Source organism: Nonomuraea sp. NPDC004186, from assembly GCF_053603495.1.
Genome location: NZ_JBSGFQ010000097.1, coordinates 1 through 47,625 on the forward strand (window position 1 = coordinate 1; position 47,625 = coordinate 47,625).

General features: G+C 71.9%; 49 protein-coding genes. 20 read left to right on the top strand and 29 right to left on the bottom strand.

Features of this window, described 5'->3' with window-relative positions:
- Positions 1-209 precede the first annotated feature (209 nt).
- The 7 genes from ACWEPL_RS48995 to ACWEPL_RS49025 all read left to right on the top strand — a co-directional run bounded on the left by ACWEPL_RS48995 (position 210) and on the right by ACWEPL_RS49025 (position 6,751).
- The gene (locus ACWEPL_RS48995) at positions 210-599 is read left to right on the top strand and encodes a hypothetical protein (RefSeq protein ID WP_350723390.1); all 390 of its coding nucleotides are present in this window, start codon (positions 210-212) and stop codon (positions 597-599) included.
- A 21-nt stretch (positions 600-620) separates the two neighbouring features.
- Positions 621-1,007, top strand: coding sequence for a hypothetical protein (locus ACWEPL_RS49000; RefSeq protein ID WP_350723391.1), 387 nt, complete (start codon positions 621-623; stop codon positions 1,005-1,007).
- Positions 1,008-1,218: 211 nt separating this feature from the next.
- Positions 1,219-2,352 (top strand): hypothetical protein, encoded by a 1,134-nt coding sequence (locus ACWEPL_RS49005; protein ID WP_452440341.1) that lies wholly within the window; start codon positions 1,219-1,221, stop codon positions 2,350-2,352.
- Positions 2,353-2,446: 94 nt separating this feature from the next.
- Positions 2,447-3,217 carry a hypothetical protein gene (locus tag ACWEPL_RS49010; RefSeq protein WP_452440343.1) on the top strand — a complete coding sequence of 257 codons (771 nt, stop codon included), beginning with the start codon at positions 2,447-2,449 and terminating at the stop codon, positions 3,215-3,217.
- 347 nt (positions 3,218-3,564) lie between these two features.
- A complete protein-coding gene (locus ACWEPL_RS49015; RefSeq protein ID WP_350723397.1) occupies positions 3,565-4,638 on the top strand; it encodes a trypsin-like serine peptidase in 1,074 nt (357 codons plus the stop codon).
- 83 nt (positions 4,639-4,721) lie between these two features.
- On the top strand, positions 4,722-5,945 hold the full coding sequence (locus tag ACWEPL_RS49020) for a cytochrome P450 (RefSeq protein WP_363978221.1): 1,224 nt from the start codon (positions 4,722-4,724) through the stop codon (positions 5,943-5,945).
- Positions 5,946-6,061: 116 nt separating this feature from the next.
- Positions 6,062-6,751 carry a TetR/AcrR family transcriptional regulator gene (locus ACWEPL_RS49025; RefSeq protein WP_452440344.1) on the top strand — a complete coding sequence of 230 codons (690 nt, stop codon included), beginning with the start codon at positions 6,062-6,064 and terminating at the stop codon, positions 6,749-6,751.
- Positions 6,752-6,758: 7 nt separating this feature from the next.
- Here the strand turns inward: ACWEPL_RS49025 and ACWEPL_RS49030 are convergent, their stop codons facing one another.
- On the bottom strand, positions 6,759-7,553 hold the full coding sequence (locus tag ACWEPL_RS49030) for a lytic polysaccharide monooxygenase auxiliary activity family 9 protein (protein ID WP_452440345.1): 795 nt from the start codon (positions 7,551-7,553) through the stop codon (positions 6,759-6,761).
- Between the two features lie 117 nt (positions 7,554-7,670).
- Here ACWEPL_RS49030 and ACWEPL_RS49035 point away from each other — a divergent pair, with 117 nt between their 5' ends.
- Positions 7,671-8,489, top strand: coding sequence for an SAM-dependent methyltransferase (locus ACWEPL_RS49035; RefSeq protein ID WP_355193903.1), 819 nt, complete (start codon positions 7,671-7,673; stop codon positions 8,487-8,489).
- Positions 8,490-8,492: 3 nt separating this feature from the next.
- On the opposite strand, the gene ACWEPL_RS49040 is transcribed toward ACWEPL_RS49035, so the two are convergent.
- From ACWEPL_RS49040 to ACWEPL_RS49060, 5 genes are all read right to left on the bottom strand, one after another.
- Positions 8,493-9,398 carry a helix-turn-helix domain-containing protein gene (locus tag ACWEPL_RS49040; RefSeq protein WP_350723406.1) on the bottom strand — a complete coding sequence of 302 codons (906 nt, stop codon included), beginning with the start codon at positions 9,396-9,398 and terminating at the stop codon, positions 8,493-8,495.
- A gap of 159 nt (positions 9,399-9,557) precedes the next feature.
- Positions 9,558-11,198: a hypothetical protein gene (locus ACWEPL_RS49045; RefSeq protein WP_452440346.1), complete on the bottom strand. Its 1,641-nt coding sequence runs from the start codon at positions 11,196-11,198 to the stop codon at positions 9,558-9,560.
- Positions 11,195-12,274 (bottom strand): sialidase family protein, encoded by a 1,080-nt coding sequence (locus tag ACWEPL_RS49050; protein WP_363978205.1) that lies wholly within the window; start codon positions 12,272-12,274, stop codon positions 11,195-11,197. The genes ACWEPL_RS49045 and ACWEPL_RS49050 overlap by 4 nt, the downstream gene beginning before the upstream one ends.
- A gap of 19 nt (positions 12,275-12,293) precedes the next feature.
- Positions 12,294-13,178, bottom strand: coding sequence for a dihydrodipicolinate synthase family protein (locus tag ACWEPL_RS49055; protein ID WP_452440347.1), 885 nt, complete (start codon positions 13,176-13,178; stop codon positions 12,294-12,296).
- A 129-nt stretch (positions 13,179-13,307) separates the two neighbouring features.
- The gene (locus ACWEPL_RS49060; protein ID WP_452440348.1) at positions 13,308-13,985 is read right to left on the bottom strand and encodes a GntR family transcriptional regulator; all 678 of its coding nucleotides are present in this window, start codon (positions 13,983-13,985) and stop codon (positions 13,308-13,310) included.
- A 178-nt stretch (positions 13,986-14,163) separates the two neighbouring features.
- On the opposite strand from ACWEPL_RS49060, the gene ACWEPL_RS49065 reads away from it, so the two are divergent.
- The gene (locus tag ACWEPL_RS49065) at positions 14,164-15,513 is read left to right on the top strand and encodes an MFS transporter (RefSeq protein WP_363978196.1); all 1,350 of its coding nucleotides are present in this window, start codon (positions 14,164-14,166) and stop codon (positions 15,511-15,513) included.
- Here the strand turns inward: ACWEPL_RS49065 and ACWEPL_RS49070 are convergent, their stop codons facing one another.
- From ACWEPL_RS49070 to ACWEPL_RS49095, 6 genes are all read right to left on the bottom strand, one after another.
- A complete protein-coding gene (locus tag ACWEPL_RS49070; RefSeq protein ID WP_452440349.1) occupies positions 15,514-16,779 on the bottom strand; it encodes a cytochrome P450 in 1,266 nt (421 codons plus the stop codon). It abuts the gene before it with no gap.
- Positions 16,776-17,384 carry a GTP-binding protein gene (locus ACWEPL_RS49075; protein WP_350723419.1) on the bottom strand — a complete coding sequence of 203 codons (609 nt, stop codon included), beginning with the start codon at positions 17,382-17,384 and terminating at the stop codon, positions 16,776-16,778. The genes ACWEPL_RS49070 and ACWEPL_RS49075 overlap by 4 nt, the downstream gene beginning before the upstream one ends.
- The gene (locus ACWEPL_RS49080; RefSeq protein ID WP_363978189.1) at positions 17,365-17,721 is read right to left on the bottom strand and encodes a DUF742 domain-containing protein; all 357 of its coding nucleotides are present in this window, start codon (positions 17,719-17,721) and stop codon (positions 17,365-17,367) included. The genes ACWEPL_RS49075 and ACWEPL_RS49080 overlap by 20 nt, the downstream gene beginning before the upstream one ends.
- Positions 17,718-18,152, bottom strand: a complete 435-nt coding sequence (locus ACWEPL_RS49085) for a roadblock/LC7 domain-containing protein (protein ID WP_363978186.1) — start codon at positions 18,150-18,152, stop codon at positions 17,718-17,720. The genes ACWEPL_RS49080 and ACWEPL_RS49085 overlap by 4 nt, the downstream gene beginning before the upstream one ends.
- 96 nt (positions 18,153-18,248) lie before the next feature.
- Positions 18,249-19,895 (bottom strand): ATP-binding protein, encoded by a 1,647-nt coding sequence (locus ACWEPL_RS49090; protein WP_452440351.1) that lies wholly within the window; start codon positions 19,893-19,895, stop codon positions 18,249-18,251.
- A gap of 213 nt (positions 19,896-20,108) precedes the next feature.
- A complete protein-coding gene (locus ACWEPL_RS49095) occupies positions 20,109-21,221 on the bottom strand; it encodes a WD40/YVTN/BNR-like repeat-containing protein (RefSeq protein WP_452440353.1) in 1,113 nt (370 codons plus the stop codon).
- A gap of 119 nt (positions 21,222-21,340) precedes the next feature.
- Here ACWEPL_RS49095 and ACWEPL_RS49100 point away from each other — a divergent pair, with 119 nt between their 5' ends.
- Positions 21,341-22,336, top strand: coding sequence for a helix-turn-helix transcriptional regulator (locus tag ACWEPL_RS49100; RefSeq protein WP_363978179.1), 996 nt, complete (start codon positions 21,341-21,343; stop codon positions 22,334-22,336).
- A gap of 23 nt (positions 22,337-22,359) precedes the next feature.
- Here ACWEPL_RS49100 and ACWEPL_RS49105 read toward each other — a convergent pair whose 3' ends face one another.
- From ACWEPL_RS49105 to ACWEPL_RS49115, 3 genes are read right to left on the bottom strand one after another with little or no spacing between them, the layout of a single operon-like run.
- Positions 22,360-23,727, bottom strand: a complete 1,368-nt coding sequence (locus ACWEPL_RS49105; protein WP_452440355.1) for an AlkA N-terminal domain-containing protein — start codon at positions 23,725-23,727, stop codon at positions 22,360-22,362.
- 14 nt (positions 23,728-23,741) lie between these two features.
- Complete coding sequence (locus ACWEPL_RS49110; RefSeq protein ID WP_452440356.1) at positions 23,742-24,431, bottom strand: alpha-ketoglutarate-dependent dioxygenase AlkB; 690 nt, start codon at positions 24,429-24,431, stop codon at positions 23,742-23,744.
- 27 nt (positions 24,432-24,458) lie between these two features.
- Complete coding sequence (locus ACWEPL_RS49115) at positions 24,459-25,337, bottom strand: NAD-dependent epimerase/dehydratase family protein (protein ID WP_363978170.1); 879 nt, start codon at positions 25,335-25,337, stop codon at positions 24,459-24,461.
- Positions 25,338-25,462: 125 nt separating this feature from the next.
- Between ACWEPL_RS49115 and pdxR the strand changes: the two genes are divergently transcribed.
- The 3 genes from pdxR to ACWEPL_RS49130 all read left to right on the top strand — a co-directional run bounded on the left by pdxR (position 25,463) and on the right by ACWEPL_RS49130 (position 28,612).
- Positions 25,463-26,857, top strand: coding sequence for a MocR-like pyridoxine biosynthesis transcription factor PdxR (gene pdxR, locus ACWEPL_RS49120; RefSeq protein ID WP_452440357.1), 1,395 nt, complete (start codon positions 25,463-25,465; stop codon positions 26,855-26,857).
- Between the two features lie 65 nt (positions 26,858-26,922).
- Positions 26,923-27,354 (top strand): hypothetical protein, encoded by a 432-nt coding sequence (locus ACWEPL_RS49125; RefSeq protein WP_452440358.1) that lies wholly within the window; start codon positions 26,923-26,925, stop codon positions 27,352-27,354.
- A 40-nt stretch (positions 27,355-27,394) separates the two neighbouring features.
- Positions 27,395-28,612, top strand: a complete 1,218-nt coding sequence (locus ACWEPL_RS49130) for a winged helix-turn-helix domain-containing protein (protein WP_452440359.1) — start codon at positions 27,395-27,397, stop codon at positions 28,610-28,612.
- Between the two features lie 107 nt (positions 28,613-28,719).
- Here ACWEPL_RS49130 and ACWEPL_RS49135 read toward each other — a convergent pair whose 3' ends face one another.
- A complete protein-coding gene (locus ACWEPL_RS49135) occupies positions 28,720-28,851 on the bottom strand; it encodes a hypothetical protein (protein WP_452440360.1) in 132 nt (43 codons plus the stop codon).
- 97 nt (positions 28,852-28,948) lie between these two features.
- On the opposite strand from ACWEPL_RS49135, the gene ACWEPL_RS49140 reads away from it, so the two are divergent.
- Positions 28,949-29,758 (top strand): peptidoglycan recognition protein family protein, encoded by an 810-nt coding sequence (locus ACWEPL_RS49140; protein ID WP_355193870.1) that lies wholly within the window; start codon positions 28,949-28,951, stop codon positions 29,756-29,758.
- Between the two features lie 204 nt (positions 29,759-29,962).
- Here ACWEPL_RS49140 and ACWEPL_RS49145 read toward each other — a convergent pair whose 3' ends face one another.
- The 3 genes from ACWEPL_RS49145 to ACWEPL_RS49155 form a co-directional block, all read right to left on the bottom strand.
- Entirely contained in the window at positions 29,963-31,384 is a 1,422-nt protein-coding gene (locus ACWEPL_RS49145; protein WP_452440361.1) for a serine hydrolase domain-containing protein, read from the bottom strand.
- A gap of 11 nt (positions 31,385-31,395) precedes the next feature.
- Entirely contained in the window at positions 31,396-32,838 is a 1,443-nt protein-coding gene (locus ACWEPL_RS49150; protein ID WP_452440363.1) for an MFS transporter, read from the bottom strand.
- 117 nt (positions 32,839-32,955) lie between these two features.
- Entirely contained in the window at positions 32,956-33,612 is a 657-nt protein-coding gene (locus ACWEPL_RS49155; protein ID WP_452440364.1) for an L-2-amino-thiazoline-4-carboxylic acid hydrolase, read from the bottom strand.
- 504 nt (positions 33,613-34,116) lie between these two features.
- Here ACWEPL_RS49155 and ACWEPL_RS49160 point away from each other — a divergent pair.
- Positions 34,117-35,343 carry a S1C family serine protease gene (locus tag ACWEPL_RS49160; RefSeq protein WP_452440365.1) on the top strand — a complete coding sequence of 409 codons (1,227 nt, stop codon included), beginning with the start codon at positions 34,117-34,119 and terminating at the stop codon, positions 35,341-35,343.
- 23 nt (positions 35,344-35,366) lie between these two features.
- On the opposite strand, the gene ACWEPL_RS49165 is transcribed toward ACWEPL_RS49160, so the two are convergent.
- Complete coding sequence (locus tag ACWEPL_RS49165) at positions 35,367-36,662, bottom strand: FAD-binding oxidoreductase (protein ID WP_452440366.1); 1,296 nt, start codon at positions 36,660-36,662, stop codon at positions 35,367-35,369.
- 129 nt (positions 36,663-36,791) lie between these two features.
- Here ACWEPL_RS49165 and ACWEPL_RS49170 point away from each other — a divergent pair, with 129 nt between their 5' ends.
- A complete protein-coding gene (locus tag ACWEPL_RS49170; protein WP_452440367.1) occupies positions 36,792-37,676 on the top strand; it encodes a sigma-70 family RNA polymerase sigma factor in 885 nt (294 codons plus the stop codon).
- Positions 37,677-37,679: 3 nt separating this feature from the next.
- On the opposite strand, the gene ACWEPL_RS49175 is transcribed toward ACWEPL_RS49170, so the two are convergent.
- The 5 genes from ACWEPL_RS49175 to ACWEPL_RS49195 all read right to left on the bottom strand — a co-directional run bounded on the left by ACWEPL_RS49175 (position 37,680) and on the right by ACWEPL_RS49195 (position 41,187).
- The gene (locus ACWEPL_RS49175) at positions 37,680-38,417 is read right to left on the bottom strand and encodes a GNAT family N-acetyltransferase (RefSeq protein WP_452440368.1); all 738 of its coding nucleotides are present in this window, start codon (positions 38,415-38,417) and stop codon (positions 37,680-37,682) included.
- 55 nt (positions 38,418-38,472) lie between these two features.
- The gene (locus ACWEPL_RS49180) at positions 38,473-39,138 is read right to left on the bottom strand and encodes a response regulator (RefSeq protein ID WP_452440369.1); all 666 of its coding nucleotides are present in this window, start codon (positions 39,136-39,138) and stop codon (positions 38,473-38,475) included.
- Positions 39,135-40,307: a sensor histidine kinase gene (locus ACWEPL_RS49185; RefSeq protein ID WP_363978130.1), complete on the bottom strand. Its 1,173-nt coding sequence runs from the start codon at positions 40,305-40,307 to the stop codon at positions 39,135-39,137. Before ACWEPL_RS49185 ends, ACWEPL_RS49180 begins: the two co-directional genes overlap by 4 nt.
- A gap of 23 nt (positions 40,308-40,330) precedes the next feature.
- Positions 40,331-40,915 (bottom strand): hypothetical protein, encoded by a 585-nt coding sequence (locus ACWEPL_RS49190; protein ID WP_363978127.1) that lies wholly within the window; start codon positions 40,913-40,915, stop codon positions 40,331-40,333.
- 92 nt (positions 40,916-41,007) lie between these two features.
- Positions 41,008-41,187, bottom strand: coding sequence for a hypothetical protein (locus ACWEPL_RS49195; protein WP_363978124.1), 180 nt, complete (start codon positions 41,185-41,187; stop codon positions 41,008-41,010).
- 153 nt (positions 41,188-41,340) lie between these two features.
- Here ACWEPL_RS49195 and ACWEPL_RS49200 point away from each other — a divergent pair, with 153 nt between their 5' ends.
- A complete protein-coding gene (locus ACWEPL_RS49200; protein ID WP_363978121.1) occupies positions 41,341-42,591 on the top strand; it encodes a sensor histidine kinase in 1,251 nt (416 codons plus the stop codon).
- Entirely contained in the window at positions 42,579-43,229 is a 651-nt protein-coding gene (locus ACWEPL_RS49205; protein ID WP_452440370.1) for a response regulator, read from the top strand. Before ACWEPL_RS49200 ends, ACWEPL_RS49205 begins: the two co-directional genes overlap by 13 nt.
- Before the next feature lie 4 nt (positions 43,230-43,233).
- Here ACWEPL_RS49205 and ACWEPL_RS49210 read toward each other — a convergent pair whose 3' ends face one another.
- From ACWEPL_RS49210 to ACWEPL_RS49225, 4 genes are read right to left on the bottom strand one after another with little or no spacing between them, the layout of a single operon-like run.
- Positions 43,234-43,482, bottom strand: coding sequence for a hypothetical protein (locus ACWEPL_RS49210; RefSeq protein WP_355193840.1), 249 nt, complete (start codon positions 43,480-43,482; stop codon positions 43,234-43,236).
- A gap of 53 nt (positions 43,483-43,535) precedes the next feature.
- Positions 43,536-43,898: a hypothetical protein gene (locus ACWEPL_RS49215; RefSeq protein WP_355193838.1), complete on the bottom strand. Its 363-nt coding sequence runs from the start codon at positions 43,896-43,898 to the stop codon at positions 43,536-43,538.
- A 6-nt stretch (positions 43,899-43,904) separates the two neighbouring features.
- Positions 43,905-44,489, bottom strand: a complete 585-nt coding sequence (locus ACWEPL_RS49220; protein WP_363978112.1) for a hypothetical protein — start codon at positions 44,487-44,489, stop codon at positions 43,905-43,907.
- Between the two features lie 15 nt (positions 44,490-44,504).
- The gene (locus tag ACWEPL_RS49225) at positions 44,505-44,930 is read right to left on the bottom strand and encodes an Hsp20/alpha crystallin family protein (protein WP_350723475.1); all 426 of its coding nucleotides are present in this window, start codon (positions 44,928-44,930) and stop codon (positions 44,505-44,507) included.
- 175 nt (positions 44,931-45,105) lie between these two features.
- Here ACWEPL_RS49225 and ACWEPL_RS49230 point away from each other — a divergent pair, with 175 nt between their 5' ends.
- Both ACWEPL_RS49230 and ACWEPL_RS49235 read left to right on the top strand, forming a co-directional pair.
- Positions 45,106-46,122, top strand: a complete 1,017-nt coding sequence (locus ACWEPL_RS49230; protein ID WP_363978109.1) for a CapA family protein — start codon at positions 45,106-45,108, stop codon at positions 46,120-46,122.
- Positions 46,123-46,225: 103 nt separating this feature from the next.
- A partial coding sequence (locus tag ACWEPL_RS49235) for a hypothetical protein (protein WP_452440372.1) occupies positions 46,226-47,625 on the top strand: 1,400 nt, incomplete at its 3' end.

Sequence of the window (47,625 nt, forward strand, 5' to 3'; positions counted from 1 at the left end):
CCACCTTGAGGCCGCCCTCCACCCCCCACCCCGGGCGGCCGCGGTCGCGGCCGCCGGAGGAGGCATGACGCCTGCGATGGGCCACGGGTTCACTTGCGGTTGATCAAAAAAGCTTGAGCGTCGCCTTCCGGGGTGGCTCGCGTCGCAATCCCCCTCCCGTAATTACTTTCTGTCGTGGCATACATCTGTCTGTAACCGAGGGGGACTTCATGCTCCGTCGTATCCTGGCGGGCGGGCTCGCTCTGACCGCCACCGGTCTCGTCCTGGCAACCGGCCCTGCCGTGTACGCCGACGAACTCAAGGCCCCGTACGCGCGGGCCGGGGCGGTCGTCGACGCGGACGGCAGGCTCAACCTGGGCAAGAACATCGTCGCGACCTGGCGGGCGGCCACCGGCAAGTACTGCGTGCAGGTCGCCCAAGACGTCGACGTGACCGAGGCAGTCATCCAGATCACCGCGCGCCACGCGCTGCGACTGCCGCACATCGCCTTCAGGAACCCCTCGGCGACCTGCCACCGGACCAACACCGTCACGGTCAACGTCTTCAACCCCCACACGGCGCGGCTCGCCGACTCCGGTTTCGACCTCTCCATCTCCTGATCTGGACCGAAGGGACAACCAATGAAGAACATCAGGCGCATTGCCGCAGGAGTGCTCGCCGCCGCCGCCGTCCTGACGCCGGTCGCCGCCCACGCTGACACGCCGTACGCCCAGGCGTCGGCCGAGGTGGACATGGACGGTTCCCTGATCGAGGGCAGCCACGTCAACGACGTCTGGCACCCGTACAGGGGCGTCTACTGCGTGTCCGTCGACGAGAGCGTGGACTTCACCGGCGCGACGGCGATCCACGTCACGCCCATCGGCGAGTACTCCGCTCCGCGCTCGCTGTCCGTCGAGCTCAATCCGTCGTCGGCGTGCGGCGAGACCCGCCTGGACACCATCGCCGTGTACAGCCAGGTCGGCTTCAGGGTGCGGGGCGACTCGGCGTTCTACCTGTCCGTCTCCTGACGCCGCCAGGGCCGCGCGCGACGAACGCGATGCGCGCGGCCCTGCCGCCTGGCGGCCTTCGGCTTCTGCCAGAGGAGTTACGCCGCATTTCCCGGCAAAAGCGCAGATCAGCGACCTGCAGTCGGAGCGAATCCCCTCCGGGGCACCGGTGAATACAGCATCCTGGGCATGCCATCACGCTCACCCCGCCCCCTTCAGCCGAGGAGGTCGCGTGACCCGGTACGCCATAGATCACAGCCGCAACATGCTCATCGCCCAATGGAGCACCGGCATCGGCGACAGCGCCACCACCGTCGCCGAACTGCCCCGGGCCCGTTCCCCCTGGGACGCCCTGCGGCTGGCCACGTCCCTGACCGACCTGTCGCAGGCCTGCTGGCGCTGCTACACCCATCCGGCCAGCACCGCGGAGCGGCACGGGCCCAACAGCCTGGGCTGGTACCGGCAGTGCGAACGCGACGCCTTCGCCGCCATCGTCCCCGCTTTGACCAGCCCCGGCCCCTCCATCGGCAGCCCGTTCCCCACGGCGACCACCAGGGTCGAGGACAGCGCCCATCGCGTCGGCCGTTCCCTGCGCGCCTTCGACATCTCGCAGCTCACGGTCCGCATCATCACCGAGGTCACCGACGAGCTGGCCGCAATCGAGCAGGCCGAGCTCGGCGACCTGTCCGACCGCGCCCAGCAGGCCGTCGTCCTCAGCCGCGAGGACGCCTCCCCTCTCCAGGTCGCCCAGGCCGACGGCCTGCTGCACCGGCACCCCTTCGGCCCCGAGGAGCTGTTCACCCACGTGGATCCGGCCGCGGCCGCCATCGCCGCCGCGCACTGGCTCTACGCGGCGGCCTCCACCACCGCCCGCCGCGCCCGCCTGCACCCGGCGCAGGTCGTGGCCCGGGTCGACGGCATCAGGCCGCTCGTCCAGGAGAGCCTCACCGAGATCGTGACCTCGATAGGCGCGGGCATGTCCCCCCGGCAGGCCGTCATGCCGATGATCCGCCACGCGCTGCACATCGCCGAGGGCCACCTCAGCGGCGTCACGGAGGCCAGATACCGCATCACCGCGGCCGAGGAGCTCGCCGAGCGGGCCCACGCCGACCACCCCGAGCTCGGGCTCGACTTCGACGCCGTCTACCTGCCGATCACCCCGCTCGACCCGGCCCGCCCGGCCCTCGACCTGCTGGAGAACCTGCTGGAGGCCATCCACGGCTGCTGGCTGCTGGACGTGCACCGCGTGCACCCGCTGGGCACCCTCGTCGACGAGAGCACCGACCCGCTGCGGCGGGGTCCGGTCGAGGCGTACCTGGCGGAGGTCAGGCAGGAGGCGGTCGTCCGCCACGAGGACCTGCTGTAGCGAGCCGACAGTTTCAGGCCTTTCGAAATGAGTCGGCCCCATGGCGGCCGTTGATTAGTGTCGCTCTCCTTGATCACCTCACTGGGGGAGCAACATGCGAAAGATATCGGCATACGTCGGGGCCCTGGCGCTGGCGAGCGCGGTGGTCGTGGGCTCGGTCGCGCCCTCCGCGTCGGCGGCCACGGCCCACAGCGTCACGGCGGGCGTCGAGCGTACGACGTGGTTGAACCCGGGCCAGCTGCTCAAGGCGGGTGACTCCGTACGGTCGTCCGACGGCGACTACGTCCTGCAGCAGCAGACCGACGGCAACCTGGTCCTGTACCGGGGCAGCACGGCGCTGTGGAGCAGCCAGACCGGCGACAGCCCGGGCGCGTTCGCCGCCATGCAGGAGGACGGGAACCTGGTCGTCTACCGCGGCAAGACCCCGCTGTGGGCCTCGAACACCGACACCCCCGGCGCCCGCCTGGCCGTCCAGGACGACGGGAACCTGGTCATCTACGCCGGCAAGACCCCGCTGTGGACCCGCCACGCCACGATCAGCGTGCTCAAGCCCGGCTACGGTCTCAAGCCCAACCAGTACGTACGCTCCCGCAACGGCGACTACCAGTTCGCCATGCAGGAGGACGGCAACCTCGTGCTCTACAAGGCCGGCAAGGCCCTGTGGGACTCGAAGACGGGCGGGAACCCGGGCGCGCGGCTGGAGATGCAGAAGGACGGCAACCTGGTCGTCTACAAGGGCACGACGCCGCTGTGGGACTCCAAGACCGGCAAGAACCCCGGCGCGCGGCTGGAGATGCAGGACGACGGCAACGTCGTCATCTACGACGGCAAGCGCCCGCTCTGGTCCACCGAGACGGGCCGCTAGTTCCGGGTGAACCTCCTCGACGACGACGGCCAGGTCGTCGAGGAGGCAGTCAACCACAGTGCGCTCGCGCCGTCGCGACGGCGCGAGACCTGGGTGCGGCCATCGCTTGGTCCTCCCGGCGTCTATGACCTGGACCGCCGAAGGGCGATGGCCGCGGGTAACAGTCTGACGCCTCTGCGTGAACAGCGCAGCTCATCACCGTAAATGGCGGCGGCGGTGGCGATTACTCCCGGTATCGGCAGCAGTTCGTCCGGTAATGGAGCTATATCAATATGTGCATGCCTTGAGGAAGATACTTAGCGCTGTACGTACCTCCATGCGGCAGATTCCGGTTTCGGGAGGTACGAATGCATCGCAGAGTCGTCCTGCTCTCCGCCGTCGCGCTCGCTCTGGCGGGCGCTCTGGTCCCGGCGGGCGCCGCCCAGGCGAGCGCACCGAGCGGCCTCGGTCCCAGGCCCGTCGGCTGGTCCGGCGCGGACTCCTGGTCGGAACGCAGGAGCGTCCTGCAGTACTGGACACCACAGCGCATGCTGGCGGCGCAGCCGCTGGGGGACCCGCCGCCGCGCCGCAGCCAGTCGAGCGGGCCGACCGAGGGCTCCCCGTGGGCCAGCCGGAACGGCTCGGTCCAGCGCTCTTCCTGGTCGACCGGCAGCGGCGCCGCCACCCGGGGCGCGGCCTGGTCGGTCGCCGGCACCCAGGCCGTCAACCAGCGGCTGCAGGCCGTGGTGCCCAACAGCCCTGGCCTGCGGTGGACCGACGGCGGCGCCATCGTCCGCACCACCGGGCGCGTCTTCTTCACCACAGCGGAGGGCGGCAACGCCTCCTGTTCGGGCTCGGCAGTGACCAGCGCCAATGAGAGCGTCGTGATGACCGCCGGGCACTGCGTGAAGATGAACGGGGCCGCGCACCGCAACTGGGTGTTCGTGCCCGGGTTCGACAACGGGCGGCGCCCGTTCGGCACCTGGGTCGCCACCAGCTTGCTCACCACGCAGCAGTGGAACGCCAACGAGGACATCAACTTCGACGTCGCCGCCGCCGTGGTCGCGCCGCTGCAGGGGCAGACGCTGACCGACGTGGTCGGCGGGCAGGGGATTGCGTTCAACCAGCCCAGGGGACGGCAGATGTTCTCCTTCGGCTATCCGGCGGCCGCGCCCTTCGACGGCTCCCGGCTGATCTACTGCAGCGGGCGCACGTTCAACGACACCGTCCAGACCAGGGACCAGGGCCTGCGCTGCAACATGACCGGCGGGTCGAGCGGCGGGCCGTGGTTCCAGGGGTTCAACGAGTCCACCGGGCTGGGCTGGCTGAACTCGGTCAACAGCTTCAAGTACGACTTCGCCCCCCAGTTCATGTTCGGGCCCTTCTTCGGGAACGAGGCAATGGCCGTCTACCAGTCCGCCCAGCGCGCCAACGCGGCCTGAGTCCGCTCGGCTTTCAAGGCGATTGCCTTAATAAGGCGGCCGACTTATATTCGGAAGGGTCAGGCTTCCGAGCTGGAGGACACATGACCGCTGACGCGATCCCCGATTTCCCGTTCGACCGCCCCACCGCCCTGGAGCCGCCGCCACAGCTGGCGGAGCTGCGGGACAAGTGCCCGGTGTCGCACGTACGGCTGCCGAGCGGGGACGTGGCCACCCTGGTGACCAGGTACGACGATGCCCGCGCCGTCATGGCGGACCCGCGCTTCAGCCGCAACCTCGCCAGGGAGGGCGCCGCCCGGCTGTCCACCACCAAGGACGGCGGGCTGTTCAACCGGCGCAACGAAGGCACCATGGACATCAGGGAAGGGCAGGGCCACATGCGGTGGCGACGCCTGCTCAGCCGCTGGTTCACGGCGCGGAAGATGGAGGTGTGGCGGCTCAAGGTCCAGGCGATGACCGACGACCTGCTGGACGCGATGCTGGCCAAGGGCTCCCCCGGCAACCTGTCGGCCGGGCTGGGCCTGCCGCTCCCGGTGCGGGTCATCTGCGCGCTGGTCGGCGCGCCGAGCGAGGACCAGGACAAGTTCGCGCACTGGTCCAGGACCATGCTCACGCTGACGCGCAACACCCAGGAGGAGGTCGACCAGGCGTACCAGGAGTTCACCTCGTACGTGTCCGACCTGGTCGACCACAACCGGGAGAACCCGGGCGACGACCTGCTCAGCGAGCTGACCCAGATCACCGACGCCGAGGACGGCCGGCTCAGCCAGGACGAGCTCATCTCCACCGTGCGCGGCCTGCTGCTGGCCGGCCACGAGACGACCTCGAACATGATCGCGATCATGGTGGCGATGCTGCTCGCCGACCGCGAGCGCTACGAGGCCGTGATCGACGACCCCGACCTGATCCCGGGCACCGTCGAGGAGGTGCTGCGCCTGGACAGCACGCTGTCGGTCATCGGCGGGGTGCCGCGGTTCATCACCGAGGACGTCGAGCTCAGCGAGGTCACGGTGCCCGCGGGCAGCACGCTGATCCCCAACATCCCCGCCGCCAACCGCGACCCGGCCAAGTTCACGGACCCCGAGCGGTTCGACCCGCGGCGGCAGAACAGCAACCAGCACCTCACCTTCGGCGCGGGACCGCACTACTGCCTCGGCCAGCCGCTGGCCAGGCTAGAGCTCCAGGTCGTGCTGGGCACCCTGACGCGCAGGCTGCCCGGCCTGCGGTTGCGGGACGCCCCGGACGACCTGCGCCTTCGCACCGGAGGGCTGTCGGGAGGGCTCCAGGACGTATGGGTCACCTGGTGACCTCCTGAGCACGACGCCGGTGGACCGCTCGGCGGGCCGCCGGCGTCATCCGTGCTCGTGGCGAGGGCGATAATCGATCGGGGGACGGCACAGCAGGACGAGTTCAAGGATCGATCATGAAAGTCAGCACGGCGGTCGCCACGCCGTCACCCCGCTCGCTGCGCGCCCGCGACAAGCTCATGCACACCGCGGAGCGGCTCTACGCGGAGCACGGGTTCGCCAACGTCTCGATCAGGATGATCCGCGAGGCGGCGGGCCAGCGCAACAAGTCCGCCGTCCAATACCACTTCAGCACCCGCGACGAGCTGATCCAGGCGATCCTCGCCCGCCACGCGGCCGAGATCGACCGGCTCCGGGCCCCGATGGTGGCCGAGCTGGAGTCCTCGGGCGAGGTGTCGCGCCGCGATTGGATCACCTGCGTCATCGCCCCGAGCATCGAGCACCACATCGAGCTGGGCACCCCGTCCTGGTACGGGCGTTTCCTCGCCCAGGCCGTCGTGGAGCCGTCCCTGCGCGACCACACGACCGAGGCGAGCGTGAGCACGCCGTCGTTCCAGCGCCTGGAGCAGCTGCGACCCCCGCGCGGGCAGGAGCGCGACCCCGAGCTGATCGAGCGGTACGCGTCCATGACCCGCCTGCTCATCGTGCACATGTGCGCCGAGCTCGAGGGCGACCTGGCCACCGGACGGGTCGATCCGGCCACCGCCGAACGGTCGTGGCGCGAGCTGGGCGAAACCCTGGTCACCGCGGTCTGCGGTCTCAGCTCCGCCCTCCTCGACCAGGAGGCCGGCCCCACGCCGGGCTAGGAGGCGGTCAGCGGTGGCGGCGTGGCCGGGCCAGGAGGATGACCATCGCCCCGGCGCCGATCGCGAACAGCGCCGCGGCGGTGACCAGCCACGGCATCCCGGTGTACCCGGTGAGCTTGTACGCGGTCGCCGGCCCTGGCTGGGCGCCGGCGCCGGCAGCGGCGGGACCAGGGGCGGTGTTGCGGAAGACGACGTCCGAGCAGGAGTAATAGGTGTCCGGTGTGTCGGAGTTCTGCCAGATCGTGTAGATCAGGTGGCGACCGGTCCGGCCCGAGGGCAGGCGGCCCTTGATCGCGTACGAGCCGTCCGTCAGCTTCGGGTCGGTGACCTGGAGGAAGGGCTTGCGTTCCAGGTCGGCCCACTTCAGCGGCTTGGTCGGGTCGTAACCCTTCTTCGTGACGTACAGCCGGAACGTGCCCTGGTGCGGGATCGTGCCGCGGTAGCGGAAGGTGAAGCGCACCCCCGGCTTGAGCGTGGTCGCGGGCCAGTCGGCGCGCGCGAGGTCGAGCCCCTTGAACTCCGGGATGCCGCCGCTGCACAGCTTGCCGTCCGGGATCGTCTCGCGATCCCTGCCGGCGACGTTCGCCACCCGCAGGTTGTCCCATTCCGCGGTCGCCGTCTTCCCCCCGGCCGCCACGGCGGCGCGGCAGGCAGCCGGCCGCGTCTTCAGCGGGCTGTCGGCGCCGCAGGCCGCCGCCCGGCTGAGTGGGCTCTCCAATGCTCCGTGCGCGCCCGCGGGGGCGGTGATCAGGCCCAGCGACAGCAGCGCTCCGACGCCTACGCTCGTGATCCGGTGCCGCACGTGGCCGTCCTCCTCGCATAGTCCTGCAACGAGGTACGGCCACCCGCCCCCACAGGTTCATGAAGACCTGGTAGAAAAGGCAAAAACCGCAGATGCGACATATGAGGTGAAGCTCTCGTGACAGATCATTCACCCCTGGATCCCGCACTCCTCTCCAGGATCGACACCAGCAAGCCGCATCAGGCCAGGGTCTGGAACTTTTGGCTGGGTGGAAAGGACAACTACCCGGCCGACCGCCAGCTGGCCGAGAAACTCCGGGACATCTATCCGGGCATGGAGGACATCGCCCGCCATTCCCGCGTCTTCTTGGGACGTTCCGTTCGATATCTCGCCGGAACGGTAGGAATCAGGCAGTTCCTGGACATCGGTACGGGCTTGCCGACCGTTGATCACACCCACGAGGTGGCACAACGGGTGGATCCCACCAGCCGGGTGGTGTACGTGGACAACGACCCTCTCGTCCTGGTGCACGCGCAAGCCCTGCTCACCAGCGACCCCCGCGGCGCCTGCGACTACATCGAGGCCGACGTCCGCGACCCCGGCACCATCCTGGAGTTCGCCTCCAAGACACTCGACCTGAGCCGCCCGACCGCGCTCATGCTCCTCGGCGTGATGGGCACGGTCTTCGACGATGACGAGGCGTACCGGCTGGTCGAGCACCTGCTCGGCGCGCTGCCCTCGGGCAGCTACCTGGTGTTCGAGGACGGCACGAACATCGTCAAGCCCGACGCCGCCGCGGAGGCCGAGCGGCTGCGCGACAAGGGCGAGGTCTACGAGTACCGGCTGCGGACCCCCGAGGAGATCGCGCGGTTCTTCGACGGGCTGGAGCTGGTGGAGCCGGGCATCGTGTCCGTCTCCCGCTGGCAGGTGGAGTCCGACGTGTTCGGGCTGCCGCCGGAGGTCGACGCGTTCTGCGGGGTCGCGCGCAAGCCGTGACGGTCAGAGCTCGGCGATGATCTCGCGCAGGAGCGCCGGGGTGGCGGTCGGGGGCGAGGCGTGCACGCCGAGCTCGTCCATCAGCCTCTGGTACGGCAGGACGTCCGCCCTCTTGGTGAGGTACTGGGCGTTGGTCAGCTGCTCGAGGTAGACGACGTCGTGCAGCTCGAACTGCGGGAAGCGCAGGATGGTGACGGGGCCGACGCCGCCCATGGCCCAGCCGCAGCCGAACGGGACCACCTGCACGGTGATGTGAGGCCGCGCGGCCATCCGGCCGAGGTGTTCGAGCTGGCCGCGCATGATCGCGGGGCTGCCGACCTGGTGCCGGAGCACCGCCTCGTCCAGCACCACCCAGAGCTTGCGTGACGTGGGCGGCTCGAGAATGAGCCGGCGGCGCATCCGTACCTCGACCCGGCGCTCGATCCGCTCCTCGGACTCGCCCTTGTTGCCCATGGTGAAGATCGCGCGGGCGTAGTCCTCGGTCTGCAGCAGGCCGGGCACGAACTGCATCTCGTGGACGCGGATCAGCGAGGCGTCCTGCTCCAGCCCCAGGTACGCCTCGAACCAGTCGGGGATCACGTCGCGGTAGTCGTGCCACCAGCTGGGCTCGTTGGCCTGCTTGGCCAGGGCGAGCAGGGCCGCGCGCTCGGCCTCGTCGGCGACGCCGTACATGATGAGCAGGTCGGAGACGTCACGCGGCTTGAAGCTCGTGCGCCCGCCCTCCATGCGGCTGATCTTGGAGTGTGAGCTGCGGATGGCGTAGCCGGCGTCCTCCCGGGAGATCCCGGCGGACTCGCGCAGCCGTCGCAATTGCGCACCCACGAGAATACGCAGCGCGGTCGGCCCGGAGTGGGCGGCATCACCACCGAGCGTTTCCGCCAGGTCACCCATGCCGTGCGCAGTCGACATCCATATCCTCAATCGGCAACTCGCCACAGTCCGGTCCCGCCGTCAATATTGCCACGGGAGTCGCGACAGAGCGGATATTTCCTTGTGTCGCCGGAGGCGTGGTGCGGCGGCCCGGCTCGTCCGGGTGCGAGCGGGACCGCCCTCATGACCGGGTTCGCCTCAGACGGCGACGTCCCCGCACACGTGCACCTCCACACCGAGCCGCTGGAAGAACGCCGCCTTCGCCACCAGCGCCTTGTCGGCCGTGGCGGCGTCGGGAGCGTAGGCGACCTGGACGTGATTGGCCTTGTGGCGGGCCATGAACTGGTCGCGGTCGACCCCGTGGTGCACGACGTGCGCGATCGGCCACTCGGGGTTGGTGGCCGCCCACCGCCGCTCGGTCTCCTCCTCCGGCAGCTCCACGACGGAGGCGCGGCCGAGGTCGAGCTGGAGCCGGGCCTCGGCGATGTAGAGCCGGGACCAGACGATCTCGCCCGGCTTGCTCACGCCCTTGATGGTGCCGCCGCCGGCGGGGAAGTACATCGGGTTCTGCCGCCGGCTCACCGCGCCCGCGTACCCGCCGGTCAGGTGGGACGGCGGCACGGAGCCGGAGATCTCGTAGACCCAGACGAAGTCGTCGCCGTACTGCTCGCCCCAGCGCACGTCGTGCAGCGTGGTCGCGGGGTCGAGGCCCATGGCGGTCCACACCCGGTTGGTCACCAGCGCGTCCACGGCCACGCCCTCGTCCGCCTCGTTGAAGTGCGGCAGCGGGGCGCCGTCGTAGAGCAGGCGGGCGCCGTCGCGGCTGGTCACCGGCGGGCGTACGACGTTGTTGAGCAGGCCCTCCGCCAGGTCGGAGGCCGGGGTCAGGTCCTTCAGGCCCTGCTGGTACTGGATCCCGACAGCGTCGAGGCCGAAGTCGTCGGCGATCCGCAGCGCGGCGACGTACATCTTGAGCTGCTCGCTCAGCTGCCGGTCGGTGAGCTCCGTGGCCTCGTCGGCGCCGGTGGCGAAGCGCATCCCGGCGGCGTCGAGCCACGCGCGCACGGCCGCCGCCTCGGCGTCCGGCACCTTGAGCATCTCGGCGTACAGGGCGCTCTGCGACAGCCGCTCCTTGTAGATCCCGAGGGGGTTGAGCAGCTCGTCGTCGATGATCGCGTTGTACATGCCCATGCAGCCCTCGTCGAACACGCCGATGATGGCCTTGTCGCGCAGCAGCTCCTCGGCCAGCGCGAGGCCGAGCTCGGACTCCGGGCCGGGCGGCAGCGGGGGCAGCGGGCGGACGTGCGAGGAGTCGTGCGCGATGTGGCCGGTCCGCACCCAGCTCGCGAGGCCGTCCAGGAAGTAGCGGTCGGTGAAGTCGACGGACCAGATCGTCGAGTACGCGCGGCCCATCTTGGTCAGGCCGGCGTTGAGCCCGAGCAGGCCGACCAGGCCGGGCCAGGTACCGTCGAAGTTGGCGACGGTGAGGATCGGGCCCCGGTGGGTGCGGAGCCCGGCCAGCACGTGGTGGCTGTACTGCCACACGGCCTCGGCGACGATCAGCGGCGCGTCGGCGGGGATGGCCTTGAAGACCTCCAGGCCCATCCGCTGGCTGTCGATGAAGCCGTGCCCCTTGGCGGGATCCACCTCGTGCGCGCGGACCACCGTCCAGCCGAGGTCGCCGAACGCCGCCGAGACGGCCTTCTCCAGGCTCTCCTGGGCGGCCCACCCGGCGACGTTGGCCGACAGGCGCAGGTCTCCGCTGGCGATCAGGTACGCGGTGCGCGGCGCGACGGGCTGCTCCGCGCGGGGAACGGGCATACGGTACGGGCTGGTCATGGCGTCTTCTGCTCCAGATCTGCGAGGGGCAGCCGGGCGAGGACGATGCCCCTGCGCTGCCAGGTGTAGGTGACGAGGAGGTCGTCGGGGGTGACGACGGCGAAGGGATAGCTGTATTCGGCGACGCCGCTGGTCACGACGCCGTCGTCACCGGGCGCGAACCCCGGGGCGGCGGCGCCGGCCGGCGGCAGCCGGGGCACGGCGGGGTCTATGGAGAGCACGCCGTCGTCCAGGGTCGGACCGGCGTGCCAGGTCAGCCCGTCGTCGTCCGACAGCGAGACGACGAGCGGGCAGCGGCTGCCCCACGACTCGGCGGCCGGGTTGTGCACGCAGGCCGCCCGCCCGGACGGCAGCGCGACCACCGTGAGGCCGCTGTTGTTGTTCGGCAGGCCCGTGGGCTCGGCGGGCGTCCAGGTGCGCCCGCCGTCGGGGGAGGTCGAGCGGTACGCCCGCCCCTCGGTGCTGCGCATCAACGCGACCGGGCCGCTCGTCCCCCACCACAGCGCGGGCTGGATGTGCCCGGCGCCCGTGAGCGCGTCGTGGTCCACGGGGATCGGGGCACGCGTCCAGCTCAGCCCGCCGTCGTCGGACACGTCCACGAACGGGTCCCACCGGGGCGGCTCGCCCCACCGCTCCGTCGAGCCGGGCGCCAGCCAGGGGCCACCGCCGGGAGCGAGCAGGGGCGGGTTCTTGACGGGGCCGCGGCCGCCGGACCGGTCTCCCGGGACGAGCTCGCGTACCGGCGCCCACGTGACGCCGCCGTCGTGCGAGCGGGTGACCAGCGTGATCCACTCGGAGATGCGCGCGCCGGCCTTGCAGAACAGCCACAGGGCGCCGTCGGGGCCGGTCACCAGCACCGGATTCCAGTGGGCGACGTCCCGGCCCGTCTCCAGAGTGCGCGCTTCCCCGCTCCGGGCGATGCGGATGCGGTTGTCGGGCGTGCCCTCCCTGGTGCCCGCGAACCACGCGACGACGGGAGTGCCGTCCGCCACCGCGAGCGTGGACGCGTGGCACTGCGTCCAGCGGGGGTCGTCGACGGTCACGAACTCGCGGTGGATCCGCTCGGCCCCGCTCATCTGGTCACCCGCGCCGCGATCATCGTGCGTGGGCGGTCTCGGCCAGCCGCGCGATGCGCTGCCGCTGCTCCGGGCCGATCTCGGGGGCCGGCATGCGGAGGGCGCCCGTACCGCGGCCCAGGAGGCTCAGCGCCAGCTTGATGCCCTCCACGGTGCCGCCGAGCGCGGCCAGCACCTCGTCCACCCGAGCCTGCGTGGAACGTTCCGCTTCGGTGTCCCCGGCGGCCACGGCGTCGGCGAGCCGCGCGAACGGGTCCGGGAAGGCCGACGAGAGACCCGAGACGACCCCGTTGCCGCCGCCGCGGACGACCTCGGCGAGCCTGGTGTCCGAGCCCGACCACAGCCCGGCCGAGGCGGGCAGCGCCGCGCGGTACTCGGCGAACCGGTCGGCGGCCAGACCGCTCAGCTTGGCCCCGGCCAGCCCGGTCTCGGCGGCCATCGCGGCGAAGTCCGCGGGCTCGACGACCACGCCGGAGCGCTCGCTGAACAGGTAGCCGTAGACGGCGGCCGGACCGGCCGCCGTCGTCACCGCGGCGAAGTGCCGCAGCACGGCGCCGTTGTCGGCGGGCAGGTAGTACGGGGTCAGCGTGGCCAGCCTGCGCGCCCCCATCGCGACGGCCTCGCGGGTCAGCGCCACCGCCTCCCGGGTGGCCGCGGCGCCGACGTGCACCACGACCCGGTCGGGGCCGAACACGGCCAGCGCGGTCTCGGTCACCGCCCGGCGCTCGGCCCGGTCCAGCGCCGGGAACTCGCCGGTGGTGCCGCACACGAAGACACCGTCGACGCGGCTCGCGAGATCCGTGAAGTGCGCCTTGGCGGTGGCGTGGTCGAGCTCGCCCGCCTCGTCGAAGAAGGTCGGGACGGCGGAGAGGATCTCGGCGCGGCGCCGGGTGTTTTCTGGCATGGCAAGGCCTCGGTTCGTCAGTGGTTTTTCGTTGTCGAGGCGCGGCGGGCCTCAGCTCGTTGAGGGATGGCAGGCGAAGGAGGGCCCCGGACCCCTGGAAGGTCCGGCGCGGGCGGTGGGACGAGGAGGCTAGACGGCGGGCTGGGCGCGCTCCCGCTCGATCAGCGTCGCGCGGATCCGGTCGCAGGAGCCGTCGAGGTGCGACACGAGCGCGACGAGCGCGGCGTCGACGTCGCCCGAGCGGACGACGTCCCGCAGGTCGGCGTGGTCCTGCGCGACGGGGACCAGGTCACGGGCGGTGTTGGTGATCTCCAGCACCGCCGCGAACAGTGGCCGGTGCAGCGCCCACGTGGCGGTGAGCCAGCGGTTGTCGCCGATCACGTAGAAGCCGCTGTGGAAGTCGAGGTCCGCGGCGGCGAACTTGGCGGCGTCGCGGTCGTCCGCGGCGGCCCGCATCTGCTCGACGGCCTCGTCGATCGAGGTCCAGTCGGCGGCGTCGAGGCGGGCGATGGTCTCCTTGATGGCCAGGCTCTCCAGAGCGCCGCGCAGCGAGTAAAGCTCCTGGAGATCTTTGTCGGACAACCCCCGGACGAAGACCCCCCGCTTGCGCGTCTCGACCAGCCCTTCGATCTCCAGCTGGCGAAGCGCGTCGCGGACCGGCCCGCGACTCACCCCGAACTGCTCCGCGATCCGGCCCTCGACCAGGTGCGTCCCCACGATCAGCTCGCCACGCACGATGAGCGAGCGGAGCTGGATGAGCAACTGATCACCGAGCGGTGGATTACGCAGCGGATTGGTGATCGTCACCAGCTCTCCTCTCGTCTTCCCGCCCGAAGGTTCTTCGCCGAACGGAGACTATCCCGCACAACTCCATACGGTCAACGTTAACGGATGACCGTTGACGGTTAACCGTCTTCCAGGCAATAGTGTGCGACAACTGAACCACTGCGGAAACATCGAAGCCGCCAGCAGAAAGGGAGGCGCCATGGTCGCGACCCTTCCGAAGCCCGATCTTCGCTACACCTGGAAGGTCACGGCATCCAGCTTCCTCGGCAACACGCTGGAGTACTACGACTTCCTCGTCTACGGGACGGCGGCCGCCGTCGTCTTCCCCAAAGTCTTCTTCCCCGACGCCAGCGGCTTCGTGGCCACGCTGTCCGCCTTCGGCACGTTCGCCGTCGGCTTCCTCGCCAGACCCCTGGGCGGCCTCTTCTTCGGCAGCCGGGGCGACCGGCACGGCCGCAAGTCCACCCTGATGGTCACGCTCGTCGTGATGGGCCTCAGCACCATCCTCATCGGCCTGCTGCCGAGCTACGGGACGATCGGGATGTGGGCCCCGATCCTGCTGGTGGTGCTGCGGCTGATGCAGGGGTTCGCGGTCGGCGGTGAGTGGGGCGGCTCCATGATCATCGTATTGGAGTCAGCGCCGCCGAACCGCCGCGGCTTCTTCAGCGCCTGGCCCAACACCGGCGGCTTCTCCGCGCAGATCCTCATCACCGGGGTCTTCGCCTACATCTACACGCTCCCCGACGACCAGTTGCTGAGCTGGGGATGGCGGATCCCGTTCCTGCTGTCGGCCGTCGTCCTCATCGTGACGTTCTGGATGCGGCGCAGCCTGCACGAGACCCCCGTCTTCACCAAGGCCGTGGCCGGTGACAAGGAGGATGAGGCGGGCGCGGTGGAGGCCGAGCGTCCCAAGCACGGCCCGATCCGTACGATCTTCGTGGACGACTGGCGCAACCTGCTGCTGATCATCGGCCTGCGCTTCGCCGAGGCGCTGCCGTACTTCCTGCTCACGGTGTTCGCGCTGTCCTACGGCAGCAGCGCGCTCGGCCTGGAGAAGAGCCAGCTGAACAACGCGATCCTCATCGCCGCCGTGCTCTCCTTCATCAGCCACGGCGTCTTCTCCGCGATCTCCGACAGGATCGGGCGGCGGCCGGTCTACTTCTTCGGCGCGGTCGTGGTGTTCGTGATGGCGTTCCCGTTCTTCGCGATGCTGCACAGCGGGTCGATGGTGCTGATCGTGCTCGGTTACGTGCTGGTGCTGAACCTCGGGCACAACGCCATCAACGCCATCCAGCCCGCGTTCTTCGCCGAGCTGTTCCCCGCCGAGCGCCGCTACACCGGCGCCGCGGCCGGCCGCGAGATCGCCTCCATCTTCGCGGGCGGCCTGACCCCGTTCGTCGCCACCGCCCTGGCCGGCGCGGACGGCGCCCGCTGGCCGCTGGTCGCCGGGTACGTCATGCTCGGCGCCCTGATCACCATGTTCGCGGTGTGGAAGGCGCCGGAGTCCTTCCGCCGCGACCTCAGCGCCACGGGCGAGACCGTCCGCTGATCACATCCTCCAGTCCTCGACCGGCCCCTGACCGACGGGGCCGGTCGGGCTGAACCCGACGGGCAGGGCCTCCAGGCCGCGCATCCAGACCGACGCCCGCCAGCGCAGCTCCTCCGGCTCCCCGAGGAGGTGAACGTCGGGCAGCCGGTCCAGCAGCACCTCGATGGCCGTCTTGACGATGATCTCCCCGAGCTCCGGCGCGGGGAACGGGCAGCCGTACTCGCCGTGGCTGAACGACATGTGCGCCCGGTTGGCGCCCGAATGGGCGTGCGCGGCCGGCCGCACCTGCGGATCGGCGTTGGCCGCCGCGAACCCGAGCAGCAGCAGATCGCCCCTGCGCACGCGCTTCCCGCCCAGGTCGCAGTCCCGTACGGCGAAGCGCGAGGGCATGTTCTGCACGGGCGGGTCCATCCACAGCACCCTGATCAGCGCCTCGCCGACGCTGCTGCGGCCGCCCTGGAGCGTCATCGAGAAGTCGTCGTCGATCAGCATGAGCCGCAGCGTGTTGCCGATCCAGTTGGCGGTGGCGGCGTGGGAGGCCGCTATCAGCACCAGCAGGTCCTGGATGATCTCCAGCTCGGACAGCCCGGCCGGGTGCGCCAGCAGGTAAGAAGTGAGGTCGTGCCCCGGCCGGTCGCGCTTGGCGGCCATCAGCCCGCCCATGCGGTCCTGGACGCGGAGGAACCCGGCGAAGGACTCCTCACCGCCGTCCAGCATGAAGCCCAGGTCCTCGATCAGCTCCGGCAGCTCGGACTCCGCCAGGCCGTAGAGCCGGGCGATGACCTGGGCCGGGGTCCGGTAGGCGTACTGGGCGATCAGGTCGGCCCGGCCGTACCCGGCGAACTCGTCGATCAGGAGGTCGGCGACCTGCTCGCAGATCGCGGTCAGCTCGGTGCGGTCGATGGTGTCCAGCGCGTCGCCGATGGCGCCGCCGCGCCGCTTGCGCTCGGCGCCCTCGGTGAACATCAGGGACGGCGTCCACTCCAGGTACGCCCGCGACGGCCAGTCCCCGGGGATCCGGTCCTTCAGGTTCCAGCGCCTGGGGTCGCGGCCGAAGAGCTGCGGCTGGCTGGTCACGTGGTGCAGCTCGCGGTAGCCGGCCACGAGCCAGGCCGGTACGTCGTCGTCGAGCAGGATCGGCACGATCGGGCCGTGCTTGCGGCGCATCTCCTCGTACACCGCGGACGGGTCGGCGAAGACCTCGGGCCCGTACATCCGCACGGCGTCGGCGTGGCCGGTGTAGCCCTCCAGCAGTGGGTTGGTCACGACGTGCTCTCCGGGGCCGAACGGGCGTTCATACGGGTGATGTGCTCCACGAGCGTGATGAGCACGTGCTTGGACGAGGACCGCTTCCGCGCGTCGCACTCGATGAGCGGCACGTCGGGCGACAGCGCGAGCGCGTCGCGCACGGCGTCCAGCGAGGGCCCGTCGGCGAAGCGGTTGACGGCCACGACGAACGGCATCCGGTGGTGCTCAAGCCGGTCGATGGAGTACCACGAGTCCTCCACGCGCCTGGTGTCCACCAGGACGACCGCGCCCAGGCTGCCCGCGAAGAGCTGATCCCACACGAACCAGAAGCGCTCCTGCCCCGGCGCCCCGAACAGGTACAGGACCTTGTCCGGCGTCACCGTGATCCGGCCGAAGTCGAAGGCCACCGTGGTGGTGGTCTTCTCCCGCACCCGGCTGGCGTCGTCGATGCCCACGCTGGCCTGGGTCATGACCTCCTCGGTGCTCAGCGGGCGGATCTCGCTCACCGAGCCGACCATGGTCGTCTTGCCCACGCCGAAGCCGCCGACGACCACGATCTTCAGTGCGTCCAGGGCGGTTTCGCGGAGCGGTGTACGTACGTCGTCAGAGGTCTTGGAGGGCACTGAGCACCTGCCTCAGAGTTTCGGGATCCGGCCGCCCGAACTGGAGGGCGGCCGACGGGTGACGGACGGTGATGCGGCCGGTGTCCAGCAGGTCGCGCAGCAGGATCTTCACCACGCTCACCGGCAGCCGCAGCTCGGCGGAGATCTCCACCACCGCCGTCGGCTGCCGGGTCAGCTGGAGGATCCTGACGTGCTCCGACTGCATGCCGGGGGTCGGCTCGCACTCGCTGACGATCAGGGAGACCGAGTCGAACGCGTTCTCGTCGGCGCGGGTGCGGCCGCCGGTGACCGTGTAGAGCCGGTCCGGGTTCTCCCGGTCGATCGGGCGCGGTGTCATGGACGATCGTCGCCTGACTGCGCTCTCCGCGGCGCCGCGGAGAGGAAGACGCCGATCTGCTCGACCATCTCGTTCATGTTGTGCGCGATCAGGCCCACGTCGCCGTCCTCGTCGGCCACCACGGCGAGGTGGGCGCCCTCGCCGGCCGGCACGATGAGCAGCAGCCCGCCGGCGAACTCCACCATCGCCTGCCCCGCGCCGATGCCGTCGCCGAACTCGGCGGAGGCGCTCAGCGAAAGGCTCTGGATGCCCGCGGCCAGGGCCGCGAGCTGGTCGGCGCGGTCCCGCTCCAGGCCGGCGGTGACGCACATCTTGAGTCCGTCCCTGGTCAGGACGAGGACGTACCTGACCCCGGGGGTCTTCTCCTTGAGGTTCTCAAGCAGCCAGTCGAGCTCGCGATCGGTGGTGCCTGCAGCGTCGATAGTGCTCATCGAAACGACGGGGCGGGCGTCCGGCGCGGGCGCCGGAGGGGCCGCCCCTGCCTCCTTACTGTGATCCGATAAGTTCCGGTGACCGACGGCGCGTGCTCACGCATCGTCCGCGGCTGGAGCAGTGGCCGGGGATTCGGCCGGCGGAGACGTTGTCCGGTTGCGGCCGCCCGCCTGGCGGAAGGCGGCGAACCTGGCCGCCGAGTCGCGCCCCTCGCGCGCCACCGGCCGGGCCGCCGGCGCCTGCCGCGCCTTCATCGCCTCGGCCAGCGTCTGCCCGCGCTGCCGCCTGGGCAGCAGCTCCTCGCCGGTCGGATGCTCCTCCGCGGGCACGGACTCCGTGGGCGGCGCGGCCTGCGCGGGCACGGCCGGCGGCTGCGCGGCAGCCGTACTGGGCTGCGTGATCAGTACGCGCGGGATCAGCACCACGACCCCGGTGCCGCCGCGGGCCGACGGCCGGAAGCTCACCGTGAGGCCGTACTTGTCGACCAGGCGCCCCACCACCGCGAGACCCAGCCTGGTGCCGGAGAGCGTGCGCAGGTCGAGCGGCTCGGACACGAGCTTGGTCGCGTGGTGCCGCTCGCGCGGCCGCATGCCGAGGCCGCTGTCGTCGATCGTGATCACCACGCCGGCGTCCTCCTCGTCCGCGTACACGTGCACCTCCGTGCCGTGCGCCGAGAACGTGGCGGCGTTGTCCATCAGCTCGGCCAGCGTGTGCATCACGCCTTCCGCGGCGTACCCGGCCACGGCGACGGTACTGGTGGAGTGGAGCCGGATGCGGCGGTAGGCGCCGATGCGGCCCATGGCACCGCGCAGGATGCTCTCCATGACGATCGGCCGCGTCCACCGCCGCCCGGACCGGCCGCCGCTCAGCAGGGCGATGTTGTCGGCCAGGCGGCTGAGCTGGGAGACCCGGTGGTCGAGGTCGAGCAGGTCGCTGAGGATCTCCTCGTGCTCGCCGTACTGCTCCTCCAGGCCGCGCAGCTGGGCGAGCAGGCTGGTCGCCTGGGCCTGCACCCGGGCCGCGGCGCCGGCGCAGGCGGCCATGACCGCAGCGCCCCCGCGCTCGCTCTCGCCGAGCTGCTCCGCCGTCTCGCCGAGCAGGTCACGCAGCGGGCCGTACGCGGGCTGGCCCACTTCGGCCAGTGCCGCGCGGACCGACATCCGGTCCGTCCGGATCCGCCGTACGAGCTCCGGCATCGTCTCGGCGGACAGCCGCGAGATCTCGTCCTCCATCGCCTGGCGGGCCGCGCGGGCGTTGGTCTCCGCCACCGTGCGTGCCTTCTGGGCGGCGGTGCGGTCGCGCTGGAGCAGGTCCAGCTCGCTGCCGATCGCCTGGACGAGCGGCTGCACCGAGGTCTCCACGATCCGCGAAACGCTGGCGAGCGCGTCGGCGAGCGGCACGCCCTCGCGTACCTGGCGTCCGAGCGCGGGCAGCGCCTCCTCGGCCACCCGGGCGTTCTCGCGGCGCAGCCACATGTAACGCGCCTCCGCCCACCTGGCCTGCTCGCGCAGCTGGCGGGCGGTGGCGGCGTAGTGCACGGCTGCTCCGGCGGCGCCGGCCAGCAGCAGGGCCGAGCCTCCGCCGACGGCCGCCATCAGCCCCATGGCGCCGGCCGGGGCGGCCAGGATCGCCCACAGCCACAGACCGGCGGTGACGATCAACGTGCCCAGAGAGGCAGTGACCGCCAGCTCCTTCGGGGAGAGCCTTCGCTGTGTCGTCCGTTGAGGTACGTCTGCTTGCATGTTCTGGGAGTCCTCAGAGCGGGGGGTGGTGTGCCCTTTTCACGCATGCGATCGGGAACGGCACACACCGTAGCACCACGGGTATCTCAAGAACAGACAAGCGCTCCTTAACCATTCGCTTCAGCAGCAACCGGGACAAGACAGCGTGGTGTCCCGCACGTGGCCTGGGTCTTTGAGGGGACAGGGGCGGCGTCGGCGGGGTGGGGTGGGTCGCTAGACCTCCTCGGCGACGCCCAGGTACATCACTCCGGGGTTCGACGGGTTGAACGCGATGGAGGTGACCCGGTCGTAGGCGTTGTGATTGACGGCGACCTGGTTCCGGCGGGCGTCGTACTTGTAGATGTCGGTGCCGGTCGCCGCCCATCCCGTGCCGAAGTCGAAGTACAGCACCCCCGGGTCCGTCGGGTGGGGCGCGAGCAGCGGGCCGTTGGCGAGGGTGACCCCGTCGCCGTGGTCCACGACCGGGGCGAAGCGCCGGCCCCCGTCGAACGAGCGGTAGATGTGCCGCCCGCCGGACGGCGCGCCCCCGTCGGCCTCCCCGATGTCGAGGCCCATCGCGTACACGACGTTGGGGGCGGCCGGGGAGATCGCGGCGCTGAACACGTTGACCTTGCCGCCGGTCTTGCTCAGGCCGGTGGAGGCGGTCCAGGTCCGGCCGCCGTCGAAGGTGACGCGGGCGCCGGTGTCGGAGCCGCCCACCACCACGTGGTTCAGGTCGTACGGGTCGAACACCGCCGTGTAGACCAGCACGAGATCGCCCTGCGCCCAGGCGGGCACCCCGACGGTCCGCCAGGTGCGCCCGCCGTCCCGCGACTCGTGGAGCTGCCCGCGGCCGTCGGAGACCCGCAGGCGGTCGCCGCGGTAGCGGTCGACGCCGAGCCCGGCCACCTCGCCGGCGGGTGAGGTGAGCTGGGTGAGGGCGCCGGACGTGGCGAGGGTGAGGTTGCCGTCGCGGTCCCAGGCGTAGGCCCGGCCGCCGCGGGCCGCGACCAGCTCGGTGTTCCTGCCGTTCACCTTGCCGACCGTCGCCCAGGTGCAGCCCGCGTCCTGCGAGGTCAGCAGCGCGTTGTTCGACATGGCGAGCAGTTCGTCAGGACGGTCGAGGGCGACGAGCCCGGTGGTGTAGACGACCGGCCGCAGCACCTGGCTGGTCGGCGCGATCGTCCTGCCGTCGTTGCGCGTGTACGTCACCGAGCCGTCGCCGTTGACGGTCCCGCAGGCCGGCTGACGCCAGCGGCCGAAGGGCTCGTCCTCCGCGGCGGCGGGCCCGGCGGCCGACAGGACCACAAGCGCGGTCGCGACTCCGATGGTGAATGCCTTCTTCAACACTGCCTCCCCGAACAGGCCGGACTTACGGATCCGTCCTATCGGGCGCGGGAGTGCACGGGCTAGGCCGACGAAGGGCGGATTTGTGACATGGCAGGTATCTGACACACTTGCCGACCATGGACACGGACGAGAACGCGCTCGCCGCCGTCGGGGTGGACGCCGAGGACGAGCGGATCTACCGCGACCTGCTGCGCCGGCCCCGCGCCACGCTGCCCGAGCTGGCCGCGCACACCGGCCGCACCACGGTGGCCCTGCGCCGCGCCTGCTCCCGGCTGGAGGCGCTGGGCCTGGTCAGCCGCATGGCGGGCCGTCCGGTCCGGTTCCTGCCGACCCGGCCCGACGTCGCGGTGGCCGCCCTGATCTCGCGCCGGGAGGAGGGGCTGGCCCAGGCGCGGCTGGCCGCCCTCGCGCTGCTCGCCGAGACGCCGCGTACGGAGAACCAGGCCCCCGAGGAGCTGGTCGAGGTCGTGCAGGGCCAGGCGGCGGTGGTGCAGCGGTTCACGCAACTGCAGCAGACCGCGACCGAGGAGCTCCTGGTGCTGGACCGGCCGCCGTACGCGCAGGACCCCGGCCAGCAGAACGTCGCCGAGATGGACCGCCTCGCGCACGGCCTCCTGGTGCGCGGCATCTACGACGCCGCGGCCCTGGAGATCCCCGGCAAGCTGCGCCTCGCCCAGGAGGCCGTGGCCGCCGGCGAGCAGGCCAGGATCAGCCCCGAGGTCCCCATGAAGCTGGCCATCGCCGACCGGAGGACCGCCATCCTGCCGCTGAGCACGGCCGCGACCTCGCACGCCGACAGCGCGGTCATCGTGCACTCCTCGACGTTGCTCGACGCGCTGGTCACGCTGTTCGAGGTCCTGTGGCGGTCGGCGCTGCCGCTGCCCGCCAAGCCGCTCGCGACGCTCCCCTCCGGCCCGGCCGAGCTGCCCGACCCGGAGCTGTTCACGCTGCTCGCGGCCGGGCTCAAGGACGAGGCGGTCGCGCGCCAGCTCGGCGTGAGCCTGCGGACCGTGCATCGGCGGGTCAGCGAGCTGATGGACCGGCTCGGCGCGCGCACCCGCTTCCAGGCCGGGCTGCTCGCGGCCCGCCGCGGCTGGTGGGGCGCGGACTAGCGGGCATCCCGGCAGGTGGAGCGCTAGAGGGCGTCGCCGTGGGCCATCAGGTGGGCCGCCGCCAGCGAGCTCCAGGGGCTCCACCGTTCAAGGCAGGCGGCGGGGTCGAGGCCGAGATCGTCGAGTGCGGCGCGGAGAGAGGGGTCGGCCAGGGGGAACGCGTCGGGGTGCCCGAGCCGGAAGGCCAGGTCGTGGCGTAGGTCGCGATCCGCGTACGGCAGGGCCGCCATCGTGTCCGGGCCCGTGCCGTGACCGAGCGCTTCGTGCTCACCGGCCACGTCGGCCGCGAGCGCCCCGACCACGGACGCCTCCGCCCCGGTCACGGTCGCCTCCGCGGCGGTCACGGACGCCTCCGTCGCGATCGCGGTCGCCTCCGGGAAGGTGTGCGTGAGGCCGCCGGGCAGCCCGGGCACCCTCGTCCCCAGCGTGGCCACGAGCGCCCCGAGCCGGTCCGCCGTCTCCCCCAGTGTTCGGCCGCGCCCGAGCACGGCCCGTACCCCGACCTCCAAAGCGCTCCAGGCCCCCGGCACGGCGAGCCCCGGGCGGGCCCGTACCAGCGGTCCGAGCACCGGATCGGCCGACAGCGCCGCCACCCCCGCCCCGTGGTCGGCCTCCACGCCGAGCAGCCGCGTGACCTGCCCCACCACGTGGATCAGCCCCTCCCAGTACGGCAGGTGGGCCCGCAGCAGCAGGTGTCCCTCGCCGCCCGGCGACACCTCCAGCACCCCGGGCGCGCCGTCCACGGTGATCGTGCGCCGATAGGTGTCGCCGTCCACCTCCTCGACCCCCGGCACGGCCCGTACGGCGAGGAAGTCCCGCACGGCGGCCCAGTCGTAGCCGGGCACGAACGGCAGCCGCAGCACCAGCCCGCCGTCGGCCACCAGCCGGTCGGCGCGCCGCCGCCGCTCGCGCAGGTCGGACGGCGCGGCGCGGAACACCTCCCGCATGGTCCGGTTGAACTGCCGCAGGCTCCCGAACCCCGAGGCGAAGGCCACGTCGAGCACCGTCAGCTCGGAGTCGTCCAGGAGCCGCCGGGCGAAGTGCGCCCGCCGCGAACGCGCGAGCTGGTCGGGCGTCGCGCCCAGGTGCCTGAGGAACAACCGGCGCAGGTGCCGCGGCGACATGCCGATGCGCGCCGCCAGCGCCGCCTCGGTGCCGCCGTCCAGCACGCCGTCGATGATCAGCTGCCACGCCCGGCAGACCAGCTCGGGCGCGCCGGCCTCGATCGAGGCCGCCACCCGGTACGGCCGGCAGCGCAGGCACGCCCGGAACCCCGCGGCCTCGGCTGCGGCCGGGTGCTCGTACGTGCGCGTGTTGCGGAGCAACGGCTTGGCTCCGCAACCAGGCCGGCAGTAGATGCCGGTGGTGACGACGGCCGAGTACGTGGTCATGTCCTAGATGTACGTCATGCCGGGTGGCCCTGGAGACGGCTGGAGAAGTTGACGCTGATCCGGACCCCGGCCGGAGCGGCCTGCTTGGGCACGCAGTGCCGCCAGTCGCGCTGGCAGCGCCCGCCCATCACCACCAGATCCCCACCGGCCGGCGTCAGCGCGACGCTGCGCCCGCCGGTCCTCGGCTTGAGCACGAACCGCCGCGTCGCCCCGAGGCTGAGCACCGGGACCACGCACTCGTCGCGCCTGCACGTCTGCCAGTCGCCGTGCCACCCGGTGCTGTCGCGGTGGTCGCGGTAGAGGTTCACCCAGAGCCCGTCGTACGGGACGCCGTAATGCTCCGACAGCGCGGCGGTGATCGCGAGGAGCAGGGGCTCGGGCACCTCGGCCAGGTCGGTGTACTCGGCGGTGAGTCGCGGTTCGACGTACTTCTTGTCGAACATCCACCGGTCACGCTGCTCCCAGCCGGCCTTCTCCAGCAGCGAGTCGAGCAGGTGCCGGCTGCCGCGCAGCCAGCCGGGGACATGCTCGACCCATGAGGTGGCGTCGAGCCGGATGCGGCGCGCGCCGGCGAACGTGGGATCGAACCCCGGCTCCTCCACGGCCGGGTCCGTCTCCAGGAAGAGCGGCGGTTGCAAGGTGGACCTCCCGATGTCGCGTACCCGGAACATGGTGCGCGCGAGCCCGGGGGCAAGTCCGGCCACATCCGGACAACGTCTGGCCGGCCCGGCCTAGCTCCCGAACCCGGTGCGCCAGGTGGCATGCCGCGGCCGCCACCCGAGCGAGCGGGCGAGACCGTTGTCGGCGCCGCGCTGCCAGCCGGCCCGCCCGTCGGTGGGAGCGGGGGCGGGAGCCCCGACGGCGGCGGCCAGCGCGGGCAGCCACTCGCGGGCGGGCGCGGGCTCGTCGTCCACGATGTTGACGGTCCCGCTCGGCCAGCGCAGCGCGGCGACGGTCGCCTCGGCCGCGTCCTCGACGTGCACGAACGAGCTGACCGCGGCGTCGGCCGCCAGGCCGCTGAGGAAGACCGAGGCCGGGTCGCCGGTGGGGCCGCCGTTGCGCAGCACGTCCGCCACGAGGCCGCCGGGCCGGTACCACGTGCCGGGCCCGTAGAAGAGCCCGTAGCGCAGCACGACGTGCTCGTCCAGCTCCGCGACGGCCTCTTCGAGCGCCCGGACGCCGCCGACGACGCCCGAGCGCGGCGCGGGCGCGGTCACGTCCAGCGGCGTGTCCTCCGTGGCCGGGGCGTCGCCCGCCTCGTACGCCCAGGCGATGGACTGGGCGACGATGCGGCGCACGCCGGCCCGCTTGGCGGCGTCGACCAGGTTGCGGGTGCCGATCCTGCGGATGCGGCCGTTGTCGGCGGGGGTGCCGCCGTTCAGCGCGGTCAGCTGGTGGACGATCGCGTCGGGCGCGGCCTCGGCCACCGCGCGGGCGACCGCCTCGGCGTCGAAGACGTCCAGCCGTACCGCGCCGGCGCCCTGGGCGCGCAGCCGGTCGAGGCCGGAGTCGGTACGGGAGCTGCCCGTGACGCGGTGACCGGCCTCGATCAGCAGGGGGACGAGGTAGCGGCCGATGGCGCCGGCTGCACCGGCGACGAAGACGTGCATGCGAGAGGTTTCCTTGCGTTGGGCGGCGTGGGCGGTCGGGCGGATCGACGCTCGCACGGCCAGGCTAGGAGACAACTGTCCCAGTATTATGGTCCAGTCATCGGCCGGAAAATTGGACCATTTACATGACCGACGCGCTCGGGCCCGAGCTCCTGCTGGAGCTGCCCGGCTGGGGTTCTCGTGGCAGGGCGCTGGAGGAGGCGCTGCGGTCCGCGATCCGCGGCGGGCGGCTCGTGGCCGGCACGCGCCTGCCGTCGAGCCGCGATCTCGCCTCCCAGCTGGGGCTGTCGCGGGGGACGGTGACGCAGGCGTACGAGCAGCTGGTGGCCGAGGGCTGGCTGACGGCGCGGCAGGGCTCGGGCACCCGCGTGGCGGCGGGCACCGCGGAGGCCCCGGCCCGTTCCGGGAGGTCGGCGGGCTCGGCAGAGGCCGCGTCGGGGCGCTACGACCTGCGGCCCGGGCGGCCGGACGCGTACGCGTTCCCCCGCGAGGCGTGGGCCCGGGCGATGCGGCACGTCCTGCGGGAGGCGCCGACCGAGGTGTTCGGGTTCGGCGACCCGCGGGGGCGCATCGAGCTGCGCACGGCGCTGGCGTCGTATCTCGGCCGGACCCGCGGCGTCCGGGTCGACCCCGCGAACCTGATCGTCTGCTCCGGGTACACGCAGGCGCTCGGCCTGCTGGCGGAGGTCTTCACCGAGCTGGGCGTGCGCACGGCGGGCATGGAGGACCCGGCCATCGGCGACCACGTCCGCCTCCTGGCCGGCCGGCTGCGCGTCGCCGCCGTCCCCGTGGACGCGGCGGGCCTGCGCGTGGACGCGCTGCGCGACTCGGGCGCCGAGGTGGCCGTCTGCACGCCGGCGCACCAGTTCCCGCTGGGTGTGAGCATGGCGCCGGAGCGCCGCTCCGAGCTGCTGGAATGGGCGGACGACAGCCTCGGCTGGATCGTCGAGGACGACTACGACGGCGAGTTTCGCTATGACCGGCATCCGATCGCCGCGCTCCAGTCCCGCCGCCCGTCCAGGATCGTGTACGCGGGCTCGACCAGCAAGACCATCGGCCCCGCCGTCCGGCTGGGCTGGATCGCCTGCCCGCCCCTGCTGCTGGAGCCGCTCACGGAGGCCAAGCGGCGGGCGCGCGAGACGCGGCCCCTGGAGCAGCTGGCCCTCGCGCGCATGATCGAGCTGGGCGACTACGACCGCCACCTGCGCACGATGCGCCGCGGCTACCAGCGGCGCCGGGACACGCTGGTCGCCGCCGTGCGGTCCGGCCTGCCGGACGTCCGGGTACGCGGCATCGACGCCGGCCTGCACGCCCTGCTCGAACTGCCCTCCGCGCCGTCGGAGCGGGCCGTCGTGGAGGCGGCGCGGGCGGCCTCGGTCGACGTGCACCCGCTGGGCGAGTACATGCGCGGCGACCGCGACCGGCACCCGCCGTCGCTGGTCGTCGGGTACGCCACGCCCCCGGCCCACTCCTACCCCGCCGCGCTCGACGCGCTGATCCGCGGCCTGCGCCGGCTCTGACCGGAACCCCGCGTTCGCCTGACTCGTTTTCTCATCAGAACGGGGTCCCCGGGGGAAAGGCGGACATGGTCACGAGTGAGCGGCGGCTGAGAAGGCGCGCCCGCCGGCAGGCGGGCAGGTTCGTGTCGGTGCCTCCGGAGAAGCGCCGGCGCCTGACCCAGCGGCAGCGGCGGCGGATGGCGCACCAGGCCAGGGCGGACGCCGCGCAGCGCCGCTCGGTGTGGCGGGAGTGGGGACCGGTCACGGCGATCACGCTGGCCGTCTTCGAGCTGATCTACTTCTTCCTGGTCGCCGACATGATCGGGGGGACGAGCGTCGCCGGTGTGATCGTGACGGGCGCCATCGGCTGCGTCACGGTCTGCTCCAGATTCGTGCAGGAATATACGACGTCGAACAGCGCCGATTCCAGGGCCGTTCCGTTCCTCGTCGTGGCCGTGGTCTCGGTGGCCGTGACGCTGGTCGCCGTGGGCGCCGAGACGCTGTCGAAGCTGCTCTGAACCCGTCTCGTACGAACGTGTTTTCGAGTAAACTGCCGGCATGCCGAACCCGCTGGCCCTCAGCCTGGAGAGCGCGCGACGCCTGGCAGTGACGTGCCAGCACCTGGCCGGCCCGCGTCCCGGCGTCGGCCTCGACGGGCTGCGGCAGGTGCTGCGCACGCTGCGGTGCCTGCAGCTCGACCCGATCGACGCGGTGGCCCGCAGCCACTTCCTGGTGCTCTGGAGCAGGCTCGGCGGCTACGACCGCGCCGACCTCGACACGCTGCTGTGGCAGGAGCGCTGGCTCTTCGAATACTGGGCGCACGCCGCGTCGATCGTGCTGGCGGAGGACTATCCGATCCACCACGTCATGATGCGCGGCTACGCGACGGGCGAGTCCCCGCACGCGCAGCGGGTGCGCGGCTGGATGGAGGCCAACGACGGGCTGCGGCAGCACGTCCTCGACCGCTTACGCACGGCCGGTCCGCTGCCGCCGGGGGCGTTCGACGACCTCACGAGCGTGCCCTGGCAGTCGAGCGGGTGGACCAACGGCCGCAGCGTCGAGCGGATGCTCGACTTCCTGTGGTTCCAGGGCAACATCATGGTGGCCCGCCGGGCGGGCCGCACCCGCCACTGGGACCTGGCCGAGCGCTGGTTGCCCGCCTGGGCCGACGCCACGCCGCTGCCCCGGCGGGAGGCGGTGTCACTGGCGGCCGAGCACGCGCTGCGCGCCCTCGGCGTGGCCCGCGTGGCCGACATCGAGCGCCACTTCATCCGCGACCGCTATCCCGAGCTCCCCGAGGTCCTGGACGAGCTCCAGCGCTCCGGCCGCGTGGTGCCCGCCGAGGTCGAGGGCGGCACCGAGCGCTGGCACGTGCACCGTGACGTCCTCGGGCTGCTGGAGCGCGAGTGGCAGCCGCGCACCACGCTACTGTCGCCGTTCGACAACCTCATCTGCGATCGGGCGCGCACCGAGCGGCTGTGGGGCTTCGAGTTCCGTACGGAGATGTACGTGCCCAAGCACAAGCGGCTCTACGGCTACTACATCATGCCGATCCTGCACGGCGAGCGGCTCATCGGGCGGCTGGTGCCCCGCTTCGACCGGCGCAAGCAGGTGCTGGAGATCGAGGGCCTGTTCCCGGAGCCCGGCCTCCCGGGCGACGAGGTCTCCGTCCGGGCCGTCGGGGCGGCGGTGACCGAGCTGGCCGCGTTCACGGGGGCTCGCGAGGTCGCCTACGCGGCCACCGTACCGGCGCCCTGGCGGGCCGCCTCGGGCTGAGCTGGGGCATCGCGCATCCCCGTTCGATTCCCTCGATCGCGGGCAAGTAGGGCATGCTAAAGATCCGTCAGCATCCGCTCTCGCATCACCAGGAAAGCCGTAGTCATTCACCCCGTCACCGCCCGCAGCACCCGGCGATGGATCCGCACAGGACGTCTGACCAGCGACGACGCCTCCCAGCCCATCGCCCGCGCGACGGTGCCGTGTCGCCCCGAAACCCCGCTCAGCGCGGTGATCACGCCTTTACCCTGCTGTGATCACATATAGCAATCTCATGACTACTTTTCGTTAATCGGCGGTTGCGAGACTCATCGAAAAGCTTGAGGGAGGTCCCCTATGCCGTACCTGACCCAGCTGGCCGACGTCGCCCGCCGCACAGGATTCCCCGTGACCGAAGTGGCCGGGTGGCAGACCCGCGGCCACGGCCCGCAGCCCCAGGTGCAGGGCGTCGTGTGCCACCACACCGCGGGCCCCGCCGGCGGCGGCGACTACCCGTCGCTCGCGGTGGTCCGCGACGGCCGCCCCGGCCTCGACGGGCCGCTGTCCCAGTTCGGGCTCGGGAGATCCGGCCACATCTACGTCATCGCCGCCGGGCGCTGCTGGCACAACGCCCCTTCGACGTCGACGATGCACACCAACTCCGCGTCCCTCGGGATCGAGGCGGAGAACGACGGCACCCAGCCCTGGCCCGACGTCCAGAAGGACGCGTACATCCGGCTGTGCGCGGAGCTGTGCCGCGAGTTCGGGCTGCCCGCCTCGCGCGTGAAGGCGCACCGGGAGGTCAACACCTCCAAGCCTGACCCGCACTCCATCGACATGAACGACTTCCGGGCGGCCGTCGCCGCCCTCATCCAAGGCGCCCCTGCGCCTGACCCATCGTCCTGGACGGAGGAGATCGTGAAGCAACTGCCTATGGTCCGGCCGGGTGACGACAGCTTTGACGTCAAGACCGTCAGAGGCTGCCTGTTCGCCCGGGGCCGAGTTCCCGTGTCCGCTTACGCGCAGGTGGGGCTGGAGGACTGGCTCAAGTCCACCCGCTGCGACCCGGGGCTGGTCGAGCTGGTCCGCGGCTTCCAGCAGGCGGAGGGCATCGGCGCGGACGGCGTCGTCGGCCCGAAAACCTGGCCGTCCCTGCTCCGCGTCTGACCCCCGCGACACCTGCCCCCACCCAACGGTCCGGGCCTCAACGGCAAACGGCCTGACGGCATGAGGCCCGGCGGCAGGCGACCCCGTGGCGGGCGGGTCGATGGCAGGCGGGTCGATGGCAGGCGGGTCGATGGCAGGCGGGTCGATGCCGGGCGGGTCGATGGCAGGCAGTGCCGTCGGTCGGCTGGGTGCGCCCGCCGTCGGTCAGCCGGACACCTTTGGGGTGGCGCGCATCCCGACGTAGCACACCGGGGTCCCGTCGGGCAGGGTCGAGAAGACGACGGGCATGTAGTCCTCGCTGAACGAAGCCCCGATGCCCGAGGCCGCGAACACCGTCTCCGAGACCGGGGTCAGATCGGCCTCCAGCGGCGGCGACAGGTCCTTCATGCCGTCGACGAACTCGTACCGGATCCGGCTCGGGCTGATCGTGATGACGACGCCCTCGCGCTTGTACGTGCCCACGAACGGCGCCATGTCCACCGCGATCGGCTCCGCCGGCGGGCCGAACGGGTCCGGCATGCGTACCCCGGCCAGCTCGGCCAGCAGCTCGCGGAACAGGGCGGCGTACACCTGCCGGGCCCCACCCCCGTTGGTCATGAGCGCGACGGCCACGCCGGCCTGCGGGACGACGCGCAGGTAGGCGTACTGGCCGATGGCGGCGCCGTCGTGGCCGTAGCCGAAAACGCCGTCCCAGTCGTAGAGCGTCCAGCCCAACCCCCAGCCGTCCGCGCTGACGGTCCACTTGTCCGGGACGTCCACCTCGCGCCGCTGCATGGCCGCCACCGCGTCCGCGGGCATCACGCGCGTGCCGTCGGGAGCCAGGCCGCCGGCCAGGTGCATCTGGGCGAAGCGCACCAGGTCGCCGGACGAGGTGATGATCCGCCCGGCCGGGCCGGCCGAGCGCGGCATCATGTCCCAGACGGGCGCCGGGTCGGGGTCCTGCCCCGATTCTCCCAGGTGGCTCATCGCCGCGCGGAACCGGAGCGCCTCCTCCGGCAGCGTCATGGAGCGTTCGAGGCCGAGCGGCGTGAACACCAGGTCCCGCAGCGCCTGGTCCCAGGTCTTGCCGGTCAGCACCTCGACGAGGCGGCCGAGCACGACGTAGCCGAGGCCGCCGTAGGAGACGGCCATGCCGGGCCGGCAGTCCAGCGCCACGCCCCGGGCCGCCTCGACGTACTTGGCCAGGCAGTCGTCGCCCCGGCCCGAGTCGTGATTGAAGTCGTTGGTGACCCCGCCGGTGTGGCTGAGCAGCTGCCGGACGGTGATCACCTTGGTGGCCTCCTCGTCGGGAGTGGCGAACTCCGGCAGCACGTCCACCACCCGGGCGTCCAGGTCCAGCCGGCCCTCGCCGACGAGCCGCATGACCAGCGTCGCGGTGTGGACCTTGGCGATCGAGCCGGACAGGAACACCGAGTCGGGGGTCGTCGGCACGCCGGTCGCGCGGTTCAGCACGCCGGTGGCCAGCTCGTGGATGTTCCCGCCGGTCAGCACGGCCAGGGTCGCGCCGGGCACGTGGTGGGCGGCGCACAGCTCGTCGAGCCGCCGCTGCCAGTGCTCGACGTAGAAGCCGCGGCCGGTCGAGTCCAGCGCGCCCCAGTCACCGGTGGCGTTCCAGTTCAGATTCATGATCATTCTCCTTAGATCGAGACGGTCTTCTTGGGCATCACCAGCAGGGCCAGTACGGCGGCCGCCACCACGCCGGCGGCGCTGATGAGGAAGGCGGACGACATGGCCGTGGTGAAGGCGTCGCGGGCGGCGGCCGCGATCCCGGCGTCGCCGAGGCCGAGCGCGCTCCCGATCGAGAGGCGGGCCGCCGCCGGCGCGGTCGCGGGCATGGCCGCGGTGTAGGCGCTGGCGAGCACGCTGCCCAGGACGGCGATGCCGAGGGCGGCGCCGGCCTGCTGGATGGTGTCGTTCAGCGCGGAGCCGACGCCGGCGTGCTCGGCCGGGATCGTGCCCATGAGGGCGGAGACAGCGGCGGGCATGGCCAGGCCGCCGCCGGCTCCCATGAGGAGCAGCGAAACGGCCGCGGTGGCCAGGCCGCTCGACGTGTCGAGGGTGCTCAGCAGCGCGAATCCACCGGCGCTCACGGCGAACCCGGTGACGATCAGCCGACGGTTGCCGATCCGCGCGCCGAGGGTCGCGCCGAGGGTGTTGCAGGCCAGGGAGGCGACGGCCATCGGGATGAAGGCCAGGCCCGACTCGGTGGGCGTGTAGCCGAGGACGTACTGCAGGTACTGGGTGAGCACCAGCAGCAGTCCGCCGTTGCCGATCTGGACCAGGGTGAGCGAGAAGCTGCCGCCGCTGAAGGTGCGGTTGCGGAACAGGCGGAGCGGGACCATGGGATGCGGCGTACGCAGCTCCCAGACCACGAACCCGGCGAGCGCGACGACCGCCACGGCCAGCGCCGGCACGGACAGGCCGTGCGGCAGCTCGATGATCGTCCAGACCAGCGCCGACATGCCGGCCACCGACAGCACGGCGCCGATCGGGTCGGGCTTGGTCTGCGGACCCTTGGACTCGGGCATGAGCACCAGCGAGGCGACGATGGCCAGCGCCGCGATCGGCACGTTGATCAGGAAGACGGCGCCCCACCAGAACCAGGCGATCAGCGCGCCGCCCAGCACCGGGCCGCCGACCAGGCCGACCATGGCGACCGCGCTCCAGGCGGCCATCGCCTTGCGCCTCTCCTGCTCGTCGAACACGGTGATCAGGATCGACAGGGTGCTCGGCATGATGAGCGCGCCGCCGATGCCCATCACCGTGCGGGCGGCGATCAGCGTCACCGGATCGGCGGCGTAGGCGGCCGCCAGCGAGGCCACCCCGAACAGGGCCAGCCCGATGACCATGACCCTGCGCCTGCCGAACCGGTCGGACAGGCTGCCCGCCGTCAGCAGCAACCCGGCGAAGACCAGGATGTACGAGTCCAGGATCCACTGGATGTCCTGCGCGCTCGCGCCCAGGTCGGCGGTCAGCGGCGGGATCGCCACCGAGAGCACCATGTTGTCGATCACCAGCACGAGCGTGCTGAGACACAGCACCACCAGGATCAGCCAGCGGCGCGAATCACGTGCTTGCATCAGACTCCCCCAGACCGCGAGTACGTCGTCCTCGTCATGCGAACACTGTACGCACAAGGGAGTGGCGTACGCAACCGAGGCGGGCCCGCGTCCGGACGCGGGCCCGCCCCTACCGGGTCAGTCCCGGTTGCGGGTGAAGTGGAACGGGCAGTGGCTGCCGCCCAGGCCGATGGTGGTGCGGCGCTCGAATGCGAAGCCGTGCCTGTCAGGCTCGATGGCCTCGATCCAGTTGGCGTCGAACGCGCACATGACCGGGGTCAGCTCGGGAGCCCCGTTGGCGGTCAGCACGTCGTGGTAGAAGCACCGGCGGACGTCGACGTGGTAGCGCCGGTCGTCGTCGGCCGGCCGGTCGAAGACGAACCCCTTGCCGAACGCGTGCTCCTCGCGCGACTTGGACACCGCCACCATGGCCAGGAAGGGGTCGGGAGCGGTGTCCAGCATGGCCAGGGTGCCCTGCCGGGTGGCCTCGCCGAGCGGCTCGACGAACGCCGCGCGCACGGCGTCGATCGTCGCCGGCCGGCCCAGCCTGGGCAGCAGCAGCTCGTAAGCGGCCACGAGGGCCAGGGTCATGCGCAGGTTGTGGCGGGCGGGCTCGTCGACGATCAGGTGCCGGTTCGCCGCTTCGAGCTCCTCGTGACGTGCCCGCATGGCGGCGACGAGATCGCCGTGCTCGCGGGCGAGATGGCCGTAGAAGCCGTCGAGGAGGAGGGCGGTGTCGCCATCGGGGTCGGGAACGTAGTCGCCGCCGGAGAGCCCGAACTGGTCGGTGGACATTGCGGTCCTTTCGGTACGGTGCTCGGTCCGTACACGGCCGCGATCTCGCCCGGAGGCATGACTGGCCGTGCTCGCGACCGAGCGAGCACGCCAGCGCGCTCCACCGACCTACCAGGCGCTGACAAGCTTGAGTTGATGTTGTCCCGGCCAGTCTAGCGATTGATCGTTCAGGCGAGCGCCCGGCCAGCGCGACCACGCCTCCGACGGCCGGCCCCACGACCACTACCAACGGGCTGCCCTTGAGCGCCTCGACCGCGTGGAAGCCCAGGTCACGATACCCGGACATGCCCCGACGAGCTGTTCGAGTCGGTGATCGCCATGCTGACGTCGGGCATCGCGGCGATGGCCGGCTAGATTTTTCCGGCTGTTCCGCCCGTGGCGAGACCGTCGCGGCCTGCGGCGATAAGGCGGGCGTCAGGGTGCGCCGGGCACCGAGATCTTGGGCTTAAGCAGGACTTACTCGCCGTTCGTCACGCTGGTGTCATCGGGACTCTAGGAGATGACATGGACGCGAACGCCCCTCGCGAGGACAGTGCCGGCGGCTGGAGCCAGTTCGGCGACAAGCCGCCCGCCACCGGGACCTTCACCCGGCCCGGGCCGGTGCTGCCGCCTCCTCCGCCGCCGCAGCGACGGGCCGGGTTCGTGCTCACGCGCAAGGCGGTCGCCGGGCTGGCGCTGGCGGCGTTCGCGGCGCTGACGGCGACCGCGCTCGGGGGCGGCGCCGTCGGCGCCTACGTCGCCGGCGCCGGGCAGCCGGTCCCGACGGTCACCAAGACCGTGGCGAGCCCGGTCTTCCGCACGGCCTCCGGCCAGCTCACGGTCGCGCAGGTGGCGGAGAAGGTGCAGCCGTCGGTCGTGATGATCCAGGGGCAGTCCGCCGAGGGCTCCGGCGTGGTGCTGTCGGAGGACGGGCTGATCCTCACCAACAACCACGTGGTGAGCGGCCAGGGCAAGCAGCTGACGGTCAAGTTCAGTGACGGCAAGACGGCCAAGGCCACCGTGGTCGGCACCGACCCGGCCACCGACCTCGCCGTCATCCGGGCCGAGGGTGTGTCGGGGCTGGCCAAGGTCACGCTGGGCGACAGCGACCAGCTCAAGGTGGGGGACGACGTGCTGGCCATCGGCAGCCCGCTCGGCCTGGACGGGACGGTGACGTCCGGCATCATCAGCGCGCTCGACCGTACCGTGACCGCCGGCGGCGGCCGGGGCGACCAGCAGCTCCCGCCGGGATTGGGCGGGCAGGGGCAGAGCCAGGCCGAGGAGCCGACCACGCTCGGCGGCATGATCCAGACGGACGCGGCGATCAACCCGGGCAACTCCGGCGGCGCCCTGGTGAACGCGGCCGGCGAGCTGGTCGGCATCAACAGCGCGGTCGCCGCCGACGGCGTCAACCTCGGCTTCGCGATCCCCGTGAACACCGCCAAGCAGGTCTCCGAGCAGCTCATCAGCAACGGCAAGGTGACCCACGCCTTCCTCGGGGTGAGCGTCACCGACGCCACCGGCGACGTGCCCGGCGCGCTGATCCGCCAGGTCAGCGCCGGCAGCCCGGCCGAGAAGGCCGGGCTGAAGCAGGGAGACCTGATCACCAAGATCGGTGACACGGCGGTCTCCGGCGGCGACACGGTGGTGGGCCAGGTCCGCGGGTTCAAGGTCGGCCAGCAGGTGCCGGTCACGTACCAGCGGGACGGCAAGACCGACACCGTGACCGTGACCATGGAGGAGAAGAAGTAACCCGTCTCCCGCGAACTTCCCGGTCAGGCATCGACCGGGAAGTTCGCGCGGAACACGCCCTGCGGGTCGCGGGCGCGCTTGAGCTCGCGCAGCCGGGCCAGAGTCCCCTCGTCGAAGGCGTCCGCCGCCCGCTCCCCCGCGGTCAGGAACGTGTACGGCTTGCGCCCGCTGACGCGCAGCTCCCCGACCAGCTCGGCCCGCCTGGCGACCACCGCGTCCTTGAGGTGCGGCAGCCCGAGACCGATCAGATAGAGCAGGTACGGCTCCGCGACCGCGCCCCGGGCACCCGCCCCGGGCCGCTCCTCGGCCAGCGCACCGCCCAAATGCCGCACCTGGAGACCGAGCAGCGGGGCCAGCGGAGCGTCCAGCAGGACCCGCTCGTCCAGCTCCGTCAGCAGCTCGGCACGGGCCATGGCGGGGGCGGGATCGGTCGGCTCGGCGGTGATGTCGCCCAGGTTCGCGACCGGCAGCGCGGCCCGCTTGTCCACGACAGCTCCGTCGATCTTGTCCAGGGCGGCCAGCAGCGCGCCGCCCTCGGCGGCGTCGCCCAGGTAGGCGGCGTCCACGGCCACCATGGGCGGCCCGTCGGGGAGCTGGACCCGGTTGAACCAGACCGACAGCTCGTCCGGCGCGTTCTCGATGATCCGCCGGTAGGCGTCGAACACCTCCGCGGTCCGCGGGCCCGGCCACATCACGCGCCCGCCGTACAGCCGCGGCGCCGGGTGCAGGTCGAACTCCACGGCGGTGACCAGCGCGAAGTCGCCCCCGCCGCCCCGCAGAGCCCAGAACAGGTCCGGGTCGGAGTCGGCGGTCACCCGGGACCGGTCGCCGTCGGCGTCCACGACGTCGAAGGCGCGCACGGAGTCCGAGGCCCAGCCGTACTTCCTGCCGAACCAGGACAGTCCGCCGCCCAGCGTGTAGCCGACCACGCTGATGGCCGGCATGCTGCCCGCCAGCCCGGTCAGGCCGTGCGGCCCGGCCTCCTGGAGCACCTGACCCCACCGGGCGCCCGCGCCCGCCCTGGCCACGCGCTGCCCGGAATCCACGGTTACGCCGTTCAGGTGGCCTGTACGCAGCAGGATCACGCCGTCGGTGGCTCCCGAGGCGCCGTGGCCGTTGGGCTGGGCCGCCACCGTGAGGCCGGACTTGCGGGCGTGGCGCACGAGGGCGGCCACGTCGTCGGCGTCCTCGGCCGTGATCACGGCGGCCACCGGCTGGGCGACCGTCAGGTTCCACGCCTTGGCGGCCGCGTCGAAGCCGCCGTCCTCGGGCAGCAGCACCTCGCCCCGCACGGCGTTCCGCAACTCGTTGAATGTCATGGTCTCTCCCGTTTCTGAGGTGTTCGGGGCTATGACGGAGCGGGAGGCGAGAAGGTGACCGCGATCGCCTGTCACCTTTGGCGGGGCTGCGCCGTCAGGTAGGTAGGAGCCCTGATCGAGGATGTGACCGTGGACGCCGACGACTTTCTTGCCGACCTGTTCGAGGAGCACCGCACCCATCTCAGGGCGGTGGCCTACCGGATGCTCGGCTCTCTCGCCGAGGCCGAGGACGCCGTCCAGGAGTCGTGGTTGCGGCTCAGCCGTACGGACTCGGGTGAGATCGACAATCTGGGGGGTTGGCTCACCACGGTCGTCGGCCGGGTCTGCCTGGACATGCTGCGCACGCGTACGTCACGGCGCGAGGACCCGCTGGAGCAGCGGCTGCCCGACCCGGTCATCAGCCCAGAGGACGGGGGCGACCCCGAGCAGCAGGCGCTGATCGCCGACTCGGTCGGGCTGGCACTGCTCGTGGTGCTGGAGTCGCTCAGCCCGGCGGAGCGGCTGGCGTTCGTGCTGCACGACATGTTCGCGGTGCCGTTCGAGCAGATCGCCCCGATCGTGGGCCGCACTCCCGCGACGGCCAAGAAGCTCGCGAGCCGGGCGCGGCAGCGCGTACGCGGGACGGTCCCGTCGCCCGACCCCGACCCGGGCCGGCAGCGCCAGGTCGTGGACGCCTTCCTGGCCGCCGCACGCGACGGCGACTTCGAGGCGCTGCTCGGGGTGCTCGATCCGGACGTGGTGATGCGCCTGGACGCGGGAGCCGCGGGCGGGATGCGGACGATCATCGGCGCGGCGGCCGTGGCCGGCGAGGCGACGAACTTCCGGCGGTTCAGCCGCGCCTACACGGTCGAGCCGGTGCTGGTCAACGGCATGGTCGGGCTCGTCGGCAGGGAGAACGGCCGGCCCCGGTCGGTGCTCGGCTTCACGATCACCGACGGCAGGATCACCGCCCTGGAGATCCTCAACGACCCGGAGCGCCTCGCCCTGCTCGACCTGAGCGCGTCGGCCGGGTAAGCGTCAGCGGAGGGAGATGTACAGGGCCTCGCCGACCTTGCGGTAGCCGACGCGGGCGTAGACCCGCGCGGCGCCGTCGTCGGCCGGGGTGAGGAACGGGGTCGTGACCCCGGCGCCCGCTCCCTCGCGGGTCAGCAGCGCCGTGACCGCTCCCGCGATGCCGCGCCGCCGGTGCGAGGGCAGCACCGCGATGCCCGCGACCTCGGCGACCCCCTGGTGCGGGCGGCCGAGCTGCCCGGCGCCGACGGCCTCCCCGGCGTCGAAGGCGGCGGCGATCAGGCCGCCGCCGTCGAGGACCCGCCGGAACCGCGCGATGTCGTGCTCGGTGGGCTCCGGCGCGTCGAACGCCTCGTTCATCACCCGCGCGACCTGCCAGAGGTCGGCATCCTCGGTCACGAGCGCGACCCGTACGTCCACCGGCCGCTCCACCACCTCGTCCGGCGGGCACACCAGCAGCGGGTAGCGCCCCTCCTGGGCGAACCCGGCCGCGAGCAGGGCGTCCTCCACCTTCGGGGACACCTGCGGCACGTATTCCAGGCGGGGCGTCCTGGCCCGCGCGCGGAACGCCTCGACCAGCCCGGCGACCTCGTCCGCCGTGGGCACGGCGTCGTCGTCGGGAACGGCGTAGTTGAACGGGAGCGCGTCGTCGTGCTCGTCGAACTTGATCGTGAACGGCCCGCACCGGACCGCCCGGTCCCCCGCCATCGACCTGAGATAGGCATGCACGTCAGCGCCCAGCAAATGCGTTCTCCTTCCCGAAGGATCCGACGCATACGCTATCGCCAGTGGCGCCTGATCACCCGCCCCCGGGGACGATCAGGCCGCTCTCGTAGGCGGCGATCACCGCCTGCACCCGGTCCCGCAGCCCCAGCTTGGTCAGCACGTTGCTGACGTGGGTCTTCACGGTGTGCTCGCTGACGACCATGGCCTGCGCGATCTCCGCGTTGGACAGGCCGCGGGCGATCATGCGCAGCGTCTCCTGCTCGCGTGCCGTGAGCACGGCCAGCCGCTCCGTCGGCGGCACGGCCGGACGGGCGGCCGCTCTGGCGGTGAACTCGGCGATCAGCTTCGTGGTGACCGACGGCGCGAGCAGTGACTCGCCGGCCGCCACCACCCGTACGGCGTGGATGAGGTCGTCGCGGCGGACGTCCTTCAGCAGGAACCCGCTCGCCCCCGCGCGCAGCGCGTCGTAGACGTAGTCGTCCAGGTCGAACGTGGTCAGCATGAGGACGCGGCAGCCGCTGTCCGCGCACACGATCCTGGCCGCCTCGATGCCGTCCATGACCGGCATGCGGATGTCGAGCAGCAGCAGGTCGGGACTGTGCTCGCGGACGGCGGCGACGGCCTGCTCGCCGTCCCCCGCCTCGGCGACGACCTCGATGTCCGGCTGGGCGTTGAGGATCATGCTGAATCCGGCGCGTACCAGCTCCTGGTCGTCCGCGACCACCACGCGCACGCTCATGCCGCCACCGCCCGGCCGGCCAGCGGGAGCCGTACGAGGACCCGGAAGCCCGGCCCGTCGGGGCGCCGGCCGAAGTCGGCGGTGCCGCCGCAGGCCGCGGCCCGCTCGCGGATGCCGATCAGGCCGTTGCCGCCCGAGGGGAGCGAGCTTCCTGAGCCGCGGCCGTCGTCGGCAATGTCGATCATGAGGGTGTCGTCCTGCCAGGCGAGTCTGATGTCGGCACGGGCCGCGCCCGCGTGCTTGACGATGTTGGTGAGGGCTTCCTGGGTGATCCGGTAGGCGGCGATCTCCGTGTCGGGAGTCAGCGGCCCCGGCTCGCCGGAGCTGGAGTATGTCACGTCGAGACCGGTGGCCCTGACCTGTTCGGCCAGGGTGGTGAGCGCGGCGATCGTCGGCTGCGGCGCCCGCGGGCCCTCTTCCTCCTTGAGCACGCTCAGCATGCGGCGGAGCTGGATCATGGCGTCGCGCCCCGCGGCGGCGATCGCGTCGAAGACGGCCTCCGCCCTGGCGGGGTCGCTCCTGACCACCACCGGTCCGGCTTCGGCCTGGACGACCATGAGGCTGACCGCGTGGGCCAGGATGTCGTGCATGTCGCGGGCGATCCTGGCCCGCTCGCGTTCGGCGGCCCGCTCGGCCTCGGCCTGGCGCTCGCGGGCCAGCTGGACGGCGCGTTCCTCAAGCGCGGCGGCGTGGGCCCGGGAGGCTGCGGCGGCCCGGCCGATGGCGTAGGCGGCGGTGAAGAGCACGACGCCGCGCATCGCGGTCTCGGAGGAGCCGACGATGAGCAGGCCGCCGGCGATCGTGAAGGCCAGCATGATCAGGCGGGGCCACCTGGCGGAGTAGGCGGCCACGGTGTAGAGCGCCATGAGCGAGCCGTACCAGATGGGCTGCGCGGCCACCTCGTCGACGACGTCGTAGAGGCCGGTCGCGATGAGGCTGGCGGCCAGGACGGTCACCGGCGCGCGGCGCCGCCAGATCAGCGGCACCGCGGCGGTGACCACGACCGCGTAGCCCCACCAGTGCCAGGGCCCGCCGTACGGGTTCTCGCGGGTGAACAGCGGCCACAGCTGCGCGACCAGCACCAGCAGCGCGAGCGCCGCGTCCACCCAGATCGGCGGCAGCGAGCTCGACCACCGGCGAATCGCCGCAAAGAACCGTAGGTCGGACACGACATCCCATCTTGCCTCGTACGTCATGCGAGCGCTGCGGCGGGCCTGGGCGTGGCGGGGACCTGGCGGGCGACGGGGACGAACGAGACCAGCAGGCAGAGGGCGCCGAGCGGGATGAGGTCCTTCTCGATGAACGGCAGGATGAGGTCGACCATGACCAGGAGGGGCGTCCACACCCTGACCCGGCGCAGCGCCGCGAGCTGCACGACGAGGGCGAGCTGGCCGGCGAAGAACAGGAGCGGGACGACGTCGTAGACGACGGCCGAGACGCCGGGGACACTCTGGACCCGGTCGAACAGCACGCCCATCGCCTCGTTGTCGGCGGACATGAACCCGACCACGATGTCGATGCCGAACTGTGCGAGCAGCGCCACGACGCCGACGGTCCCGGCCGCCGCGCTCGCGGTGGCCGGCGCGTTCCCCCCGGCCATCCGCCGCATCTGCCAGAAGACGGGGACGAACAGGACGAGTGCCGCCATGAAGGCGAGGTGGCCGGTGGTCCACGCGATGCCGGGACCCCGGCTGCCGTCGAGGCCGTCGAGGATCCGGATCACGCCGTAGGCGAGTACGAGCAGGGGCGCGGCGATGAAGGGGATACGGGAGTTCATAGGGACGATCCTCGGCCTCGCGGGGGTCCTCGGGCATCGCCGGTGAGGGCGATTCCGCGCCTCCCTCTCAGGAGCGAGGACGAATCCGTCGCTCAGCCGCGCCGCTGCGCGTAGTGCTGCTGGATCAGCGCGGCCGCGCAGGCCATCGTGGCCAGGCCGAACCCGATGCCGACGAACATGTTGAGATCGGAGGTGGAGGTGACCATGTTGCCGACCGCGAAGATCGCCAGCAGCAGCCACAGCACGGGTCGGGGGATACGGACGGGGTTCATGGCGTGCTCCTCACAAGATCGGGTGACGCCCAAGACGCTACGGATCGCCGTCGCCACGGGCGATCCCGCCAGTGAGACAGCCCGAGGTACAGCAGGCTGTACTGTTCGTCCGCCATCACCTCTTTGCCCTGGGAGATGCCCTAGGGTCTGAGGATGCCGACTCCCGACGCGGGGCCCTTACGCCGGTGGGACATGGTGGCCCGGACCCGCGCCACCCTCGACGCCCTCGAACACCTCGTCGGCGGCGTCGGCACCGCGATCCTGGCGATCCTGGCCGTCTTCGTCGTGGTCATCACCGCGCTGGCCTGCCTCGTGGGGGTGGGCCTGCTCCTGGTGCCCACCGCGCTGCACGTGCTGCGCATCGTCGCCGACCGGGAGCGGGGGCGGCTGTCCCGCTGGGGGCCTGACGTCGTCATCAGTCCCGACCCGGTTCCGTCCGAGTTGCGGGCGGCGATCACGAACCCGGCGAGCCGGCGCGAGCTGTACTGGGTGCTGATCCACGGGTTCTTCGGGCTGCTGCTCGGGGCGGTCGGCATGACGCTGCCGCTCAGCGCGGTACGCGACCTCACGTTCCCGCTGTGGTGGCGGCTGATGCCGGATGGGGCGGGTGTGGACCTCTGGGTGGTGCGCGACCTCCCGGGCGCCCTCGCGGTCGGCGCGCTGAGCGTGGGCTGGATCGCGCTGACCCTGGCCCTCGTCCCCGGCATGGCGCGCCTGCAGGCGTGGCCGGGGCGGCGGCTGCTGGCCGCCGATCCCAGCACCGACCTGGCGCTGCGGGTCGCCCAGCTCACCGCGACCCGCGCGGAGGCGCTCGACGCGCACGCCGCCGAGCTGCGGCGGATCGAGAGATCGCTGCACGACGGCACGCAGAACCGGCTCGTCGCCGTCAACGTCATGCTCGGCGCGGCCCGCCGCGCGCTGGCCCGCGACCCGGCCACCGCCGACGCCATGCTCGAACGCGCGCAGGACGCCGCCGAGCAGGCGCTGGCCGAGCTCCGCGCGGTCTCCCGCAGCATCCTGCCCCCGGTGCTGACGGACCGGAGCCTCGCTGACGCGTTGACCGGCCTGGCCGCCGGCTGCCCCGTCCCCTGCCGGATCGACGTCGACATGCCCGGCAGGTGCGCCGCGTCCGTCGAGGCCACGGCCTACTTCGTGGTGGCCGAAGGGCTCACCAACATCGCCAAGTACAGCCAGGCGCGGCACGCCACCGTCACGATCCGGCGGCACGACGACCGGCTGGATCTCCGGATCACCGACGACGGCCGCGGCGGAGCGGACGAGCGGAGCGGGTCGGGGCTGGCCGGGATCCGCCGCCGGGCCGAGGCCCTCGACGGGACCTTCGCGCTGACCAGCCCAGAAGGCGGACCTACCACCATGAAGGTGAGCCTCCCATGCGGATTGTGATCGCCGAGGACGACCCGCTCCTGCGCGAGGGGCTCGCGCTGCTGCTGCGGGCGGAGGGGCTGGACGTCGTGGCCACCGCGCCCGATCCGGACGGCTTCCTGACCGCGATCGACGTCCACCAGCCGGACGTCGCCATCGTGGACGTCCGGATGCCCCCGACCCACACCGACGAGGGCATCGTCGCGGCCGTCGAGGCCCGGCGGCGCCAACCGGAGCTGGCCGTGCTCGTGCTGTCGGCGTACGTGGAGCAGGCGTTCGCCACCGACCTGCTCGCCCACGGCAGCGCCCGGCTGGGCTACATGCTCAAGGAGCGGGTGGGGCGGGTCGAGGAGTTCATGGGCGCGCTGCACCGCGTGGCGGAGGGGGGCACGGCCATCGATCCGGAGGTCGTCGCGCAGCTGCTGGCCCGCAGCAGGCCCGACAGCCGGCTCGACCGGCTCAGCCCGCGCGAGCGCGACGTGCTGGCGCTGATGGCCGAGGGCCTGGGCAACGCCGCCATCGCCGAGCGGCTGTTCGTCACCGACGGCGCCGTGCACAAGCACATCCGCAGCATCTTCTCCAAGCTCGACCTGGCGCCGACCGACCGGACCGACCGGCGGGTGGCGGCCGTCCTGCACTACCTGGAGAACGGGAAATAGCGGGCTAGGCGCCCAGGTCGCGGGCGATGTTGTCCAGCCTGGTCGCCAGATCCTCCAGGGCCTCCTCGCTCAGGCCGCCCTCCGGCAGCCGGGCCGCGAGCTCGTCGCGGTGCGCGATGACCAGGCCCTTGTGCGCGTCATCCACCTCATCGGCCGGCAGGACCACGCAGTCACCCCGGACGAACACCAACGTGGCGTCGGGTTCCTCCGACTGCAGCAACTGGCGGACGCATTCAAGATCGATGAGAGACATCTCTGCTCCTCTGCCCCGACTGACCTCAAACTGGGCGCTTACCCAGAGGGCGCTCATCCGAACGTCGGAGGGCCGCCGTCGGCGTGCGAGCGCCGCACGCTGAACGTCACCAGATACACGGCGGCCCCCAGCGCCACGAGGGCGGGCGGCACGGCGAGCAGCGGCCGCGCGGCCAGCAGGGCCAGCACGGTGAGGACCACCCCCACCAGCAGCCCGAGCGCGGCCGCCAGCAGGCGCACGCCGAGCCAGTTCGACGGCGGCGGCGCCTGCGGCCACTCGCCATGGCCGCCTCCGTGCACGTCGGGCACGCCGGTGTCGCTCACCACGCCGGAGGAGGTGATGTCCTCGGGAGGCGGCGGCTCGCGCAGCACGGGAGCGAAGAACTCGTCCTCGGGATCGTTGTCGCGCCTGTTCATCCTGGATCACCTCACCGGATCGGCTTCCTCCAGCTCGTGCAGGAACGGGTTGACCACGGCGTTCAGCTCGGCCAGGAGCGCTTCGAGCGAGGCCTGGGCGTCGTCGAGGTTCGGCAGGCCCGCGGCCCGCGCGTGGGTGGGCGTGGGCAGGCGCTCGACCGGCAGCGGCACGCGGAGCTCCAGCGTGCTCAGCGCGGTCGGCCGCTCGTACGGCGGCGGCACGTAGGTGGGCTCCTGGCGCTGCCAGCTCGACCAGCCCCGCGGCAGCGGGAACGGGAGCGGGGCGGCCAGCTCGACCACCGCCAGCAGGCCCGGCACCTCCTCCGGCCGGTGACAGGTCGCGTCCAGCACCCGCGGGTGGCGGCGCACGTAGGCGTGCTCCGCCACCGGGCGCGTGGCCACCTCCCACGCGCCCAGTGCGAAGTGCAGCGGGTCCAGAGTGACGCCGCCCGCGGCCGGCTCGCCGTGCACGGCTTCGAAGGCATGCCGCCATCTGCGCAGCTCCTCGCCGTAGCGCTCCTGCGCGCTGCCCGGCTCCGCGCCGTCGCGCCCTCGCGCGGCGCCGATCCAGAACGCCTGCGTGCCGGCCATGCGCCTCCCCCGGTGTCAGCCCTTGATCTCGATGCGGCGGGCGCGGCCCTTCTCGGTCTTGGGAACGCGCAGGATCAGGATGCCGTCCGTCAGCTCGCCGCCGATGTGCTCGGTGTCGGCGTCGCTCGGCAGGATCGTCCGGTAGACGAACCGTCCGGTGCGCCGGCGCAGCATCTGGCCCTTGTCCTCCTCGTTGATCTCCCCGGAGACGCACAGCTCGCTGTCGTTGACCTCGACGTTGATGTCGTCCCGCTTCAGCCCGGGAAGCTCCGCCCGCACGATGTAGGCGTCCGGGGTCTCCTCGGTCTCCGCCACCGGCCGCCAGGCTGCCATGTCGCTCTCCGCGCCCTGCTCGAAGAGCCGCCCCATCTGATCCCACAGCTGCTCGAACTCGGTGAAGGGATCCCAGGACCGCCTCTGCCAGGGAACACCCGCCTGCATCGCTCCGCGATTGCGCCTTATCGGCAAAGCCACTGCTTTCTCACCTCCGTGACGTGAGGGACACCGTCGTCCCCCTCCTCCAAATTCATCCCGTACCCGCAATCTTCCGTCATGAACGGTTCCGTCGCAGGTCAGAGGGCGTGTCGAAGCCATCGGACGGGGAAGCTGGGTGGACATGACCGACGGAACGGGGACCATGCCGGGCCCGGGCGCCGGGGAATCGGTCACGCTGGCGCTCGCGGGCGACACCATGCTCGGCCGCGGCGTGGCCGAGCGGCTGAGCCTGACCGCCGACCCGGCCGACTTCTTCGACACCGGCGTGCGCTCGGTGCTCTCCCGGGCCGATCTGGTCCTGTTCAACCTCGAATGCTGCGTCTCGGCCCGCGGCCGGCGCTGGGACCCGCTGCGCAAGGCGTTCCACTTCCGTGCCCCGCCCCAGGCCGCGGCGATGCTGGCGGAGCTGGGCGTGCACGCGGTCACGCTGGCCAACAACCACGCCCTGGACTACGGCCACGAGGCCCTCCTCGACACCCTCGACCACCTGGCGGCTGCCGGGATCCGCACCGTGGGCGCAGGCGCCGACCTGGCCCGGGCCTGGGAGCCCGCCGAGCTGAAGGTGGGGGATCTCCGCCTGGCGGTGCTGGGCGTCACCGACCATCCCCCCGAGTTCGCGGCCACCGAGCGCAGGCCCGGCGTCGCGTACGCCGACCTCGGCTCCGGGGTGCCGGACCGGCTCACGAGCACGATCGGGAGCCTGGACGCCGACCTCGTCCTGGTCTGCGTCCACTGGGGCCCGAACATGACCTCCAAGCCCGTCACGCACGTCCGCCGCGCCGCCCGGGCCCTGGTGAAGGCCGGCGCGTCCCTGGTGGCCGGGCATTCCGCGCACGTCTTCCACGGGGTCGCCGGACCGGTCCTGTACGACCTGGGCGACCTCATCGACGACTACATCGTGGACCCCGAGCTCCGCAACGACCTCGGGCTGATCTTCCTGGTCACCCTGGACGAGCGGGGCCCGGTACGGCTGCGCGCCGTCCCCATCGCGCTGGACTACTGCCGTACGAGGATCGCGAACGACATGGAGACCCGCTGGATCCGGGCCCGGTTCACCGCCGCCTGCGCCGACCTCGGCACCGAGGTCAGGTCGGAGGCCGGCACGCTCACCGTCGATCTCCGGCCACAGGTGGATTGACCGGACGCGCCACCCACTTCGGGTACGCGGTCAATTACCCACAGTGACCATATGGTGTGGTCAGTGGCCCTTTTGGGGTCCGGCACCTAGCGAGAGGATCGACATGGCGCACGAACCGAGAATCGACGTCGAGAGCAGAGCCCAGTCGGTCAGGAACAGCCTGACAGAGGAGCAGTCCGAGCGGATCGTGGACGCGCTCGGCGAGCAGGGGGTCTGGTTCTCGACCCCGCATCCTCGCGTGAGCGAGGCGCCCAGGCCCGACCGCGTCTGGGAGCTGGTGGGCGACAAGCCGCACCTGGGGCGCACGGCCACCGGGCGGGCCGCGATCTACCTGGCCGACGGGCACGCCGCGCTGACCCGGCCGCTGATCTTCGCCGACGGCTTCGGTTACGGGCCCAGCGACCTGGACGCGTTGTGGGCCCACTTCAACAGCGAGCGCAGCCCCGGGTTCCTGGACCAGCTCCGGACCATGGGCATCGACGTCATCCTCCTGGGCTTCGACCAGCGTCAGACGTACATCCAGGCCAACGCCGCCGTGGCGGTCACCTGCGTCCAGCGGGCCATCCGGGAGCGGCAGGGCGACCTCCCGCTGGTCGTCGGCGGCGTCAGCATGGGCGGCATGATCACCAGGTACGCGCTGGCGCGCATGGAGACCGAGGGTGCCGACCACCAGACCGACAAGTACTTCTCCTACGACACGCCGCACCTCGGCGCCTGGATCCCGCTGGTGCTCCAGCAGCTCGCCTACCTGCACGAATCGCTGGAGCCGAGCGCGAACGGCCCCGGGCAGGCCGAGCTGATCCGCAGCCCGGCCGCGCAGCAGCTCCTGTGGGCCTGGGTCGAGAACGAGGACTACTCGGGCCCCGTGACCACCGCGAGCCCGCTGCGCACGGACTTCCTGGACGACCTGCGCCGGGTCGGCTGGTTCCCGATCCGCCCGTACAAGCTGGGCCTGGCCAACGGGGTCGGCGACGGCACGGGGCGCGACCTGCCGCCGGGCACGCCGGTGTTCGACCTGCACTACGACCCGCTGCAGCTCACGGCCAAGATCCAGCCGGACATGGGCCAGCTGCAGAACGTCGGCACGGTCAAGTTCGGGGCTCCGACGTGGACGAGCGCCACCTCGCACGTGGCCGCGTTCGACGGGGCGCCGGGCGGCACGCTCGACTCGTGGGGCAGGGTGGCCGACGCGATCGGGCTGCCCGTCCAGGATCGGTTCCGCCACAGCTGCTTCGTGCCCGCGGTCAGCGCCATCGCCCTGGCCAGGGACCCGTACCAGTGGCAGACCGACCTGTACAGGGACCTTACCGAGCTGCCGAAGGACGAGACATTCCTGGACGCGTTCTGCTGCGACACGGCCAACACCGAGCACGGCAACGTGTCCGAGGTGCTGATCGACTGGTTCCTGGAGCTGGACCGATCCAGTCCCGTGCCGCTCTACTTCCAGGTGGCCGAGCAGATCGCCGAGGCCATCCGGCGAGGGGACCTGGCGCCCGGCTCCCG

What these genes read in the sequence shown, in the direction of transcription:
- ACWEPL_RS49160 (WP_452440365.1), top strand. Translation starts at nt 34,117, where the DNA reads ATGGACGCGAACGCCCCTCGCGAGGACAGTGCCGGCGGCTGGAGCCAG.
- ACWEPL_RS49140 (WP_355193870.1), top strand. Translation starts at nt 28,949, where the DNA reads ATGCCGTACCTGACCCAGCTGGCCGACGTCGCCCGCCGCACAGGATTC.
- ACWEPL_RS49220 (WP_363978112.1), bottom strand. Translation starts at nt 44,489, where the DNA reads ATGGCCGGCACGCAGGCGTTCTGGATCGGCGCCGCGCGAGGGCGCGAC.
- ACWEPL_RS49085 (WP_363978186.1), bottom strand. Translation starts at nt 18,152, where the DNA reads ATGAGCACTATCGACGCTGCAGGCACCACCGATCGCGAGCTCGACTGG.
- ACWEPL_RS49040 (WP_350723406.1), bottom strand. Translation starts at nt 9,398, where the DNA reads ATGTCGACTGCGCACGGCATGGGTGACCTGGCGGAAACGCTCGGTGGT.
- ACWEPL_RS49010 (WP_452440343.1), top strand. Translation starts at nt 2,447, where the DNA reads ATGCGAAAGATATCGGCATACGTCGGGGCCCTGGCGCTGGCGAGCGCG.
- ACWEPL_RS49000 (WP_350723391.1), top strand. Translation starts at nt 621, where the DNA reads ATGAAGAACATCAGGCGCATTGCCGCAGGAGTGCTCGCCGCCGCCGCC.
- ACWEPL_RS49050 (WP_363978205.1), bottom strand. Translation starts at nt 12,274, where the DNA reads ATGAGCGGGGCCGAGCGGATCCACCGCGAGTTCGTGACCGTCGACGAC.
- ACWEPL_RS49150 (WP_452440363.1), bottom strand. Translation starts at nt 32,838, where the DNA reads ATGCAAGCACGTGATTCGCGCCGCTGGCTGATCCTGGTGGTGCTGTGT.
- ACWEPL_RS49080 (WP_363978189.1), bottom strand. Translation starts at nt 17,721, where the DNA reads ATGACACCGCGCCCGATCGACCGGGAGAACCCGGACCGGCTCTACACG.
- ACWEPL_RS49190 (WP_363978127.1), bottom strand. Translation starts at nt 40,915, where the DNA reads ATGAACTCCCGTATCCCCTTCATCGCCGCGCCCCTGCTCGTACTCGCC.
- ACWEPL_RS49025 (WP_452440344.1), top strand. Translation starts at nt 6,062, where the DNA reads ATGAAAGTCAGCACGGCGGTCGCCACGCCGTCACCCCGCTCGCTGCGC.
- ACWEPL_RS49020 (WP_363978221.1), top strand. Translation starts at nt 4,722, where the DNA reads ATGACCGCTGACGCGATCCCCGATTTCCCGTTCGACCGCCCCACCGCC.
- ACWEPL_RS49015 (WP_350723397.1), top strand. Translation starts at nt 3,565, where the DNA reads ATGCATCGCAGAGTCGTCCTGCTCTCCGCCGTCGCGCTCGCTCTGGCG.
- ACWEPL_RS49065 (WP_363978196.1), top strand. Translation starts at nt 14,164, where the DNA reads ATGGTCGCGACCCTTCCGAAGCCCGATCTTCGCTACACCTGGAAGGTC.
- ACWEPL_RS49205 (WP_452440370.1), top strand. Translation starts at nt 42,579, where the DNA reads ATGCGGATTGTGATCGCCGAGGACGACCCGCTCCTGCGCGAGGGGCTC.
- ACWEPL_RS48995 (WP_350723390.1), top strand. Translation starts at nt 210, where the DNA reads ATGCTCCGTCGTATCCTGGCGGGCGGGCTCGCTCTGACCGCCACCGGT.
- ACWEPL_RS49165 (WP_452440366.1), bottom strand. Translation starts at nt 36,662, where the DNA reads ATGACATTCAACGAGTTGCGGAACGCCGTGCGGGGCGAGGTGCTGCTG.
- ACWEPL_RS49145 (WP_452440361.1), bottom strand. Translation starts at nt 31,384, where the DNA reads ATGAATCTGAACTGGAACGCCACCGGTGACTGGGGCGCGCTGGACTCG.
- ACWEPL_RS49105 (WP_452440355.1), bottom strand. Translation starts at nt 23,727, where the DNA reads ATGACCACGTACTCGGCCGTCGTCACCACCGGCATCTACTGCCGGCCT.
- ACWEPL_RS49045 (WP_452440346.1), bottom strand. Translation starts at nt 11,198, where the DNA reads ATGACCAGCCCGTACCGTATGCCCGTTCCCCGCGCGGAGCAGCCCGTC.
- ACWEPL_RS49215 (WP_355193838.1), bottom strand. Translation starts at nt 43,898, where the DNA reads ATGAACAGGCGCGACAACGATCCCGAGGACGAGTTCTTCGCTCCCGTG.
- ACWEPL_RS49125 (WP_452440358.1), top strand. Translation starts at nt 26,923, where the DNA reads ATGGTCACGAGTGAGCGGCGGCTGAGAAGGCGCGCCCGCCGGCAGGCG.
- ACWEPL_RS49230 (WP_363978109.1), top strand. Translation starts at nt 45,106, where the DNA reads ATGACCGACGGAACGGGGACCATGCCGGGCCCGGGCGCCGGGGAATCG.
- ACWEPL_RS49055 (WP_452440347.1), bottom strand. Translation starts at nt 13,178, where the DNA reads ATGCCAGAAAACACCCGGCGCCGCGCCGAGATCCTCTCCGCCGTCCCG.
- ACWEPL_RS49115 (WP_363978170.1), bottom strand. Translation starts at nt 25,337, where the DNA reads ATGCACGTCTTCGTCGCCGGTGCAGCCGGCGCCATCGGCCGCTACCTC.
- ACWEPL_RS49100 (WP_363978179.1), top strand. Translation starts at nt 21,341, where the DNA reads ATGGACACGGACGAGAACGCGCTCGCCGCCGTCGGGGTGGACGCCGAG.
- ACWEPL_RS49155 (WP_452440364.1), bottom strand. Translation starts at nt 33,612, where the DNA reads ATGTCCACCGACCAGTTCGGGCTCTCCGGCGGCGACTACGTTCCCGAC.
- ACWEPL_RS49200 (WP_363978121.1), top strand. Translation starts at nt 41,341, where the DNA reads ATGCCGACTCCCGACGCGGGGCCCTTACGCCGGTGGGACATGGTGGCC.
- pdxR (WP_452440357.1), top strand. Translation starts at nt 25,463, where the DNA reads ATGACCGACGCGCTCGGGCCCGAGCTCCTGCTGGAGCTGCCCGGCTGG.
- ACWEPL_RS49195 (WP_363978124.1), bottom strand. Translation starts at nt 41,187, where the DNA reads ATGAACCCCGTCCGTATCCCCCGACCCGTGCTGTGGCTGCTGCTGGCG.
- ACWEPL_RS49090 (WP_452440351.1), bottom strand. Translation starts at nt 19,895, where the DNA reads ATGCAAGCAGACGTACCTCAACGGACGACACAGCGAAGGCTCTCCCCG.
- ACWEPL_RS49130 (WP_452440359.1), top strand. Translation starts at nt 27,395, where the DNA reads ATGCCGAACCCGCTGGCCCTCAGCCTGGAGAGCGCGCGACGCCTGGCA.
- ACWEPL_RS49180 (WP_452440369.1), bottom strand. Translation starts at nt 39,138, where the DNA reads ATGAGCGTGCGCGTGGTGGTCGCGGACGACCAGGAGCTGGTACGCGCC.
- ACWEPL_RS49210 (WP_355193840.1), bottom strand. Translation starts at nt 43,482, where the DNA reads ATGTCTCTCATCGATCTTGAATGCGTCCGCCAGTTGCTGCAGTCGGAG.
- ACWEPL_RS49225 (WP_350723475.1), bottom strand. Translation starts at nt 44,930, where the DNA reads ATGCAGGCGGGTGTTCCCTGGCAGAGGCGGTCCTGGGATCCCTTCACC.